At 66.8% G+C, this 56,817-nt stretch carries 56 protein-coding genes (2 of these 56 only partly in view); 30 read left to right on the forward strand and 26 right to left on the reverse strand.

Translation table 11 applies throughout. The features are described from left to right. The 11 genes from secY to B5X90_RS04040 form a co-directional block, all read left to right on the forward strand. Positions 1–943, forward strand: the 3' portion of a protein-coding gene (secY, locus tag B5X90_RS03990) for a preprotein translocase subunit SecY (RefSeq protein WP_026266474.1). 368 nt of this gene lie to the left of the window's left edge; the window shows 943 of its 1,311 coding nt (coding positions 369–1,311); its start codon lies off the left edge, out of view; it ends in the stop codon at positions 941–943. A gap of 5 nt (positions 944–948) precedes the next feature. Continuing rightward, positions 949–1,518 (forward strand): adenylate kinase, encoded by a 570-nt coding sequence (locus B5X90_RS03995; RefSeq protein ID WP_173403039.1) that lies wholly within the window; start codon positions 949–951, stop codon positions 1,516–1,518. 234 nt (positions 1,519–1,752) lie between these two features. After that, positions 1,753–2,580: a type I methionyl aminopeptidase gene (gene map, locus B5X90_RS04000; RefSeq protein WP_028275002.1), complete on the forward strand. Its 828-nt coding sequence runs from the start codon at positions 1,753–1,755 to the stop codon at positions 2,578–2,580. Positions 2,581–2,702: 122 nt separating this feature from the next. Then, entirely contained in the window at positions 2,703–3,668 is a 966-nt protein-coding gene (locus B5X90_RS04005; RefSeq protein ID WP_079550168.1) for a P1 family peptidase, read from the forward strand. Positions 3,669–3,856: 188 nt separating this feature from the next. Further along, positions 3,857–4,078 carry a translation initiation factor IF-1 gene (infA, locus tag B5X90_RS04010; RefSeq protein ID WP_009358723.1) on the forward strand — a complete coding sequence of 74 codons (222 nt, stop codon included), beginning with the start codon at positions 3,857–3,859 and terminating at the stop codon, positions 4,076–4,078. Between the two features lie 69 nt (positions 4,079–4,147). Next, on the forward strand, positions 4,148–4,261 hold the full coding sequence (gene rpmJ, locus B5X90_RS04015; RefSeq protein WP_009358722.1) for a 50S ribosomal protein L36: 114 nt from the start codon (positions 4,148–4,150) through the stop codon (positions 4,259–4,261). Positions 4,262–4,435: 174 nt separating this feature from the next. Beyond that, a complete protein-coding gene (gene rpsM, locus B5X90_RS04020; protein WP_028275004.1) occupies positions 4,436–4,810 on the forward strand; it encodes a 30S ribosomal protein S13 in 375 nt (124 codons plus the stop codon). Between the two features lie 100 nt (positions 4,811–4,910). Further along, positions 4,911–5,312 (forward strand): 30S ribosomal protein S11, encoded by a 402-nt coding sequence (gene rpsK / locus B5X90_RS04025; protein WP_018773682.1) that lies wholly within the window; start codon positions 4,911–4,913, stop codon positions 5,310–5,312. A 133-nt stretch (positions 5,313–5,445) separates the two neighbouring features. Beyond that, positions 5,446–6,456 carry a DNA-directed RNA polymerase subunit alpha gene (locus B5X90_RS04030; protein ID WP_018773683.1) on the forward strand — a complete coding sequence of 337 codons (1,011 nt, stop codon included), beginning with the start codon at positions 5,446–5,448 and terminating at the stop codon, positions 6,454–6,456. Positions 6,457–6,532: 76 nt separating this feature from the next. Then, positions 6,533–7,105 carry a 50S ribosomal protein L17 gene (rplQ, locus tag B5X90_RS04035; RefSeq protein WP_079550169.1) on the forward strand — a complete coding sequence of 191 codons (573 nt, stop codon included), beginning with the start codon at positions 6,533–6,535 and terminating at the stop codon, positions 7,103–7,105. Positions 7,106–7,136: 31 nt separating this feature from the next. Next, entirely contained in the window at positions 7,137–8,027 is an 891-nt protein-coding gene (locus tag B5X90_RS04040; RefSeq protein WP_179129040.1) for a tRNA pseudouridine synthase A, read from the forward strand. 155 nt (positions 8,028–8,182) lie between these two features. On the opposite strand, the gene B5X90_RS04045 is transcribed toward B5X90_RS04040, so the two are convergent. Further along, complete coding sequence (locus tag B5X90_RS04045; protein WP_306292815.1) at positions 8,183–9,832, reverse strand: sensor histidine kinase; 1,650 nt, start codon at positions 9,830–9,832, stop codon at positions 8,183–8,185. A 235-nt stretch (positions 9,833–10,067) separates the two neighbouring features. Between B5X90_RS04045 and B5X90_RS04050 the strand changes: the two genes are divergently transcribed. Continuing rightward, complete coding sequence (locus tag B5X90_RS04050) at positions 10,068–10,835, forward strand: response regulator transcription factor (protein ID WP_079550171.1); 768 nt, start codon at positions 10,068–10,070, stop codon at positions 10,833–10,835. Positions 10,836–10,900: 65 nt separating this feature from the next. Here B5X90_RS04050 and B5X90_RS04055 read toward each other — a convergent pair whose 3' ends face one another. The 19 genes from B5X90_RS04055 to B5X90_RS04145 all read right to left on the reverse strand — a co-directional run bounded on the left by B5X90_RS04055 (position 10,901) and on the right by B5X90_RS04145 (position 27,961). Continuing rightward, a complete protein-coding gene (locus tag B5X90_RS04055) occupies positions 10,901–11,413 on the reverse strand; it encodes an Hpt domain-containing protein (protein WP_256860043.1) in 513 nt (170 codons plus the stop codon). A 94-nt stretch (positions 11,414–11,507) separates the two neighbouring features. Then, positions 11,508–12,386 carry a glycosyltransferase family 87 protein gene (locus B5X90_RS04060; protein ID WP_079550172.1) on the reverse strand — a complete coding sequence of 293 codons (879 nt, stop codon included), beginning with the start codon at positions 12,384–12,386 and terminating at the stop codon, positions 11,508–11,510. Between the two features lie 148 nt (positions 12,387–12,534). Continuing rightward, positions 12,535–13,419, reverse strand: a complete 885-nt coding sequence (locus B5X90_RS04065) for a type II secretion system F family protein (protein WP_079550524.1) — start codon at positions 13,417–13,419, stop codon at positions 12,535–12,537. A gap of 7 nt (positions 13,420–13,426) precedes the next feature. After that, positions 13,427–14,362 (reverse strand): type II secretion system F family protein, encoded by a 936-nt coding sequence (locus tag B5X90_RS04070; RefSeq protein ID WP_079550173.1) that lies wholly within the window; start codon positions 14,360–14,362, stop codon positions 13,427–13,429. 7 nt (positions 14,363–14,369) lie between these two features. Beyond that, positions 14,370–15,878 carry a CpaF family protein gene (locus tag B5X90_RS04075; RefSeq protein ID WP_079550174.1) on the reverse strand — a complete coding sequence of 503 codons (1,509 nt, stop codon included), beginning with the start codon at positions 15,876–15,878 and terminating at the stop codon, positions 14,370–14,372. Beyond that, a complete protein-coding gene (locus tag B5X90_RS04080; RefSeq protein ID WP_079550175.1) occupies positions 15,879–17,069 on the reverse strand; it encodes an AAA family ATPase in 1,191 nt (396 codons plus the stop codon). Next, on the reverse strand, positions 17,066–17,842 hold the full coding sequence (locus B5X90_RS04085) for a Flp pilus assembly protein CpaB (protein ID WP_179129041.1): 777 nt from the start codon (positions 17,840–17,842) through the stop codon (positions 17,066–17,068). The genes B5X90_RS04080 and B5X90_RS04085 overlap by 4 nt, the downstream gene beginning before the upstream one ends. A 46-nt stretch (positions 17,843–17,888) precedes the next feature. Beyond that, entirely contained in the window at positions 17,889–18,908 is a 1,020-nt protein-coding gene (locus B5X90_RS04090) for a pilus assembly protein TadG-related protein (RefSeq protein ID WP_179129042.1), read from the reverse strand. A gap of 2 nt (positions 18,909–18,910) precedes the next feature. Then, positions 18,911–19,285 carry a TadE/TadG family type IV pilus assembly protein gene (locus B5X90_RS04095; protein ID WP_079550177.1) on the reverse strand — a complete coding sequence of 125 codons (375 nt, stop codon included), beginning with the start codon at positions 19,283–19,285 and terminating at the stop codon, positions 18,911–18,913. A gap of 99 nt (positions 19,286–19,384) precedes the next feature. After that, complete coding sequence (locus B5X90_RS04100; RefSeq protein WP_079550178.1) at positions 19,385–19,639, reverse strand: Flp family type IVb pilin; 255 nt, start codon at positions 19,637–19,639, stop codon at positions 19,385–19,387. 262 nt (positions 19,640–19,901) lie between these two features. Next, the gene (locus B5X90_RS04105) at positions 19,902–20,783 is read right to left on the reverse strand and encodes a type II secretion system F family protein (RefSeq protein ID WP_079550179.1); all 882 of its coding nucleotides are present in this window, start codon (positions 20,781–20,783) and stop codon (positions 19,902–19,904) included. An 18-nt stretch (positions 20,784–20,801) separates the two neighbouring features. Next, positions 20,802–21,752: a type II secretion system F family protein gene (locus B5X90_RS04110; protein WP_079550180.1), complete on the reverse strand. Its 951-nt coding sequence runs from the start codon at positions 21,750–21,752 to the stop codon at positions 20,802–20,804. Between the two features lie 2 nt (positions 21,753–21,754). After that, entirely contained in the window at positions 21,755–23,161 is a 1,407-nt protein-coding gene (locus tag B5X90_RS04115) for a CpaF family protein (RefSeq protein WP_372702867.1), read from the reverse strand. A 59-nt stretch (positions 23,162–23,220) separates the two neighbouring features. Beyond that, complete coding sequence (locus B5X90_RS04120) at positions 23,221–24,426, reverse strand: AAA family ATPase (protein WP_079550182.1); 1,206 nt, start codon at positions 24,424–24,426, stop codon at positions 23,221–23,223. Beyond that, positions 24,423–25,202, reverse strand: a complete 780-nt coding sequence (locus B5X90_RS04125) for a Flp pilus assembly protein CpaB (RefSeq protein WP_179129043.1) — start codon at positions 25,200–25,202, stop codon at positions 24,423–24,425. The genes B5X90_RS04120 and B5X90_RS04125 overlap by 4 nt, the downstream gene beginning before the upstream one ends. Positions 25,203–25,222: 20 nt before the next feature. Then, on the reverse strand, positions 25,223–26,242 hold the full coding sequence (locus tag B5X90_RS04130; protein ID WP_079550184.1) for a pilus assembly protein TadG-related protein: 1,020 nt from the start codon (positions 26,240–26,242) through the stop codon (positions 25,223–25,225). Further along, positions 26,230–26,637, reverse strand: a complete 408-nt coding sequence (locus B5X90_RS04135) for a TadE/TadG family type IV pilus assembly protein (RefSeq protein WP_079550185.1) — start codon at positions 26,635–26,637, stop codon at positions 26,230–26,232. Before B5X90_RS04135 ends, B5X90_RS04130 begins: the two co-directional genes overlap by 13 nt. Before the next feature lie 109 nt (positions 26,638–26,746). Continuing rightward, positions 26,747–26,962 (reverse strand): Flp family type IVb pilin, encoded by a 216-nt coding sequence (locus B5X90_RS04140; RefSeq protein ID WP_179129044.1) that lies wholly within the window; start codon positions 26,960–26,962, stop codon positions 26,747–26,749. Between the two features lie 270 nt (positions 26,963–27,232). Then, positions 27,233–27,961, reverse strand: coding sequence for a prepilin peptidase (locus B5X90_RS04145; RefSeq protein WP_079550187.1), 729 nt, complete (start codon positions 27,959–27,961; stop codon positions 27,233–27,235). Between the two features lie 320 nt (positions 27,962–28,281). Between B5X90_RS04145 and rplM the strand changes: the two genes are divergently transcribed. From rplM to glmM, 3 genes are all read left to right on the forward strand, one after another. After that, a complete protein-coding gene (gene rplM / locus B5X90_RS04150) occupies positions 28,282–28,725 on the forward strand; it encodes a 50S ribosomal protein L13 (RefSeq protein ID WP_015937805.1) in 444 nt (147 codons plus the stop codon). A 36-nt stretch (positions 28,726–28,761) separates the two neighbouring features. Next, on the forward strand, positions 28,762–29,271 hold the full coding sequence (gene rpsI, locus B5X90_RS04155; RefSeq protein WP_018773707.1) for a 30S ribosomal protein S9: 510 nt from the start codon (positions 28,762–28,764) through the stop codon (positions 29,269–29,271). A gap of 113 nt (positions 29,272–29,384) precedes the next feature. After that, a complete protein-coding gene (gene glmM / locus B5X90_RS04160; protein ID WP_079550188.1) occupies positions 29,385–30,746 on the forward strand; it encodes a phosphoglucosamine mutase in 1,362 nt (453 codons plus the stop codon). 26 nt (positions 30,747–30,772) lie between these two features. On the opposite strand, the gene B5X90_RS21205 is transcribed toward glmM, so the two are convergent. Further along, complete coding sequence (locus B5X90_RS21205; RefSeq protein ID WP_179129045.1) at positions 30,773–31,717, reverse strand: M15 family metallopeptidase; 945 nt, start codon at positions 31,715–31,717, stop codon at positions 30,773–30,775. 5 nt (positions 31,718–31,722) lie between these two features. After that, complete coding sequence (gene coaA, locus B5X90_RS04175; protein ID WP_079550191.1) at positions 31,723–32,688, reverse strand: type I pantothenate kinase; 966 nt, start codon at positions 32,686–32,688, stop codon at positions 31,723–31,725. Positions 32,689–32,832: 144 nt separating this feature from the next. Here coaA and glmS point away from each other — a divergent pair, with 144 nt between their 5' ends. The 8 genes from glmS (at position 32,833) to B5X90_RS04215 (ending at position 45,662) form a co-directional block, all read left to right on the forward strand. Beyond that, on the forward strand, positions 32,833–34,725 hold the full coding sequence (gene glmS, locus B5X90_RS04180; RefSeq protein WP_079550530.1) for a glutamine--fructose-6-phosphate transaminase (isomerizing): 1,893 nt from the start codon (positions 32,833–32,835) through the stop codon (positions 34,723–34,725). A gap of 4 nt (positions 34,726–34,729) precedes the next feature. Then, positions 34,730–35,077 (forward strand): holo-ACP synthase, encoded by a 348-nt coding sequence (locus tag B5X90_RS04185; RefSeq protein WP_018773713.1) that lies wholly within the window; start codon positions 34,730–34,732, stop codon positions 35,075–35,077. A 68-nt stretch (positions 35,078–35,145) separates the two neighbouring features. Continuing rightward, entirely contained in the window at positions 35,146–36,684 is a 1,539-nt protein-coding gene (locus B5X90_RS04190) for an NAD(P)H-hydrate epimerase (protein ID WP_079550192.1), read from the forward strand. Positions 36,685–36,775: 91 nt separating this feature from the next. Then, the gene (gene glgX, locus B5X90_RS04195; RefSeq protein ID WP_079550193.1) at positions 36,776–39,169 is read left to right on the forward strand and encodes a glycogen debranching protein GlgX; all 2,394 of its coding nucleotides are present in this window, start codon (positions 36,776–36,778) and stop codon (positions 39,167–39,169) included. Continuing rightward, complete coding sequence (gene treY / locus B5X90_RS04200) at positions 39,166–41,490, forward strand: malto-oligosyltrehalose synthase (RefSeq protein WP_079550194.1); 2,325 nt, start codon at positions 39,166–39,168, stop codon at positions 41,488–41,490. Before glgX ends, treY begins: the two co-directional genes overlap by 4 nt. Positions 41,491–41,540: 50 nt before the next feature. After that, on the forward strand, positions 41,541–43,346 hold the full coding sequence (gene treZ / locus B5X90_RS04205) for a malto-oligosyltrehalose trehalohydrolase (RefSeq protein ID WP_079550195.1): 1,806 nt from the start codon (positions 41,541–41,543) through the stop codon (positions 43,344–43,346). A gap of 15 nt (positions 43,347–43,361) precedes the next feature. Further along, the gene (gene mgrA, locus B5X90_RS04210; RefSeq protein WP_079550196.1) at positions 43,362–44,402 is read left to right on the forward strand and encodes an L-glyceraldehyde 3-phosphate reductase; all 1,041 of its coding nucleotides are present in this window, start codon (positions 43,362–43,364) and stop codon (positions 44,400–44,402) included. Between the two features lie 174 nt (positions 44,403–44,576). Next, the gene (locus B5X90_RS04215; protein WP_079550197.1) at positions 44,577–45,662 is read left to right on the forward strand and encodes an inositol-3-phosphate synthase; all 1,086 of its coding nucleotides are present in this window, start codon (positions 44,577–44,579) and stop codon (positions 45,660–45,662) included. A gap of 178 nt (positions 45,663–45,840) precedes the next feature. Here B5X90_RS04215 and B5X90_RS04220 read toward each other — a convergent pair whose 3' ends face one another. The 3 genes from B5X90_RS04220 to mshA form a co-directional block, all read right to left on the reverse strand. After that, positions 45,841–46,800, reverse strand: coding sequence for a hypothetical protein (locus B5X90_RS04220; protein WP_079550198.1), 960 nt, complete (start codon positions 46,798–46,800; stop codon positions 45,841–45,843). A 176-nt stretch (positions 46,801–46,976) separates the two neighbouring features. Further along, entirely contained in the window at positions 46,977–48,689 is a 1,713-nt protein-coding gene (locus B5X90_RS04225) for a formate--tetrahydrofolate ligase (RefSeq protein ID WP_079550199.1), read from the reverse strand. An 80-nt stretch (positions 48,690–48,769) separates the two neighbouring features. Further along, a complete protein-coding gene (gene mshA, locus B5X90_RS04230) occupies positions 48,770–50,035 on the reverse strand; it encodes a D-inositol-3-phosphate glycosyltransferase (RefSeq protein WP_079550537.1) in 1,266 nt (421 codons plus the stop codon). A 131-nt stretch (positions 50,036–50,166) separates the two neighbouring features. On the opposite strand from mshA, the gene B5X90_RS04235 reads away from it, so the two are divergent. Then, positions 50,167–50,694, forward strand: coding sequence for a GNAT family N-acetyltransferase (locus B5X90_RS04235; RefSeq protein WP_143264647.1), 528 nt, complete (start codon positions 50,167–50,169; stop codon positions 50,692–50,694). Between the two features lie 60 nt (positions 50,695–50,754). Here the strand turns inward: B5X90_RS04235 and B5X90_RS04240 are convergent, their stop codons facing one another. Continuing rightward, on the reverse strand, positions 50,755–52,179 hold the full coding sequence (locus B5X90_RS04240) for a family 4 glycosyl hydrolase (protein WP_079550201.1): 1,425 nt from the start codon (positions 52,177–52,179) through the stop codon (positions 50,755–50,757). Between the two features lie 92 nt (positions 52,180–52,271). On the opposite strand from B5X90_RS04240, the gene B5X90_RS04245 reads away from it, so the two are divergent. The 6 genes from B5X90_RS04245 to tsaD form a co-directional block, all read left to right on the forward strand. Then, on the forward strand, positions 52,272–53,363 hold the full coding sequence (locus B5X90_RS04245) for a carbohydrate kinase family protein (RefSeq protein WP_079550202.1): 1,092 nt from the start codon (positions 52,272–52,274) through the stop codon (positions 53,361–53,363). A gap of 356 nt (positions 53,364–53,719) precedes the next feature. Beyond that, positions 53,720–54,940, forward strand: coding sequence for an alanine racemase (gene alr / locus B5X90_RS04250; protein WP_079550203.1), 1,221 nt, complete (start codon positions 53,720–53,722; stop codon positions 54,938–54,940). Next, positions 54,937–55,608 (forward strand): tRNA (adenosine(37)-N6)-threonylcarbamoyltransferase complex ATPase subunit type 1 TsaE, encoded by a 672-nt coding sequence (gene tsaE, locus B5X90_RS04255; RefSeq protein ID WP_079550204.1) that lies wholly within the window; start codon positions 54,937–54,939, stop codon positions 55,606–55,608. Before alr ends, tsaE begins: the two co-directional genes overlap by 4 nt. Next, the gene (gene tsaB, locus B5X90_RS04260; RefSeq protein WP_079550205.1) at positions 55,608–56,279 is read left to right on the forward strand and encodes a tRNA (adenosine(37)-N6)-threonylcarbamoyltransferase complex dimerization subunit type 1 TsaB; all 672 of its coding nucleotides are present in this window, start codon (positions 55,608–55,610) and stop codon (positions 56,277–56,279) included. The genes tsaE and tsaB overlap by 1 nt, the downstream gene beginning before the upstream one ends. A 47-nt stretch (positions 56,280–56,326) precedes the next feature. After that, positions 56,327–56,794 (forward strand): ribosomal protein S18-alanine N-acetyltransferase, encoded by a 468-nt coding sequence (gene rimI / locus B5X90_RS04265; protein ID WP_079550539.1) that lies wholly within the window; start codon positions 56,327–56,329, stop codon positions 56,792–56,794. Then, positions 56,791–56,817: the start of a tRNA (adenosine(37)-N6)-threonylcarbamoyltransferase complex transferase subunit TsaD gene (gene tsaD, locus B5X90_RS04270; RefSeq protein WP_079550206.1), read on the forward strand. The gene runs 1,074 nt beyond the window's last position; 27 of the gene's 1,101 nt are visible here — the first part of the coding sequence; it begins with the start codon at positions 56,791–56,793; the stop codon falls past the right edge of the window. The genes rimI and tsaD overlap by 4 nt, the downstream gene beginning before the upstream one ends.

A 56,817-nucleotide genomic window follows, 5' to 3' on the forward strand; every position in this document is an offset into this window, starting at 1 on the left:
ACTCGGCCTGCTCAATGCCACGACACTGGTGTCGCTGGCACGCTCCGGCCAGCTTCTGCCTAACTGCCAGCTGCCCATCATCCCGGACAGCTCGATCGTCACCACGGTCCTGATCATCATCACGCTCACGGCCGGCACCGGCCTGATCATGTGGATGGGCGAGCTCGTGACGGAAAAGGGCGTCGGCAACGGCATGTCCCTGCTGATCTTCACGTCCATCGCCGCAGGCTTCCCCGGCTCGCTCGGTGCGATCTGGAAGGCCCAGGGCCCCGGCACGTTCTTCCTGGTCCTGATCATCGGCCTGCTCACCGTGGCTCTCGTGGTCTTCGTGGAGCAGTCCCAGCGCCGGATCCCGGTGCAGTACGCCAAGCGGATGATCGGCCGCCGCACGGTCGGCGGAACCAGCACCTACATCCCCATCAAGGTGAACATGGCCGGCGTCGTGCCCGTCATCTTCGCCTCGTCCATGCTCTACCTGCCGGGGCTGATCTCACAGTTCAACCAGCCCAAGGCCGGCGAGCCGGTACAGCCCTGGGTTGAGTGGATCAACAACAACCTCACCAAGGGCGACCACCCGATCTATATGGCACTGTATTTCGCCATGATTGTGTTTTTCACCTACTTCTATGTTGCGATTACTTTCAACCCTGAAGAGGTCTCGGACAACATGAAGAAGTACGGTGGCTTCATTCCGGGCATCCGCGCCGGCAAGCCGACCGCGGACTATCTTCAGTACGTCCTATCCCGGATCACCCTGCCCGGCGCCTTCTACCTTGGCTTCGTGGCACTGATCCCGCTGGTTGCACTGGTCCTGATTAACGCGAACCAGAACTTCCCGTTCGGCGGCACCTCGATCCTGATCATGGTGGGCGTCGGTCTGGAGACCGTGAAGCAGATTGATGCGCAACTACAGCAACGTCACTACGAAGGGCTTTTGCGATGACGAGAATGTTGATTATCGGACCTCCCGGGTCCGGCAAGGGAACGCAGGCGGAACGCATTTCCGAACGCCTGGGCGTCGTTGCGATCTCCACCGGAGACATCTTCCGCGCCAACGTCAAGGGTGAGACTCCGCTCGGCGTCGAAGCCAAGAAGTACATGGACGCCGGCGACTTCGTCCCGGACAGCGTCACCAACAAGATGGTGCGCGACCGCCTCAATGAGGACGACGTCGAGGCAGGCTTCCTGCTCGACGGGTACCCGCGCACCACCGCGCAGGTGGACTACCTCGAGGACATCCTCGCCGGCGCTGACCAGAAGCTCGACGTCGTGCTTCAGCTCACCGCTGACGACGAGGAGCTGGTTACCCGCCTCCTGGGCCGTGCCAAGGAAACTGGACGCAGCGACGACAACGAAGGCGTTATCCGTCACCGGCTTGACCTGTACCACGAGCAGACTGAACCTGTGGTGGCCAAGTATGCCGAACGTGGCATCCTGACCCAGGTGGACGGCATCGGCGCCATTGACGAAGTCACCGAGCGCGTCATGGAAGCGATCAAGTCGGCCCAGGCCGCCTGATCCCCACCCGCTGATCCACGCTGTTCACTGCAGCAGATGCAGTCCAGAAGGGCGCGTTCCGAACCATCAGGTACGGGACGCGCCCTTCGGTGTTGGATGGCCCCGCAGCCAGCCCGTTCCGAACCGTTGAACCGGTACGGGAGAATAGAGCTTGAAGACTTGGGTTGATGACCCATGGTGGAGGCCCGGGATCCAGCGCGCCCGGACCGTGAGAGAGAAAAATTTGAGGTAGCGATGGCATTCGGCCAGGCACGCATTGAATACAAGACCAACGCCCAGATGCGCACGATGCACGAGGCCGGACTGGTCCTGAGCCGGGCACTGGATGCAGCGGTGGCCGCCGCGGCCCCCGGCGTCACCACGGCCCGGCTGGACGAGGTCTTCGCTGCCGTGCTCCAGGACGCCGGCGCCAAGTCCAACTTCCTCGGCTACCACGGGTTCCCGGCCACGATCTGCACCTCGGTGAACGAAGAGGTGGTGCACGGCATCCCGGGCAGCCGGGTCCTGGCGGACGGCGATATCATCTCGATCGACGGCGGCGCAATCGTGGACGGCTGGCACTCCGATTCGGCGCGGACCGTGGTTGTCGGCACCGCCGATCCCGAAGACGTTCGCCTCTCCGAGGTCACCGAGGAAGCCATGTGGCGTGGCATCGCAGCCCTGGCCACCGGAAAATTCGTGGGCGATATCGGCAACGCGGTGGACGACTACGTCTCCTCCGTGCCGGGCAAGCCGCTGGGCATCCTGGAGGACTATGTAGGGCACGGAATCGGCTCCGAGATGCACATGGCGCCGGACGTGCTGAACTACCGCACCGGCCACCGCGGGCCGAAGATCCGCCCGGGGCTGTGCCTCGCAATCGAGCCCATGCTGGTCCGGGGCAGCATCGAGACCGCCATCCTCGACGACGACTGGACCGTCGTCACCACGGATGGCAAGCGCTCCTGCCAGTGGGAGCACTCGGTGGCCGTGCACGAGAAGGGGATCTGGGTCCTCTCGGCACCTGACGGGGGAGCGGCGAAACTGGCGCCGCTCGGCGTCGTGCCCGTCCCGATTCCCTAGGCCCGAATCACACGGCGACCCGCGAGATTTCTGGCGGCGCGCAAAATCCCTGCCGTTACCGGAATACCGGTGGCGGCAGGGATTTTGCGTGTCGCAGGTCGGCCAGGGCGCACACTGGAGCCATGGGAGCAACGGGAGCCATCACCGACGTCGCCGGGATCCGGGTGGGGCATGTCCAGAAGTCCGGCGGCGGCTGGCTGAGCGGGGTGACGGTGGTTCTCCCGCCGCGGGGCACCGTCGGCTCGGTCGACGTCCGGGGCGGCGGGCCCGCGACGCATGAGACGGACTCACTGGATCCCACCACGCTGTCCCAGACAGTGGACGCCGTGGTCCTGACCGGGGGCAGCGCCTTTGGTCTCGCAGCCGCGGGCGGGGCCATGCGCTGGTGCGAGGAGAACGGCCGCGGCTTCCCGGTCCCCGGCGGGCTTGTTCCGATCGTGCCGGCGGCCGCGATCTTCGACCTGGGCCGCGGAGGCGATTTCTCCGCCCGCCCCGGAGAAGCGATGGGCTACGCGGCGACGGTCGCCGCCGCCGGGCAGCCGGAAGGGCACGACGTCGAACGCGGCAACGTCGGCGCCGGCACCGGAGCGGCAATCGGCAGGGGCACGTACAAAGGGGGAGTGGGAACAGCCTCCATCACTTTAGACAATGGGGTCGTTGTAGCGGCCTTGGCGGTAGTCAATGCGCTGGGACTTCCATTCGGCACACCGAGCCAGTGGACGGAAGCCGGCATCGGCGGCACGGATCCGGATGCGAAGGAGCCCCCGCCGCTCAACACCACGCTCGTCGTCGTTGCCACTGACGCTGTCCTGGACAAGGCGGACTGCAAACGGACGGCCTCCGCCGCCCATGCCGGACTGGCCCGGGCTTTGAATCCAAGCCACACCCTCGCCGACGGCGATACCGTGTTCGCGCTGGCGACGGGCGCCGTCGCGCTTGACCGCAGCACCCCGGCGGCCCGGCAGATCAGCCTCATTACCCTGCAGAGCGCGGCCGCCGACGTCGTCCGGCTGGCCATCCTCGACGGGATCTCGCGGGCAGAGGCAGTGACGACGGCGGCCGGGACGCTAGGTGCGTACGGACGCTGAGTGCGCTACGATGGGCGGATTTAACTACGGATTTAACAATCGGGCCGCGATGGCGTAGTGTTGTCTGTTGGTTGTCTGCCCCGTTGTGCCCTTTTGGGGTCGGGTGGCACCAACCAATCAATCAAAAACGTCCGCGGTCATGACCGGTGCAAACCGGGAGGCTGCGGCAACAACAGTTAGCGGAGGGTATGGCCAAGAAGGACGGGGTCATTGAGATCGAGGGCGTTGTGACCGAGGCGCTGCCCAATGCGATGTTTCGCGTTGAGCTCACCAACAAGCACATCGTTCTGGCACACATCTCTGGAAAGATGCGCCAGCACTACATCAGGATCCTCCCCGAGGACCGCGTAGTGGTGGAGCTGAGCCCTTACGACCTGACACGTGGTCGTATCGTCTACCGCTACAAGTAAACACTGGGCGGCCAGGGCGAAAGCCGAGGGCCGGTCCAGTTGACCAACTGCAACACGCAAAGGAACGCCATGAAGGTCAAGCCGAGCGTCAAGCAGATCTGCGAAAAGTGCAAAGTGATCCGCCGTAATGGCCGGGTCATGGTGATCTGCGAGAACCCGCGCCACAAGCAGCGCCAGGGCTAATTTCCTTCACAGGAAATCCTGGGTTGCTAACCCACGCAAGTAAATAAAGGCAGCACAAGCTGAACTGGGACGTATTGAGCCCGGACAGCTAACCCCCGGTCGGAGGCTGGGGCCGCACTGTAAGTGCGGGTGTACTGCCTACGACCTCCGGTTTATACAAGGAGTACTGCCAATATGGCTCGTCTCGCTGGCGTAGACATTCCCCGCGAAAAGCGGTTGGAAATTGCGCTTACTTACATCTACGGCGTGGGCAAGACCCGTGCACACGAAACCCTGGCTGCTACCGGCATCAGTGCAGACGTTCGGGTCAAGGACCTGACCGACGCACAGCTGGTTGAGCTGCGTGACTACATTGAAGGCAACTACAAGGTTGAGGGTGACCTTCGCCGCGAAGTGGCCGCTGATATCCGCCGCAAGGTTGAAATCGGCAGCTACGAAGGTATTCGCCACCGCAAGGGCCTGCCAGTGCGTGGACAGCGTACGAAGACGAACGCGCGTACCCGCAAGGGTCCGAAGCGCACCGTCGCAGGCAAGAAGAAGGCCCGCTAAACCCCAGTTGCCCCCTGGGATCGCTGACGCGATTTCTGGGAACCCGGCAAGTGTGGGCCAAGCGTAGGCTTTCCCCCAATAACTTTCTGTAGGAGAAAAAATGCCCCCGAAGACTCGTGGCGCGGTTCGCAAGCCGCGTAAGAAGGACAAGAAGAATATCGCGCTGGGCCAGGCGCACATCAAGAGCACCTTTAACAACACCATCGTGTCCATCACGGACCCGAACGGTGCTGTCATCTCCTGGGCTTCGTCCGGTGAGGTTGGCTTCAAGGGCTCGCGTAAGTCCACCCCGTTCGCTGCCCAGATGGCCGCCGAAGCCGCCGCAAAGCGTGCACAGGAGCACGGCATGCGCAAGGTTGACGTGTTCGTCAAGGGACCGGGTTCCGGACGCGAAACCGCCATCCGCTCGCTGCAGGCCGCTGGCCTCGAGGTTGGCTCCATCCAGGACGTCACCCCCAGCGCCCACAACGGCTGCCGTCCGCCGAAGCGCCGCCGCGTCTAAGGCTTTCCAGCGCCCAGGAGCTTGCCCGGACCCTCACCGGTCCGGGCAGGCCCGGCCGCGTTAAGTCTTCAGACCGATCTTTCCACCACCTGTGTTGCGTCATATAGCGGATGCTCGCCGAAAGGAAACCTAAGTGCTCATTGCACAGCGCCCCACCCTCTCCGAAGAGGTCGTCTCCGAAAACCGCTCACGGTTCATCATCGAACCGCTGGAGCCGGGCTTTGGTTACACCCTCGGAAACTCCCTCCGCCGTACCCTGCTCTCCTCCATCCCCGGTGCCTCTGTAACGAGCATCCGGATCGATGGCGTGCTGCACGAGTTCACCACGGTTCCGGGTGTCAAGGAAGATGTCACCGAGATCATCCTGAACATCAAGAACCTGTCGGTTTCCTCCGAGCACGACGAGCCGGTTGTTGCTTACCTGCGCAAGCAGGGACCGGGAGTCGTCACCGCCGCGGACATCGCTCCGCCGGCCGGCGTCGAATTCCACAACCCGGATCTGCACATTGCCACGCTGAACTCGAAGGGCAAGTTCGAACTCGAACTGACCATCGAGCGCGGTCGCGGCTACGTTTCGGCAGCTCAGAACAAGTCCGGCGACTCCGAGATCGGCCGCATCCCGGTCGACTCGATCTACTCGCCGGTCCTGAAGGTTACTTTCCGCGTGGAAGCTACCCGTGTTGAGCAGCGCACTGACTTCGACAAGCTCATTGTTGACGTCGAGACCAAGCAGGCGATCGCCCCGCGCGACGCCGTCGCTTCGGCAGGTACCACCCTGGTGGAACTGTTCGGTCTGGCCCGCGAGCTGAACACCGCAGCTGAAGGTATCGAGATCGGTCCGTCGCCGACGGACGCTGCCCTGGCAGCCGACATGGCACTGCCGATCGAGGATCTGGACCTGACGGTCCGTTCCTACAACTGCCTCAAGCGTGAGGGCATCCACACCGTGGGTGAACTCGTTGCCCGCTCCGAGGCTGACCTCATGGACATCCGCAACTTCGGCGCGAAGTCCATCGATGAGGTCAAGGCCAAGCTGGTCGAACTGGGTCTGTCCCTCAAGGACTCCCCTCCCGGTTTCGATCTCGCAGCACGTGCCGCAGCCATCGAAGAGGACGACGCCGCGTTCAGCGACGACGAGCTCTAACCAACAGATCTTGGCCGGCTGGCTGGATGCACCCTGGTGTGCGCAGCCCAACGGCTTCCAATGAGGAGAAACTATAATGCCTACCCCCGCTAAGGGTCCGCGCCTCGGAGGCGGAGCGGCTCACGAGCGTCTTATGCTCGCGAACCTGTCCGCCGCACTTTTCGAGCACAAGCGGATCACCACCACGGTGACCAAGGCCAAGCGCCTGAAGCCGTACGCCGAGCGCCTGGTGACTTTCGCCAAACGTGGCGACCTCGCTTCCCGCCGTCGTGTACTCGGCCTGATCAGCAACAAGGGCGTCGTCCACGAGCTGTTCACCGACATTGCACAGGCAGTGGAGAACCGCGATGGCGGCTACACCCGCATCACCAAGATCGGCAACCGCAAGGGCGACAACGCTCCCATGGCTGTCATCGAACTGGTTCTCGAGCCGGTTTCCGCGAAGCAGGCCGTTGTAGCCGAGGCTACCTCCGCCGCTCAGCGGGACGCTGCTAAGAAGGATGCTGAAAAGGCCGAAGCAGCTCCGGTTGCCGAGACCGAAGAGGCTGCTGAGACCGAAGAGGCTCCGGCCGCTGAGACCGAAGCTGCTACCGAAGAGGCTCCGGCCGCTGAGGAAGCAGCCGCTGAGTCCGAGAAGGACGCGAAGTAATTCGCTAAATCTTTCTTATAGACTTAAGTCTATGAACGAGCTCAAACCCGCTGCCCCCGTCTTGGGGGGCGGCGGGTTTTTGCGTATCCGGCTGGATGTGGCGTACGACGGCGGCCCGTTCAGCGGGTGGGCCGTTCAGCCGGGACTGCGCACCGTCCAGGGTGTCCTGGAGGAGGCCCTCGCGCTACTGATCCGCCGCCCCGTCCGGGTCACCGTCGCGGGGCGCACCGATGCCGGGGTGCACGCCCGCGGCCAGGTGGTCCACTTGGACCTCAGCGAGGCGGAATGGCTGGGCCTGAACCGGGGCGCCGAACTGGACCCCGCCGTCGCCCTGCTCCGCCGCATCCGCGGTGCCTTGAGCCGTGGCCTGGGCGACCTCAGCGGCGCCATCGAGGTACACCGGGTGAGCGTGGCACCCGCGGGCTTCGATGCCCGGTTCTCCGCCCTCTGGCGCCGTTATTCCTACCGGATCGCGGACGGCCCCGCGCTATGGGACCCACTGGGACGCTCCTCGACCCTGTGGCACAAGGTTCCGCTGGACGTCGGGCTCCTCAACGAGGGCGCCGCGCCGCTGTTGGGCCTGCAGGACTTCCGCTCGTACTGCAAGCCCCGCGAGGGCGCCACGACCATCCGTGAACTGCAGCGCTTCGAATTCGCGCGCGGCACGGACGGGGTTATTGTCGCCTCCGTTCAGGCCGACGCGTTCTGCCACAACATGGTCCGCTCCCTGGTGGGCTCGGCGTTGTACGTGGGGGAGGGCGAAGAGGCCCCGGAATGGCTCTACGAGCGGCTCCTCGCCCGGCAGCGCGACGCCCGCTCCGTGCTCGCAGCCCCGCACCCGCTGGTGCTCGAGGAAGTGGCCTACCCGACTGAGAGCGGCATGCTGGCCCGCGCCGAACTGACGCGGGCACTGCGGGCCTAAACTCCGCCACCGATTTTCCCCACCTTTGCCGGAGCGAGACCGCTCTACGCCGGCGGGTCGGCGCAACACGCCGGCGTCGGCCGCCATAGGCGGGGAAACCTTGACGCCTCCAGCCATGTGGGCACCAATAGGCGGCCGGGCACCGCGAGCCTCAATTAGGCGGGGAGCTCGAGGGTGAAGGTGCTGCCGTGGCCGGGACTGGTGCGGCACGAGATGGATCCGCCGTGCCCTTCCACGATGGCCTTGGTGATGGACAGCCCCAGGCCGGCGCCCGGAATGGATCCGTCCCGGACGGCCGGGCTGCGGAAGAAACGGGTGAAGACCCGCCCGGCGTCGGCGGCGGTCATGCCCATCCCGGTGTCCTCGACGTGAAGGCGCACCCGGCCGTCGCCGGAGCTGGCGGAGACCCGCACCGATCCGCCGTCGGGCGAGTACTTGATCGCGTTGGAAACGAGGTTGTCCAGGGCCTGGCTGATCCGGAGCGGGTCGACGTGCGCCCAAAGCGGACCCTGGACGTCCGTGGCGAGGCAGACGCGGGACGCCTGGGCGTGGGCCTGTGCCGAGCCCAGGCTCGCCTCCACGAGGCCGGCGAGGTCGGTGCGGCGGGGATGGACATGGACCGCGGCGCTGGCGGACATGAGAAGGTCCGAGACCAGGGCCAGCAGCCGCTCCGCGTTCCGCTGCGCCACTTCGACGCGGCGGACCACCGGACTGTCGAGGCCCTCAGTGTCGGCGAGCACCAGGTCCAGGTTGCCGATGATGGACGTCAATGGCGTGCGGAATTCGTGGGAGACGGTGGAGACGACTTCGTCCTTCGCTGCCAGGGCGTCCACCAGGCCGGTGACCTCGTTGAAGACCACCACGGCGCCGCGGAAGTCGCCGGCATCGTTCTTCAGGGGCCGGGCCCCGGTAGAGACCACGCGGCTGGCCGCCGCTTCACCGAAGCAGACAAGGTAGTCGGCAAAGGACTCGCCCGCCAGCGCCCGCCGGATGGGACGGCGCTCCAGCGGCAGGGGGGTGCTTCGGTCCTGCCCGGTCAGCACGAGCCGGCCCTCTTCCTCCGGCAGCACTTCCCTCGCCGGGTCGGCCGTAGAACGGGGCGCCGCGGCCGCGGAATCCTCCAGTTCGGCCAGCCAGGTGTTTGTTAGCAGCCGGCGGCCGCTGGCGTCCACTGCCACGATCCCGACGTCGACGGTGTCAAGAATCGTGTTCAGGAGCCGTTCGCGCTCCCGGCTGTCCGCGAGCAGGATCTCCAGCTCGGCTTCCTTGGACTTGATCCGCCGCTGTTCGCGCCGCAGGCGCGCCCGCGCGAAACGCATGGCCAGGGAGACCGCGAGCATCATCAGGGGCACCAGCAGGGCTTCGGCCGTGCGGGCCGCAAGCGGTGCCGATCGGTCCGCCAGGAGCCAGGGCAGGGCGGCCAGGAGGGGCACCGAAAAGCTCAGCGAAAGGCTCGCGGGGGCGGAGAGCCTGGACGCCGAAATCCACACCACAGGCAGGACGGAGAGCACACCGGGGTCCGGCAGCCCGGCGGTGGTGCCGTCCCGGAGCAGCCCAATCGCAACCAGGTCCAGGACCGGGATGACAAGCGGCGCCAACGGCCCAAAACGCTGCCAGGGGACCAGGGCGCAGGCCACAAGGAGGACGGCCTGCAGGGCAAAGGCGTACCGGCACAGGAGGCTGTCCGGAAGGCCGGGCCAGGCGGCCGGGGCAGCCATGACGATTCCGGCCAACATCACGGCCAGCGGCAACTGGCACACGAGGACCCGCCCGCGCGGCCCCAGAGCCTTGCCGTGTCGATCCACACTGCGGATCAGCCGCTGTCTAAGCAAAGACGCCGTGCCCCCTTCCCGTTGCTCCAGTTTTACACCTTGTGTCACGCAAATTTGACATAAATCGAAGTTTTGCCATTTCTGTTACCGGGCCGCCGCGAATTTGCCCCGTAGGGTGGGTATTCTGACATTGCCGGTGGGGGCCGGCGAGATCATTGCTGCCGCCGCATCCGCGCACGGCAGCGTAGCGTGACACATGAGGGGGGCCATGACCGACCTGGGAGTCGCCGTCGTTGTAGAAGACGACGAAGATGTTCGGAACCTTGTCGAAGCCGTATTGAGCCAGGCAGGGTTCGAAGTGCACTCGGCGGCCGGCGGACGTGAAGGGGTCGACGTCGTCAGGGCGCGGGAGGCAAGCGTGGTCACCCTGGATGTCGGGCTTCCCGACATCGACGGGTTCGAGGTGCTGCGCCGGATCCGGCAGTTCAGTGATGCGTACGTGGTCATGCTGACGGCGCGAACCGACGAACTGGACACGCTGACGGCGTTTCATACCGGGGCTGATGATTTCCTGGCGAAGCCTTTCCGGCCCCGGGAGCTGCGCGCCCGTGTAGGCGCCATGATGCGCCGGCCCCGGCAGGACCTCGGCGCCGTGGAAGGATCCGCGACGGATCCCGGGGCGGCCGCCGCCCCGGCAGCGTCCCAGAGTCCGGTGCTGCACCACAACGGCCTGGACCTGAACCCCGAGACCCGTTCCGTGAGTGTCGACGGCGTCGCGGTCAGCCTGACCCGCAGCGAGTTCGATCTCCTGCAGGCGCTCCTGAAGGGCGCCGGCGCCGTGCGGTCCAAGACCGAGCTGGTGCGCGTGGTCCGGGGCGATTACTACCGGGCTGACGCCTACATCAGCGAATCCGACGAACGCGCCGTCGAGGTGCATATCGGCAACCTGCGGAGGAAACTCGGCGAGGACCCCGTGCAGCCGCGCTGGCTGCAGACCGTCCGCGGCGTGGGCTACCGGCTGTCGCCGGCGCGGTAGCCCCCCGAAGGGCTTCCGGCGCCGGGCACCCGGGATACCCGTAGGCGGCAGCGGTCCCGCCGGCCCTAGCTGTCCCACAGGACGTAGCTGAACTGGAGCTCGTCGACGGTTTCCCCGCCGCGCGCGGCAACGTCGCGCAGGAGCGACAGGGCGCGGCCAATATCTCCGGCCCTGAGGGCGTTCTCAAGTTCGCCAGCGAGCTGGGCCAGGCGCAGGCCTCCGACCATGGCCGAGGACGTCTTCAGGCTCAGCACAGCGTCCATCGAGCCCGCGAGATCCCCGCGTTCGAGGGCCGAGGCCAGCGAGCGGTAGCGCTGGTCCCACATCCGGGTGTAGTCCCTGGCAAATCCTTTCGCCACGGCCGGGTTATCGAGCTGGGCACCCAGGTCCTGAAGCGCAGCCGGGTCCACGAGCGGGGCCGCCGGGAGGTCCTCGGGGAGGACCTCCGGGAGCACCTCCGGGAAGGTCACAGCCGCACTGGATGCCGTGAGGGCAGGTGCCGGCAGTCCCGGCGAGGTTGTGGGAGCGAGGGCAATGCCCGCATCTCCGTCGTCGGGGCAAGCGCTTGGAAGGGACATGTGACCACGCTACTTGCTGATGTGGCCGATGCCTTGCAGCCCGGTCTATCCTGCGGAAACCCTGAGGCTTTCCCGAGGGAACCAATCACGGGCACTATTGCCGCTTCCCGGTACTTCCCTCCAGGAGAAGTCGCGGTACGGCAATAAGGATCGTCCACGGAACGAACGAGACGAGGACCGGCGACGCCAGCACCATCGCCGGGGCGACGAGAAAGGGCCATTGCTTTCGGGCACCGATGACGACCAGCGCCACGGCGATGAGGCACCGCACTACGAAGCTGATCCCGCTGTCGGGCGTTCCACTACTATTCGCGAGCAGGAACTGTATCCAATCACTCCACGCTGTTGGATCGACTGCATAAGACACGACGACGATCAACAGCGTTGCGCCACTGCCTTGAATCAGCCTCTTCCAATCGCCACGCGCGGCGAACCAGAGCAGTCCGACGCCGGTGGTGACCTTCGTGAGGACAGCGAAGGACCAAGCGGCAGGCCTCCGCATGCCGACTACTGTGGCCGCAGCCAGCAAGATGTAGATGTTCCCGACGACGAGTTCAGGGAGGCACAACAAACACACCGGAATTGCCCACCGCGCCCGGAGGGGTCTCACCAGCCAGATCATTGCTGCTGCCTCGACCGCAAACCACGCCGCACAAAACAGGGGCCAAGGAAGCAACGCCAACGGCCTGATGACCGCCGCAAAAGCGGGCGAATACAAATAAGCATCCCGCTGTCCGGGACTTGCGCCGTAGGAAAGCTCGCCCTGCGCCGCGAGCCAATAGGCATGCGAGTCTTGACCCATTACATTGCCAGTGACGAAGTGCCGGACCGCCAGGAACAAAGCCTCAAGGCCCAAAGCCCATAGGACAATGGGTACCGATCGGGTCAGCAGTGGAAACTTCCTTGCGAAGACGCTCCCCTGATCCATTTCGGAGCGAGAAGGGGGCGTGTCCTCACTTGTTTTGCCGTTCATGGTCCCGATGTTGCCATAAACCCCGCTTGGATCCTGGAACCGGCCGGCTGGGCGAACCCACCGTGGTTGATCCCTCGCGGTCTGACTCACTCAGTTGACCATCCGTTGGTACCCGCGATGGCCCATGGCCGGGGCGGGGCGCCGGCCGCTACTGTCCGCTGAACGTGTCGATGGCGTTGATGACGGCAGGGCCCAGGATGGCGATGAAAAGCACGGGGAAGATGAAGAACAGCAGGGGAAACAGGATGGTGACGGGCAGCTTCATGGCCTTCTCCTCGGCCCGTTGCCGGCGCTTGACCCGCATGACCTTCGCCTGCACCCGCAGTACCCGACTGATGGCAATGCCGTAGGTGTCGGCCTGGACCACGGCCTGGACGAAGCTGCGCAGCTCGGGCACGTTGGTCCGTTCCGCCAGTGCCACGTAGGACTCGCGCCGGCTGCGGCCTACCTGCATGTCCTGCAGGGTTCGGATCAGTTCCTCCGCCAGCGGGCCCTTGCCGTTCTCGCCGGCACGGGCCATGGCGCCTTCGAAGCCCAGGCCCGCTTCCACAGAGATCAGCATCTGGTCCAGCGTGTTGGCCAGTTCCAGCTGCATGGTCTTCTGGCGTTCCTGTCCTTTGCTGTAAAGCAGGAGATCGGGGATGAAATAGCCGAGCAGGAACACAAAGATGCCCACCAGCTTGAGGATCGGCGTCGGGCTGTTGACGCTGATCCAGAAACCCAGCAGGGCGCCCAGCAGCCCAAGGAGCGGCTTGGCCGCGAGCACGCGGCCCAGCGGCAGCGACGCGGGGCGACCGGCGAGGGCCAACAGCCGGTCCAGTTTGCGGACGTACGCCGCGGGAGTCAGACGGTGGCCGGCCCGTTCCAGCAGGCTGCTGCGCTCCCGATGGGTGAGCTCGGCAGGGTCCTTGCCCAGCGCGAGCATCTCCCGCATGGCGCGCTGTGACCTCCGGTCCACGGAGAGCAGCGACCACGCCAGATAGCCGAGCGGCAACGCCACCAGCAGCGTGGCTAGAAGTACAGCAGGTGCCATGGCCACCTCAGAACTTCAGGTCGATGATTTTGCGCATCCACAGCCCGCCAATGGTCATGAGGATGACGGAGGCGGCGATCATGCCCCAGCCCAGCGGGTGCGTGAACATGGCGTTCATGTAACCGGGATTGACCAGCATCAGCATCACCACGATCCCGATCGGCATGGCCATGAGGATGTACGCGGAGAACTTGCCCTCTGCGGCGAGGGATTTGATGTGTCCTTTGATCTCGCTGCGCTCGCGGATGGTCTCGTTGACCTGGTCCAGGACTTCGGCCAGGTTCCCGCCCACTTCGCGGTTGATTTGGATGGCCTGGGCGATCCAAACGAAGTCCTCGTTCCTCATCCGGTCCGCGGTGTCGCTCAGGGAGTCCAGGAGGTCCCGGCCCAGGCTGGTCTCCGTGACGACGCGGCGCATCTCTTCCGACGTCGGGCTTTGCGATTCGGACGCGGCGGCGTCAATGGCGCGCATGATGCTGTGCCCGGCCCGGAGGCCGCCGGAGAGCAGCTGCAGGGTATCGCCGAGCTGCTGGTCGAACTTGGTGCGTCGCTTGCCGGCCAGGATGCCGAGCACGAGGCGCCCCACGACCGGCGCCAGCAGCACCAGCAGGACCGCCAGCAACAGGCCCGCGACGACGAACCCGGCGAGGCCCCCCGCAACCGCTCCGGCCAGGAGCAGGACGTAGAAGTCGGCCTGGCTCAGGCGCAGGCCGGCCTGTTCCAGCGACTCGCGGTTGAAGAGCCGGACTTTGCGGCCAGAGAAGAATCCGTCGACCAGGTGGACGGCCGAGCCGGCGAACCGCGTCAGCTGCGAGTCGGCCTGGCCCTGGACGGGCCTGCGCCGGTCCAGGGGGACACTGGCCCCGCCGGGGGCGAGCAGCACGAATCCCAGGACCACCACTGCGCTGAAGAGCAGGCCGACGCCGATGGGCAGCAGAGTCATGGACAGATCACGCCCTTCCGGCCGGGGTCAGCGGCGCGGCAAACACAGCGGGGGAGACATGGATGCCCAGGTCCTCGAAACGGTCGATGAAACGCGGGCGGATGCCGGTGGGGACGGGCCTGCCGAGGAACCGGCCGTGGGCGTCGACGCCGGCGGCGTAGTCGAACACGAAGGCGTCCTGGAGCGTCACGATGTCGCCCTCCATGCCTTGGACCTCCGTGACGTGGGTGATCCGCCGGGTGCCGTCCCGCAGCCGGGAGATCTGGATAATCAGGTTGACGGCCGAGGCGATCTGTTCCCGGATGGCGCGCAGCGGCAGGTCCATGCCGGCCATGAGCACCAGCGTCTCCAGACGGGCCACAGCATCCCGGGGCGAGTTGGAGTGCACGGTCGAGAGCGACCCGTCGTGGCCGGTGTTCATGGCCTGCAGCATGTCCAGTGATTCGCCGCCGCGGACCTCTCCCACCACGATCCGGTCCGGGCGCATGCGCAGGGAGTTCCGCAGCAGTTCGCGGATGGTCACCTCGCCCTTGCCCTCGGTGTTCGACGGCCGGCTTTCCAGCCGCACCACGTGTTCCTGCTGGATCTGGAGTTCGACGGCGTCCTCGATCGTCACGATCCGCTCGTCGTGGGGCAGGAACGAGGAAAGGACGTTCAGCAGTGTCGTTTTGCCGGTGCCGGTGCCGCCCGAGACGATGATGTTGAGCTTGGCCTTCACGCAGGCGTTCAGCAGTTCCGCCATTTCCGGCGTCAGCGTGCCGAACTCGATGAGGTTCCGGACAGTCAGCGGCACCTTGCTGAACTTTCGGATGGTCAGCGACGAACCGCCGACGGCGAGCGGCGGGATAACGGCGTTGACGCGGGACCCGTCCTCGAGCCGCGCATCCACGAGGGGCGAGGACTCGTCGATGCGCCGGCCCACTTTGGAAACGATGCGCTCGATCACCTTGCGGAGGTGGTCCTCGGAGCTGAACCGCGACTCTGTCAGCGTCAGTTTGCCGTTGCGTTCCACGTAGATCTGGTCCATTCGGTTGACCATGATTTCCGTGACGGCGGGATCGTCCAGGAGGCGCTGCAACGGGCCGTAGCCCAGGACGTCGTCGGCCACGTCGCGGACCAGCCGGGAGCGCTCTTCGGCGGACAGGGGGACCTGCTCGGCGTCGATGATGCGCGTCAGCTCCTCCCGCGCGGAGGTGCGGAGGTCCTCTTCCGTGGTTGCCGAATCGTTGAAGCGGGTTCCCATGCGCTCGAACAACGCAGTGGCGGCCCGCTGTTTGAGGGCTGCGAAAGCGTCGACGGGCTGTTGGCCCCGGGCACGGGAATCCTGGTGCTCCGGGAAGCCCGGCACTGGTGGGCGGGTGCTCTTCTGGAGCACGACGGCGGCCGGCGGTGCCGCCGTCGTCCCGCTTACTCCGGTGGGGGACACGGCCACCGGAGATGCGGCCTGCGGGGATTCGGCCCGTGGCGCGGACGCGGTCGTTCCCTCAGCGGAGCGGAGCCGTTCCGACAGCTTCATCTAGACCACCACCCGGCGGTGCAGTTTCTTCGGGGCGGTGGCGCGCCAAGCCGGGTCGAACCGGTTGACGAGCTGTTGCAGTCCCTTGATGGCAGGATCTTTGCGTCCGTCTTGAAGGACCGGGATGCCGCGGTTAGTGGAGAACGCCACTGCCTTGGACCGGGGGATGCTGACGTCCACGGGCGCGCCGATGGTCGCCTCGACGTCCTGGACGCTCAATCCGGACTTCGAGTCCGCCATGTTCAGGACCACATGGCGGGTCTCGGGCAGCAGGTCCAGGCGCCGGAGGATATCCAGGCCGGAGCGCAGCCCGCGGATACTGGGCACGTCCATGGCAGTCACCCAGACGGCGTCGGTGCACTGCTCGAGCGCGGCCAGCCCGACCTCCGGGAGCCCGGGAGCGGTGTCGACGACGACGTATTGGAACTGTTCGGCCAGTTGTTCGAGCAGGCGCGTGACCTGCTGGGGTGTGATGTCGTCGGCCTCCTCGGGCGTCCGGGGGGCGCAGAGGGCGTAGATGCTCCCGGGGTGGACGGTGAGGAAGGCTTTGAGGACGAGGGAATCCTGGCTGGCCGCGGATGAGACGGCGTCGGTAACGGTGTGTTCCGGGTGCAGGTACAGGCCCGAGGCCACGTCCCCGAACTGCAGGTCCAGGTCCACGATCACCACGCCCATCGGCGCCACTTTGCCCAGCCCGATGGCGATGTTGGTGGCAACCGTGGTTTTGCCGACCCCGCCCTTGGGGGAGAAGACGCCGATCACCAACCCCCTCGCGCTGTCCGGCTGGCTGGCCGCCGTGGTCCGGTTGCGGGTGGCGAACGACTGGCAGGCCCGCTCCAGCAGCACCCGGATCTGGGCCGGGTCCGCCGCCGGGCTGAGGATGTCGCGGATACCTGCCCGCATGGCCAGCAGCACGAAGTTCGGATCGGGCTCGCCGACCAGGATGACGCTGAGCTCGGGAAGCTGGACGTCGAACACCGTCGCCAGGCGCAGGGCGTCCTCCACCGGCACGTCGGGTCCCAGAATCAGGACCTCGGGCCGTTCCTGGTTGAGGCTGGCGAAGAGTTCCGCCGGGTTCGCGGGATTGACGAACGCGAAGGTCTGCAGGCCGCCCGGAAGGCCGCCGGCCAGCGCCTGGCGGACGCGGGCATCGAAGTCCGTGTTCGGCGAAATCAGGACAAAGCGGCTCATTTGTACACCTCCGGTTTCGTTACGATTCCTGGCCGGCCGCTGTCCTTGGCGTTGAGCGGTTCCTTGCTAAGCCAGATGCTGGCGGTGTCAGTGAACTCCGAGGCGTACACGATCTTGCCGGCGTCGACGTCGTTGACGGCGACAGTCAGCAGTAGCGAACCGGTGGGGAGCGAGGTGTCTTCGGCCGGTGCGGTGGCGCCATCTGTTGGGGGCTGGGCGGGAGCAGTGGCGAGGGGTGCACGCTGCACGGCGGTCACCAGGACCTTGTGGATGGTCAACTGGGTGGTTTCCTTCTCCGGCTTGGCTTCGAGGCCACCGCTCTTGAAGGAAATGAAGACGCCGACGTGATCCCCCGGTGCCAGCCGGCCGCCCACCACACGCTGCGGCTCGAGCTGGAAGGAGACTTCCTGCAGACCCTCCGGGATCTGCACGGATCCGCTCGCTTTGAGTGCCTCCGGCTCAATCAGCCGCTCGGCAACGAGCTGTTCGCCAGGGAGGAGGTCGACGGCGGTGACTTTGCCGGCGAGCCCGTCCAGGTTCGTGAGAGCCGACTTCGACACAGCCTTTCCGGGAAGCTCCTGGCTGGTCACAAAAGCTTTCAAGGCCGCGACCGACGTCCCGGCCGGCACTGCTTTCGACACCACGAGAACGGTGACGGGCTGTAGGCCCTGCACCGCCCTGCTGTCGGCGCCCTGCGCGTAGCTGACTACCAGGATGGCTCCGACGACGGCCAGCACCAGGGCCGCGATTCCTGCCAATAAGCGTGACTTCAAAAACTGCTCCTGAACTGGTTAGTGGGCAATGTGGCGACGTTGGGTGCTACTGCGTGAGCCTGACGACGTCTGCGCCGAAGTCCTCCTCCGGCGTGCCGAGGGTGTAGCCATCGGCCAGCGAGACGTATTGGACGAAACTGCCGATAATGCCACGGCAGTTGCCATCGCATTTCAGGGACGAAGCGATGGCGGGCGGCTTGTTCTGGAAGGACTCAGGCAGACCATTGTTACCGCTGAAGTTCCAGCCTTTGACCTTGAAGGCGGCGAAGGAGATGAGCTTGTATTTGGCATTCGTGCCGGTTCCGGTCACCCGGTTGAAGACGGGGAGCAGGACAATCACGTCCTTGCCGCCGTTGATGTCCGCCGCCCACTGCGTCAGCAGGCTGTCGCAGTCCTTTGGGTAGCTGTTGCCGGATGAGTTCGGTGCGTCGCCTGCGTTGATATCGATGAAGCCGCCGCACACGCCCGGGTTGCTGGTGAGCCAGCCGAAGCCGCCGGGTACTGGGGCGCCTGACGGTCCATACATGCAGTCGGGATTGGCGTCGTCGCCGTGGCTCTGCAGCCTCTGCAGGCTCCCATCGACCTGGTTTTTGATCTGGCAGATGGAGAAGGTCAGCGGGAAAGCCGTCGGGCCCGCCACCGGTTGGCCCCACTGTACGGTTGCCCCGGCGGTAACCGCGGCGTCGTTGAAGCCCAACACCCGTGCAAGGAAAAGGGAAACGCGGTTGGGCGCCTGCCCTGCTTCCTGGGCCCCGGCTGTCACCTTTACTGTGCCGGCGGTCTTGTCCAGCACAAGGGACGCGATGTTGCTGGCGCCGTCGCGGGCGTTGCCGTTGGCGAGACTGCGGGCGAGGGCGGAGGCGGTGGCACAGTCGGCATCGTTGATGTTCCGGGCACATTTCTGCGCGATGGCGAGGGCTGCGGCGTCGGCTCCGTTGCGAAGCTGGGTCCGCTCGGCGTAGAGCATGCCGACGTCCACCGCCAGCGCTGTGAACCCCAGCAGGGTCACCATGAGGATGGCGACCAAGACGCTGATGGCCCCGCGCTCGCCGTCGGTGGTGGTCATTCCTAACCTCCGCACAGCATGACTCCTTTGCCTTCCATCGTGAACGGGCCTGCGATGCCGGTCATGGTGGTGAGGGAGTACGTGATCTTGAGGGTCACTTGGGTTCCGGTGGTGCAGGTGGCGGGGCTGATGGTGATGTTGGTGTCGGCCAGGGCCGGTTTCAAAGCGGCGGCTGAATTCTTGGCCGCCGTTCGGGCCGCAGACGGGCTGTTGCCGATGGCCATGACCCGGACGCCTTCGCGGGCTGCCGCCGAGAGGGTGATCTGCGCGTTGTACGCCCGGCCGAATTCCGTGATGCCAAGCAGCAGCATGACCAAAATGGGCGCGAGAAGAGCGAATTCCACCGCGACGGCGCCCCGCTCCGATGATTTGGACATGGGCGACCGCCTTCCCGCACGTCGAGTTCTGGAGAGACACACGTGGCGGTGGCCCCAGGCCACCGCCACGTGTTCGTTGGCCGATGCGAATCTATCGCGCTAGGGAGCTTTCGGCGTGCACTTGGCGTCGGTGCCGGCGGCCCCGCCGACGCCGGGTACGGCCGCAGCGTAGCTGCCGCCGCTGACGGAGCACTGGACCTGGGTGAAGGTGTCCTTCAAAGTGCCACCGAGGAGCGTCACGGCGACGATGATGACGACGGCGATGAGGGAGACCATGATGCCGTATTCGACGGCGGTGGCGCCGCGCTGATCTCGGCGAAGGCGGGCTGCGAAGCTGGAGAGAATGGAACGCATTGGAGACTCCTGAGCGAGTTGGGCGGCTGGCCCTGCACCAGCACTGAGAGGAACTTAGCAACCACCGACACGCCGACGATTCGCCTTTGACGCATCCTGTGCTAAGGCTTCCCAAACTGCACGTTTCCTGTACATTCCCTGCGCTCTTACTGCGCTGGGAGCCGGGTCTCTGTCCGCACACGCAGGAGGACCCCCTCGGCTCTGGGTCCAAGGGGGTCCGGTCTGTGGATGGCCGCCGAAGGGCAGCCGCGCCGGCGCCGGCCTAACGCTTGGCGAACATGTCCATGATGCTCATCATGGTCGGGCCGAGCACCACGATGAACAGGGCGGGAAGGATCGAGAAGATGAGCGGAAACAACATCTTGACTGGCATCTTCATGGCGTGCTCCTCGGCCTGTTGGCGCCTCTTCACGCGCATCACCTGCGCCTGGGACTGGAGGACCTTGGCGATGGCAATTCCGTAGGTGTCGGCTTGGACGACGGCCCTGACGAACGAGCGGAGATCCGGGACATCGACCCGCTGGGCCAGAGCCACATAGGCCTCCTTGCGGGACCTACCCACCTGGATGTCCTGGAGTGTCCGGACGAGCTCGTCAGCCAGGGGCCCCTTGCCGGTCTCGCCGGCGCGGGCCATGGCGGTCTCGAAACCGAGTCCGGCCTGGACCGAGATAAGCATCTGGTCCAGGGCGTTGGGCAGTTCCAGCTTGATAGCTGTCCGGCGCTTTTCGGCGTAGTTCCGCAGGAGGATGTCCGGGACGAAATAGCACAGCGCCGTTACCCCGAGTGCAAGGCCGAGCTTCAGGGGCTTCGGATCAGCAATGTAGAGCAGGACGCCCAGGACGGCTCCTGCCAGGGCCAGCAGGGGCTTGACCATGACGACCCGTCCCAGGGGCCACGCCTTCGGCCGGCCCGCACCTGAGAGCTGCTTGTCCAGCCACGCTGCATAGCCCTGCGGCATGGCCTTCTTCGCAAGGGACGCCAGCTGTTCATTGGCGTCGAAGCTGGCTGCGCCGGAACGGGGGCGGTGACCCAAATTGGATTGGATGTTTCGCAGGCCGGCACGGTCGCCGGTCAGGGCCAGCCAGGTCATGATGGACACGGGGGCGACAACGGCCAGGATGGCGGCGTAGGCGATAGCTTGCACGGTTCTCTCCCTGCTTCCCTAGAACTTCGGTTTGATGAGCCGGCTCAGCCAGAAACTGCCGACCGAGAGGAGGACAACCACGGCGGCGATCATAAGGTAGCCGGGCAGTGTGCTCGTGAAGACCTTCGAGTACAGGGGATTGAACAGGGTCAGTCCGATGAACATCACCACCGGCAGGGCGATCAGCACGAGGGCCGATATCCTGCCTTCCGCGCTGAGGGCCCGCACTTGGCCGCGGATCTGATTCCGGTCACGGATTGTTTCCCCGACATGGTCCAAGACTTCGGCCAAATCGCCGCCAACCTCGCGGTGGATCTCTACGGACCGGGCGATCCACCCGAAGTCCTCGTTGTCGGTCCTACGCGCCACCTCGTCAAGGGACTCACCGAGATCCCGTCCGATCCTGGTCTCGTTCACCACCCGGTTCAGTTCCTCGGTCATGGGGGCGTCACTTTCCTGGGCGGCGGCGTCGATGGCGCGCAGCAGACTGTGCCCGGCGCGCAGGCCGCCCGAGAACATCTGCAACGTGTCCGGCACTTGGTCGTCGAATTTCTTCCGCCGCCGTGAGACCAGGACGTTCAAGAACATGACGAGTCCCACGGGGGTGAGGACCAGCATCAGGACAGCGGGAGCCGGGCCGCCGAGCAAGAAGCCCAGGACCACCGCCACGAACGTCACGGCGCCAGCGATCAGCATGTAGTCGCCAGGCTCTTTTTTCAGGCCGGCCGCGTCAAGCTTGTCCCGGTTGAGGATCCCGGTGCGGCCGCGCCGAACGCCCTTATTCAAAGCCTTCACGGCTTGGTCCGTCAGGCGGGTGAAGGTGGAGGCAGGGGGCGCCGCGTCCGGCCGGCGCCGGGAAAGTGCGACGGCGGACCTGGACTTGAACACCACGGCGAACAGGATCGCCAGCGCACCGTACACCAGGAGTAGGCCGGCCACGAAGGCAAGGGGGGACAGTTCCGGAACCATGGCTACCGCCCCCTTGCAGGCTGAACGCCGAAGACAGCCGGTGAGACCGAAATCCCAAGCTCTGCGAACCGGTCCGTGAAGCGCGGCCGAACGCCGGTCGGTACGGGTTTGCCGAGGAACCTCCCACTGCTGTCCACCCCTGCCGCGTAGTCGAAAACGAACGCGTCCTGCAGGGTAACGATGTCGCCCTCCATGCCCTGGACTTCGGTGATGTGGGTGACGCGGCGCGAACCGTCGCGGAGCCGGGAAATATGGACAATGAGGTTCACTGCCGAGGCCACTTGCTCGCGCACGGCACGCAGCGGCAGGTCCATGCCAGCCATGAGGACCAGGGTTTCAAGCCTGGCGATGGCATCCCGAGGAGAGTTGGCGTGAACAGTAGAGATGGACCCGTCGTGGCCGGTGTTCATGGCCTGCAGCATGTCCAGGCACTCCCCGCCGCGGACCTCGCCGACGACGATTCGGTCCGGCCGCATGCGCAAGGAGTTCCGGACGAGGTCCCGAATGGAGATTTCACCTTTCCCCTCGATGTTCTGCGGCCGGCTTTCCAGCCGGACCACGTGGTCCTGCTGCAACTGCAGTTCCACCGCGTCCTCGATCGTGACAATCCGGTCCGACGCCGGAATGAACGAAGAAAGCACGTTCAGCAGAGTCGTCTTGCCCGTTCCGGTGCCGCCGGACACGATGATGTTCATCCTCGCCAGCACACAGGCCTGGAGCAGTTCGGCCATTTCCGGCGACAGGCTGCCCATGGAGATCAGGTTGTCGACCGTGAGCGGATCCCGCCCGAACTTCCGGATGGTCAATGCGGGTCCGTTGACCGCCAGAGGCGGAATGATCGCATTGACACGGGAGCCGTCGGATAGCCTCGCGTCAACCAAGGGCGACGACTCATCAATACGCCGTCCAACGTGGGAGACGATCCTCTCAATGACCCGGCGGAGAGCCTCATCCGAGGTGAACCTGGTGTCGGTAAGGAAGAGCTGACCCTGGCGTTCCACATAGATCTGGTCAAAACGGTTCACCATGACTTCCGTGACGGCGGGGTCATCCAGGAACCGCTGGATGGGCCCATGGCCGAGGACGTCGTCGGAGATTTCGCGGATCAGCCGCTGGCGTTCCTGGCCAGTGAGGGGAATCTGCTCCGCATCGACGACGGCCTTCAGTTCGTCCTTGACGGACTGGCGGAGTTCTTCCTCCCCGATCGAGGAGTCCGTGATCCGCGAGCCGAGCCGCTCGAAAAGCGCCTGGCTGGCCCGTTCCTTCAGAGCGTTGAGGGCTTCGCTGGCAACGGATGCAGTCTGCGTCAGCTCAACTGCGTCGGAGCGCGTTTCCGCGGCCGCCTTCGCCTCGTGGATCCGGCCCAGAGTCGAGGGGGCCTGGAAGATGTCAACGGGCGCCTCTGGCATATCTGTCGACTTTGCGGCCGGGGCATCCCCGCGCAATTGCAGGAATCGGTCTGTGAGGCTCACTGGAATACCGCCCTTCTGTGCAGTTGCTTGTGAGGTCTTGCTTCCCACTCGGGTTTGAACCGCTCCACCAACTGGCGAAGGCCCTTGGATGCGGGATCCCTGCTGCCGTCCTGAAGGACTGGAACTCCCTTGTTGGTGGAGAATGGCATGTTCTTGGAACGCGGCAGTACTACGTCCACAGGGGCTCCGACCGTCGCTTCGACGTCTTTGAGAGTCAAGCCGGCCCTCCGGTCGGCCATGTTCAATACAATGTGCCGCTGTTCTGGGACCAGATTGAGTTCCTCCAGGATCTGGAAGCCCGTCCGCATGCCCCTGATACTGGGCACATCCATGCCGCAGATCCAGACCGCGTCCGTAGCCAGCTCGAGGGTGGCCAGGACATGCTCTCCCAGCCCGGGTGCCGTGTCCACCACGATGTAGCGGAATTCCTGCCGGAGCTGTTCCAACAGGTGCGACACGTGCGTGGCCGTGATCCGGTCCATTTCGATCGGAGAGCGGGGTGCACACAGTGCGTAGATGCCGGCTGGATGAACCGTCAGGTAGGTCTTCAGCACCATGGAATCCTGGCTCGCAGCACCCAGCACGGCGTCGGTGATGGTGAACTCCGGCTCGAGCATCAAGCCGCTGGCCACGTCGCCGAACTGGAGGTCGAGATCCACGATCACTACGCCCATCGGGGAGATTTTGCCCAGCCCGACGGCGAGGTTGGTCGCCACGGTGGTCTTGCCAACGCCGCCTTTGGGCGACATCACGGCGATGACCTTGCCGCCTGCGCCGTGGTCGGCGTGTTCGGAGGTCTGAGGTGCGAGGCCACGCCGCCGGCCGGCCGCTGCGAGGCTTGCCCGCTCCAGCATGACTCGAATGGCGTCGGAAGCGGCGCCGGGATCTAGGAAGTCCCTGACGCCGGCCCGCATGGCCTGCAACACAGTCTCCGGAGTGGCGACGGCCGCAAGCACCACGCTGATCTCCGGGTACTGGAGGTCAACAACCGAGGCTAGCTTCAGGGAATCCTCCACCGGCAGCCCGGGCCCGAGGATGAGGACCTCCGGCGGTTCGCCCTGCAGCTGTCGCAGGATGTCCGCGGGCCCTTCCGGCAAGTAGTCCGCCTGGAAGACGTGCAGCGTGCCGTGCAGCCCGGTGACTGCCAGACGAACCAAGCGTTCGAAATCGCTGTTCGGGGTGATCAGAATGAAGCGGCTCATCGGAACAGCCCTGCCTTATCAACCACGCCGGTGCTCGTCTCGAGCGCATCGCCGGGCTCCTTGGACAGGTAGATTTTGCCGAACTCTGCAGCAAATACGATGCGTTCGGCGTCGGCGGAGTTCCGCGCCAGCGTCACCAGGTACGTGTCGTCCGTCTGTTCCTTGCTGCTGGATGTCGAGGACGCCTGTGTGGCCCCGGTTGAGGAGTCGGAGCCGCCCGTCTGGGTTGCCGTGCCGTTGCTGAACTGTGCTCCCGTCACCAGGACTTTGTGGAAGCTCAGCTGCGTCCTGCTTGCCTTGCCGCCGCCTTGGGCGCCGGCGTCTTCGATTGAGATGAAGACGCCCACCGTATCGCCGGCCTTCAAGACGCCGCCCGCAACACGCTCGATGGGAAGCTTCAGGGTTAGCTCCTGAAGCCCGGTGGGTACCTGGACCCGGGCTGGTCCCAGGAATGCGTTCTGCTCCACCATCCGGGAGGACAGCAACTGCTCCCCGGGCATGAGTGCTACGGCGGAGACCTTGGAGTTCAAAGACGAGAGATCCGTGACGCCGTTCTCGGCCACGGCGAGTTTCGGAACGGCCTTCTTGACCACCGAGCCGGCAATCGCATCCGCGGAGGCTCCGGCTGGAATGGCTTTCTCGACAATATAGACGTTTTCAGTTTCGGTACTGGCCAGCGCGCGTTTGTCAGCATTTTGAACGTACGTGACCAGCAATACAGTTCCAACAATTGCCACCAGTAACGCGGCGATGCCCCCCAGCAGGCGTGTTTTCATAATATCCCCTTAGAAATTGCCTATTTGACTAATTTTATTTCGTCGGTTCCGAAGTCCGAGCCCGAAGAGTCCCCGAGGGAATCGATGGATTCAAACTTGACGAATTGGCCGATAACGCAGCGGTCATTGCCGGCGTTGCAGGCCAGATCGGCCGTCATTCCGGGATCGTCCTTCGTGTTGCGAAATTCGTACTCGTGCTTATTGCCGAACTTCCAGCCCCAGATCTTGAAGGTGGCGTAGCCGATGATGTGGAAGCTGCCGTTTTGTCCTTGGTTGGTGGCGTCATCGAAGATCGGGAACGTAACTTTGACCGCTCCGCCGGCTTCGATCGTGGTCTTCCAGCCGGTCAGGATCGTGGAGCAGCCGGACGGCGGGTTGTTGCCGGGGTCGGAGCCCATCTGGTTGCTTCCGGTTTGCGTCTCCGCTACGCACGGTGAGTCCTGGTCCAGCCAGCCCCAGCCGCCGGGAATCTGCGTCCCTGACGGGCCGGTGCAGGTGCCGCCTGGTTTGTAAGAGATCTTCTGGACCTGGCCAGTGGCGACTGCGCCGGAGAGGTTGTAGCAGTGATTTGAGATCGCCAGCGGGAATCCGGACCCGGCTCCTGGAGGCGACATTGAAGCCGTGGCGGCGGCGCGGACCGTGACTGGCGGGGCGTTCAGTGCGTTGGCGAACAACTTGGTAAGGAACCCGTTGCTGCCGCTGCGTGTCGACGTGACCACGGTGACCTGCTTTGGAACGGACAGATCCACGGAGTCCACAGTGGTGGCTCCGTCATTGGAATTGGGTCCGCTGAGCTCCTCTGCCCAGAGCTTTGCCTGCGTGACGGTGCACGTGCCAGCCTTGTGGCACTGCTGTGCTGCGGCCATGGCGCCGGCATCTGCGGCGTTTTGGAGCTGCGCCCGTTCGGCGTAGATCTGTCCCGTGTCCACTGCCAATGCCCCGGCCCCGATCAGCACCAGCATCATCGCGGCAACGAGGACGCCGGCGGCCCCGCGCTCCTTGTCTCGCTTCCGAGAGAAGACAGCCTTTAGCCGTGGCATCGCATGGCCCCCGTTCCGGTGAGGGCGATGGAACTGCCGAACATTCCGGTCAGTGAGTTGGCAGTGTAGCCGACGGTGACCTGGGCGTTGCCGGTGCCGCCCGACGGGCAGGAGCCGGTGAAGGTGTACGTGAAGCCGCTCGGGCTTAGCCCGGGTGCTCCTGCCACCGCGGCGGCACGGGCGCGGCCTTGATCGTTGAAGATGGCCATCGTCCTGGCGGCCTCGCGGGCCGCCTGGGTGACGGAAATCTGCAGGTTGTACGAGTACGAAAACTCAATGATCCCGCCCACCAGGACGAGAAGGACGGGCACCACGAGAGCGAACTCGACGACGGCCGCGCCTCGCTCCCTGCCCTTTGCCCGAGACCGGGGCGCTCGCGAACTTCTGCGCTTCATAGGATCCCCCCAGGGATAGATGCAGCTAATGGGGAAAGAAATGTGCCGCGCCCGCGCTGGGCGGACGCGGCACATGGGTGTTGCTGAGACCTGCTTTGTCGGCTGGGACTTAGGGCTGGCCGTTCTTCCAGCCGTTGACGGTGGTGCCGAGATCGTTGAACCAGGTGCTCAGCTGGTTGCCGAAGAACGTGACACCGACGATTACCGCAAAGGCGATGAAGGCTACGAGGAGCGAGTATTCCGTCGCGGTCGCGCCCTTTTCGGAGGTGAGCTTGTCCTTGACGCCGGCAACAAAAGCAAGCATTGAGACCATGAGACCAGTCATTTTATTTGTCCTTTTCCAGAGTGTGAGTATTGAACGAATTTCCGGCAAATCCCCGATTGCTTATTTGCTGGAGCTTCGTTGGGACAACATTTGCACGGCCCCAAACGGCACGGCAATGATGTTCGATACTCGACTTTTGGGAGGGAAAAAATGGGTATCACCTGCCCTCAAACGGGGGTGTACTCAGTTTCTAAGTAGGGGTAGACCCCAACTACTTGGTTTGATAAGCCGTCTTACTTAATCCGCGGTCCAGGTGAAGGCGGAGGCCACCTAGGGGAGCAGCAGGATGATTGCCAGGCCAGCGGCCAGCATCGAGGGGCCGTAGGGTACTTCCTTCGGCTTGTTTCCGCGGTTCTTGAGGACCAGGAGCGCAGAGGCAACGCCCCCTGCGACGAATCCCAAGGCCCCGCCGTAGAACAAGTGGGACCAGCCTAGGTAGCCCAAGTACAAGCCGAGTGGTGCTGCGAGCTTCACATCGCCCATCCCGAGGCCGTTTCGGCTGGTCAGGGCAAGAAAAAGGTACAAAACGAACATTATTGAGGCGCCGGCGACTCCCCGCAGCAGGCTGCCTGCCTCGTTGGAGACCCCTGCGGCGACGCCGAGGAGCACAATTCCGGCCCCGAGCAGGGGTAAAACCATCCTGTTGGGCAGTAAATGGTGCAAGAGGTCGATCCGCGCCAGCTGGACGCCGGCGACCGCAAGTAATACGTAGGCCGGAAGCTCCGGGGAGGCACCGAACCGCCACGCCAATAGAACGGACAGCGCGAAGGTGGCCGCCGCCGTCGTAAGCCTCATGCGTACCGTCAAGGGTCCGCCCAGGCGGGGGAGCGTGCGCCGTATGAGGAACTCGGCCAGCAACGACAGGCATGCGCCCGCGAGACCAACACTGACTATGAAGGCGATGAAGGGAAGTCCGGTGAGCCACCCGGTCGGCTGCGCCAGGAGGGCCGGCTGCCCAAGCAGCAGGGCGATGGAGCCGGCGGCGGCGGGATCGGACACGGTTCCTCCAGGGATGCGACGGGCCGGTGCGGGGCTGTCTGACGAAACAGGGAGCAGACAGGATGCATCCGAACACCCCATTTTGACCCAACAGGCCGCCGTCGGCTATTCTTGGTAGTCGTTGTGCGTGTCCTATCTCGATGGTGCGTGCCCGCTTGAGAATCCGGTTGCAGGATAACTACTCAACGTGCACATTCGAGACCTCAGGATGACTGGTTACATGGAGCCCTCACCTCTGTTCCGGTAGCGCATAGATAGTAGGTGCACCGTAAGAGTGACGCCTAAAACAAGAACGCCAGAACAAGAACGAGGCAAACACCGTGCGTACGTATACCCCGAAGCCCGGCGATATCAACCGCCAGTGGCACGTCATTGACGCCACCGACGTTGTCCTTGGTCGTCTCGCGAGCCAGACCGCAATCCTGCTGCGCGGCAAGCACAAGGCCACCTTCGCGTCCCACATGGACATGGGCGACTTCGTCATCATCATCAACGCTGAAAAGGTTGCCCTCACCGGCGCCAAGCTGGAGCAGAAGCGCGCATACCGCCACTCCGGCTACCCGGGCGGCCTGACCTCCGTCAACTACGCGGAACTGCTTGAGTCCAACCCGGTTCGCGCCGTGGAGAAGGCCATCAAGGGCATGCTCCCGAAGAACTCCCTCGCTGCACAGCAGCTGGGCAAGCTGAAGGTGTACCGCGGTGCAGAGCACCCCCACGCCGCCCAGCAGCCCAAGACTTTCGAAATCACCCAGGTCGCCCAGTAGTCCTGGCCACCAACCAACTTTTTATCAAGGAGAATCGTGGCTCAGAACGAAGAACTGACCACCGAAGCCGTTGAGGCTGAGGAAAACCTGACCAGCTACACCTCGGAGAGCGGTGCTGCGGAAGCAGCTGCGCCGAAGAAGGAACGCCCGGCACTGACCGTTGCCGGCGCTGCAGTTGGCCGTCGTAAGGAAGCCGTTGCACGCGTTCGCGTTGTGCCCGGCTCCGGCAAGTGGACCATCAACGGCCGCGAGCTGGCGAACTACTTCCCGAACAAGCTGCACCAGCAGGACGTCAACGAGCCCTTCAAGATCCTGGATCTTGACGGCGCCTACGACGTCATTGCCCGCATCCACGGTGGCGGCATCTCCGGCCAGGCCGGTGCCCTGCGCCTCGGCATCGCCCGTTCCCTGAACGAGATCGACACCGAGAACAACCGCGCCACCCTGAAGAAGGCCGGTTACCTGCGCCGCGACGCCCGCGTCATCGAGCGCAAGAAGGCCGGTCTCAAGAAGGCCCGCAAGGCACAGCAGTACTCGAAGCGTTAATACTGCTTCCAAGCGCTTCTGGCGCTTGCACGAAAGCCCGTCCCGCCCCTCGGCGGGGCGGGCTTTCGCCGTTTAAGCCGGACTTGCCCCGCCCATCGACTAAACTTGGTCCGATGTCTAGATTATTTGGAACCGATGGAGTCCGGGGCCTGGCGAACGGGTTGCTGACCGCCGAGCTCGCCTTGCAGCTGGCCCAGGCCGCCGCCGTCGTACTTGGCCACGACCGCAACACGACCGGGAAGCGGCCGCGCGCCGTGGTGGCACGGGACCCGCGGGCCAGCGGTGAGTTCCTCGCGGCTGCAGTGGAGGCAGGTCTCTCCAGCTCGGGAATCGACGTCTACGACGCCGGCGTGCTGCCCACCCCGGCCGCCGCCTACCTCGTGGCGGACCTCAACGCTGACTTCGGCGTCATGATCTCCGCCTCCCACAACCCGGCGCCGGACAACGGCATCAAGTTCTTCGCCCGCGGCGGTCAGAAGCTGCCCGACGACGTCGAGGACGCCATCGAAGTGCAGCTCAGTAAGGAGCCTTTCCGGCCCGTCGGTGGTGAGGTGGGACGCATCCAGCGCTTCTCCGACGCCGAGGACCGCTACATCGTGCACCTGCTCGGCACGCTTCCGCACCGCCTGGACGGCCTGAAGGTCGTCCTCGACTGCGCCCATGGCGCGGCCAGCGGCTGTTCCCCGCAGGTGTTCAAGGACGCCGGCGCCAACGTGGTCGTCATTGGCGCCGAACCGGACGGGCTCAACATCAACGAAGGGGTCGGGTCCACGCACCTCGGCCCGCTCAAGCGCGCCGTCCTGGATCACGGGGCGGACCTCGGCATTGCGCACGACGGCGACGCCGACCGCTGCCTCGCCGTGGACCACGAAGGCAACGAGGTGGACGGCGACCAGATCATGGCCATCCTGGCCGTTGCCCTCAAGGACGCCGGAAAGCTTAGGGACGATGTCCTCGTGGCCACCGTCATGAGCAACCTCGGCCTGAAGCTCGCCCTGCGTGACGCCGGGATCAGCCTGCGCGAAACCGGCGTGGGGGACCGCTACGTCCTCGAGGAAATGCGCAACGGCGGCTACAGCCTTGGCGGCGAGCAGTCCGGGCACGTAATTTTTGCCGACTACGCCACTACCGGCGACGGCGTACTGACCGGGCTGCAGATTGCCGCCCAGGTGGCACTCACCGGCCGCCCGCTCAAGGAGCTGTCCACGGTGATGACCAAGCTGCCCCAGGTCCTCATCAACGTCAAGGGCGTGGACCGTACCCGGGTCAAGGGCGATGCGGTGGTGGCGCAGGCGGTATCCGCCGCCGAAACCGAACTCGGCGACACCGGGCGCGTCCTGCTGCGCCCCTCGGGCACCGAGCCGGTGGTGCGCGTGATGGTGGAGGCCGGAGACCACAAAACCGCCCAGGGCGTCGCGGAGCGCCTGGCTCAGGTGGTCCGGACCGAACTGGCTTTGGAGCTCGTCCCCGAGTAGCCCGCCGGCAACGGTCCCGCGCAGGCTTAGCGGTACGCCGGGGCGGCTTCCAGGCCGAAGTATTGTTCCAGTGTGCCGATGCCGCGGGCGCGCATGTCCGCGGCCGCCTCCTTGCCGATGAAGCGCAGATGCCATGGCTCATAGAAGTACCCGGTGATTTCGTGCAGCATCCACGGGTAGCGGACCACGAAGCCGAAGCGGTGGGCGTTCGCCTTGGCCCAGATCGCCGCCGGCCGGTCCTTGAACTGGGGCGTGAAAGCGTCCGCCCCGCTGCCGTCGCCGATGTCGAACGCCCAGCCCGTCTGGTGCTCTGAGTAGCCGGGCCGGGCCGAGGCGGTGTCAGCCTCCGCCTGGCCGCGGGAATTCACGTAGCTGCCGTAGGTGGCCCGCTGTGTCGCGAACGAACGGTACCCGCTGGCGAGAGTGATGATGACGCCGTCGGCGGCCGCGGCCGCGAACATCCTCTCAGCCGCTGCCGCCGTCGTGCTGTTCACCAGCGCCGCCTCGCCCGACGTCGCCAGACGGACGGCCGGCCGGGCCAGATCCGGCGGCACAAAGGTGGCGGGGGAGAGCGGGCGGTGCTTGTTGACGATCACCCACGGGCTCGTGGGGTCCGAAAGGGAATGCTGCGGCCCCGGCGCCGCGGCCGATGGAGGACGGGCAGCGGCCGACGGCGGGACAGGTGTCGCCGTCTGCGTCGCCGCAGGGGTGCTTTCCGGAACGGGTGCCGATGGCGTGCTTGCCGGCGGGGTCGACGCCGCAGCAGCGGCGGTCGGCGTCGAACTGCCCGTGCCCGTGCCCGGCGTCGGCCCCGGGGTGCCGGACGGCGTGAAGGACTGGGCCGGGGTGCAGGCGGACAGCGCCGCGAGGCCGGTGCCCGCCAGCAGGAGGCGGCTGAAGGCCCGGCGGCTCGGCGATTCCGGGCCGGCTTCCTGCCGTCCCGCCGTCCCGTCCGCGTCGTCGTAGCACATGTGTGCTAGACCTTCCTCAGCAGCATCCGGCGGATGGAGTGGTCGGCGTCCTTGGTCAGGACCAGTTGCGCGCGGCCCCGGGTCGGGAGGACGTTTTCCTCGAGGTTGGGCTCGTTGATGCGCTTCCAGATCTCACGGGCGGTCTCTTCGGCCTCGGCATCGGAGAGCGTGGCGTAGCGGTGGAAGTACGATTCCGGCTGGGCGAAGGCCGTGGTCCGCAGTTTGCGGAACCGGTCCACGTACCACTCCTCGATATACGCGGTCTTCGCGTCGACGTAAATGGAGAAATCGAAGAAGTCGCTCAGGGCCAGGCCCTGCCTGCCGTCCTGTCGTGGCCGCGCCGGAGCGAGGACGTTCAGCCCTTCGACAATGAGCACGTCCGGGCGGCGCACCACTACTTCCTTGCCGGGGACGATGTCATAGGTGACGTGGGAATACCAGGGGGCCCGGACCTCCTCGGCGCCGCCCTTGATCTCGCTGACAAAGCGCAGCAGGGCACGGCGGTCGTAGGACTCCGGAAAACCCTTGCGCTCGAGCAGTTGCCGGCGTTTGAGCTCGGCGAGCGGGTAGAGGAATCCGTCCGTGGTGATGAGCTCCACGTTGGGGGTGCCCGGCCAGCGGCGGAGCATTTCCCGCAGGACGCGGGCGATGGTGGACTTGCCCACGGCCACCGAACCGGCCACGCCGATCACGAACGGCGTGCGCTGGGTGGTCTCGCCCAGGAAGGTGGTGGTGGCTGCGTGAAGCTGGCCCGCGGCTTCCACATACAGGTGCAGGAGGCGGGACAGCGGCAGATAGACCTCGCGCACTTCCTTGATGTCGAGGGGGTCCCCGAGGCCGCGAAGGCGGAACACATCCTCTTCATTAAGGGGCTGCTCCATCTGGGCAGCGAGCCGGGACCAGGTCTGCCGGTCCAGCTCCACGAACGGCGAGACACCTTCCCCGTTCGCTTCATTGCGTTGCAAAGTCACCCTAGAGATTCTGCCCTTCACAACGCCGAGAGCGAAATGGACTGGCCGGTGGAAGCCGGGCCGGCCCGCCGCAGCCCCGCGCACGGGCCTTCACGCCCCGCCGTCCCACGTCCTCCCTCCCGGAAACCCGCTAGGCTTATGACCATGTGTGGAATCGTTGGATATGTGGGCCACTCAGATGGCCGGGTAAATGCTGGACACAATGCCTTGGACGTTGTCCTTGAAGGTTTGCGGCGCCTGGAGTACCGCGGCTACGACTCCGCGGGTATCGCTGTAGTGGCCGACGGCACGATTTCTTCCCGGAAGAAGTCCGGCAAACTGAGCAACCTCATTGCGGAGCTGGACGCCCGCCCGCTGCCGGAATCCCTCACGGGAATCGGCCACACACGCTGGGCGACGCACGGCGGCCCGACGGACCAGAACGCGCACCCGCACCTGTCCGACGGCGGCAAGCTGGCCCTGATCCACAACGGCATCATCGAGAACTTCGCCGAGCTCAAGCTCGAGCTCCAGCGCAAGGGCGTCACCTTCGAGTCCGAGACTGACACGGAAGTCGCGGCTGCCCTGCTCGGCGACATCTACCGGAACCAGCTCGGCGGTGATGCAAGCAACGGCGGCCTCACCCGGGCGATGCAGCTTGCGTGCCAGCGGCTCGAAGGCGCTTTCACGCTCCTCGCCGTCCACGCCGACCAGCCCGACGTGGTGGTCGCTGCCCGCCGGAACTCCCCGCTCGTCGTCGGCCTCGGCGAAGGCGAGAACTTCCTTGGCTCCGACGTCTCAGGCTTCATCGACTACACCCGGCGTGCCGTGGAACTCGGCCAGGACCAGATCGTCACGATCACCGCTGACTCCGTAGAGATCACGGACTTCTACGGCGCCCCCGCCGAGGGCAAGGAATACCACGTCAACTGGGACCCGGCCTCGGCGGAGAAGGGCGGCTTCCCGTCCTTCATGGAAAAGGAAATCCACGACCAGCCGGATGCCGTGCTCCAGACGTTGCTGGGCCGCTCCGACATCCACGGCAAGCTGACCCTCGATGAGCTCCGCGTCGATCCGCAGCTGCTCAAGAACGTCAATAAGATCATCGTCCTCGCGTGCGGCACCTCCGCCTACGCCGGGCAGGTGGCGAAATACGCCATCGAGCACTGGTGCCGGATTCCCACCGAGGTCGAGCTCTCGCACGAATTCCGCTACCGGGATCCGATCGTGGACGAGAACACGCTGATTGTCTCCATCTCCCAGTCCGGCGAGACCATGGACACCCTCATGGCGGTCCGCTACGCCAAGGAACAGGGCGCCAAGACGGTCTCCATCTGCAACACCAACGGCTCCACCATCCCGCGCGAATCGGACGCCGTGCTCTACACGCACGCCGGACCCGAAATCGCCGTGGCCTCGACCAAGGCGTTCCTGGCTCAGATCACGGCCGCCTACCTGCTGGGCCTTTATTTGGCACAGCTGCGCGGCAACAAGTTCCAGGGCGAGATCAAGGACATCCTGGCCGACCTGGGCAAGATCCCGGCCAAGATCCAGCGCATCCTCGACAATGAGGCCCAGATCAAGGAACTCGGCCAGTCCATGGCTGACGCCAAGTCTGTGCTGTTCCTGGGCCGCCACGTCGGTTTCCCGGTGGCGATGGAGGGCGCGCTCAAGCTCAAGGAGCTCGCGTACATCCACGCCGAGGGCTTCGCCGCCGGAGAACTCAAGCACGGCCCGATCGCACTGATCGAGGAAGGCCAGCCCGTCTTCGTGGTGGTCCCGTCCCCGCGCGGCCGCGACTCGCTGCACTCCAAGGTGGTCTCCAACATCCAGGAAGTCCGTGCCCGCGGCGCCAAGACGATCGTGATCGCCGAAGAGGGCGACGAGGCCGTCAAGGCGTACGCCGAGCACGTGTTCTACATCCCGGAGACCCCGACGCTCCTGGCGCCGCTGCTCGCGACGGTTCCGCTGCAGATCTTCGCCCTCGCACTCGCCTCGGCCAAGGGTTACGACGTGGACCAGCCACGCAACCTGGCCAAGAGCGTGACCGTAGAATAACGCCATGATTGTTGGCATAGGCGTAGACGTCGTAGACATTGAGCGGTTCGGACGCCAGCTCGAGCGCACCCCCGGGCTGCGCGACAGGCTGTTCGTCCCCGCCGAGCGGGAACTGAACACGCGCTCCCTCGCCGCGCGGTTTGCCGCGAAGGAGGCCGTGGCGAAAGTGCTGGGGGCGCCGGCCGGCATGAACTGGCAGGACTGCTGGATCGGGCTGGACCAGAACGGTCCCACCGTCCAGGTCAAAGGCACCGTGCTGGCCGTGGCGGAGTCCAAGGGCGTCAAGCGCTGGCACTTGTCCATGAGCCACGACGGCGGGATCGCCACCGCGACGGTTGTCGCCGAAGGCTAAGGCGGCCCTCCAGACAGAACCGGCCCCAGCGCCAGGCATTCCCCAGCGACCGCGAATGGACTGAAACCATGATCAGCGCCTACACCGGAACCCAAGTGCGAGAGGCCGAAAAGCCATTTCTCGACGACACGCTGGGCTCCGGTGCGGGCGCTGTTCTCATGCAGCGGGCCGCGTACGGCCTCGCCAACGCCGTGATCCGCGAACTGCGGAGCCGCGGGCAGCGGCTGTACGGCTCCAGCGTGGCCGTGCTGGCGGGCAAGGGCAACAACGGCGGAGACGGGCTCTTCGCCGCCGCGCTGCTGGCCCGCCGCGGCATGCGGACGACGGCGGTACTCACCGCCGGCACTGCCCACGACGCCGGGCTGGCGGCGTTCCGGAAGGCCGGCGGGTATGCCGTGGTCCTCACCGGGGACAACGCGGCCGAACTCGCCGCGCTGGCCGGCGGCACCGACGTCGTGATCGACGCAGTCCTCGGGACCGGAGCCCAGGGCGGGCTGCGGGGACCGGCCGCCGAGCTGGTCGCGGCCCTGGGGCGCTCCCGCCCGGGCTCCCGATCCCCCTTGGTGGTGGCCTGCGATATCCCCAGCGGGGTAGGCGCGGACACGGGGGAGGCGCACGCGCCCGTGCTGGCGGCCGACATGACGGTCACCTTTGGGGCCGCCAAGGCCGGCCTTCTGGCGGACCCGGGCGCGGACTTCGCGGGCGCCATCCGGGTGGTCCCGATCGGAATCGAGCAGGCGCTGCCATGGCCGTCCCTGCGACGGCTTGAGGCCGCAGACCTGTCCGCCCTCCTGCCACGCCCACAGCGGCGGGCGCACAAGTACTCCAGAGGGGTGCTGGGGGTGGTCGCGGGCTCCGGCGCCTATCCGGGCGCTGCCGTGCTCGCCTGCCAGGGCGCCCTGGCCGCCGGCATCGGGATGGTTCGTTACCTGGGGCCGCCGGACGTCGCCGACCTGGTCCGCCGGTCCTGCCCCGAGGTGGTGTGCAGCGCCGGCGCCGTGGCCGACACGCACGTTCAGGCCTGGCTCGTCGGCTCCGGACTGGATGACTCCGATGAGGAGCAGCTGCAGCGCGCCCGCGACGCCGCAGACTCGGGCCTGCCGACGATCGCCGACGCCGGCGCGTTGCCGGCCCTGCCTGATGTGCTGGCCCCGCAAGTGATCCTGACACCCCACGCCGGCGAACTGTCGGCAATGCTTCAGCGCCTCGGGGCTGGGTTGGACCGCTCCGAGGTCGAGGCATCCACCCTCAGCGCAGTGCGGCGGGCTGCGGGCCTGACCGAAGCCACCGTGCTGCTCAAGGGCGCTACGACCCTTGTGGCCTCCCCCTTCCAGGACTTCTTCAGCCAGTCCGAAGGCACGCCCTGGCTCGCCACGGCAGGCAGCGGCGACGTCCTGGCCGGAGTCATCGGCGCACTATTGGCCCAGTTGGGCGCCGACGTCGGGCGCTTCGGTGCATACGACATCGACCCCGACGCCAGATGGGCGGCGATCGCGGCGATGGCCGCCAGCATCCACGGTCTTGCCGGAGTCCGGGCTTCCCGCGGGGGGCCGGTGACCGCAACGGCGATCGCGCGTGCCGTCCCGGAGGTGATGCGGGAGCTGTAACAAACGGGGGCGCTCCGAGCGCCCGGCCAAATACTAACCCTACTTACAAGTAGTCTGTCTAGAGAATATTCGTTCCGCACGAGGAGTACACATGGAAGTCTGGCCCGGATCGGCTTACCCGCTGGGAGCCACTTTTGACGGCACTGGCACCAACTTTGCCCTGTTCAGCGAGCGCGCCGAGCGGGTGGAGCTGTGCCTCCTCGCTGACGACCTCACCGAAACCCGGATCGAACTGACCGAAGTGGACGGCTACGTGTGGCACTGCTACCTGCCGCAGGTCCAGCCCGGGCAGAAGTACGGCTACCGGGTCCACGGCCCGTACGACCCCGAACACGGCAACCGCTTCAACCCGAACAAGCTGCTGATGGACCCCTACGCCAAGGCCGTCCAAGGCCAGATCGACTGGGACCCGGCGCTCTTCACCTACGAATTCGGCGACCCCGACTCGCGCAATGACAGCGACTCGGCCCCGCACACTATGCACGGCGTCGTCATCAACCCGTTCTTCGAGTGGGACGGCGACCGCCAGCTGCGGATCCCCTACCACCAGTCGGTCATCTACGAGGCACACGTCAAGGGCCTGACCGAGCTCCACCCGGAAATTCCCGAAGAGCAGCGAGGCACCTATGCCGGCGTGTCCCACCCGGCCGTGATTGAGCACCTGAAGAAGCTCGGCGTCACCGCGATCGAGCTCATGCCCGTCCACCAGTTCGTCAACGACGGCACGCTCGAGGAAAAAGGCCTCAACAACTACTGGGGTTACAACACCATCGGCTTCTTCGCGCCGCAAAACACCTACAGCTCCTCCGGCGACGTCGGGCACCAGGTGCAGGAATTCAAGGCCATGGTCCGCGAGCTGCACAAGGCCGGCATCGAAGTGATCCTGGACGTGGTGTACAACCACACCGCGGAAGGCAACCACCTCGGCCCCACGCTGTCCTTCAAGGGCATCGACAATGCCGCCTACTACCGGCTGGTGGACGATGACCAGAAGCACTACATGGACTACACCGGCACCGGTAACTCCCTCAATGTCCGGCACCCGCACTCCCTTCAGCTGCTGATGGACTCCCTGCGCTACTGGGTGACGGAAATGCACGTCGACGGCTTCCGCTTCGACCTCGCCTCCACCCTGGCCCGCGAGTTCTACGACGTCGACAAGCTGTCCACCTTCTTCGAACTGATCCAGCAGGACCCGATCGTCTCCCAGGTCAAGCTGATCGCCGAGCCGTGGGACATCGGCCCGGGCGGCTACCAGGTGGGCAATTTCCCTCCCCAGTGGACCGAGTGGAACGGCAAATACCGCGACACGGTCCGCGACTTCTGGCGCGGCGAGCCCTCGACCCTGGGCGAATTCGCCTCGCGTCTGACCGGTTCGGCTGACCTCTATGAGAGCTCCGCCCGGCGCCCGGTGGCCTCGATCAACTTCGTCACGGCGCACGACGGCTTCACCATGCGCGACCTCGTGTCCTACAACGAGAAGCACAACGAGGCCAACGGCGAGGGCAACAACGACGGCGAATCCCACAACCGCTCCTGGAACTGCGGCGAAGAGGGGGACACGGACAACGACCACGTCCTGACCCTCCGCGCCCGCCAGCAGCGCAACTTCATCGCCACCCTGCTGCTCTCGCAGGGCGTCCCGATGCTCCTGCACGGCGACGAACTGGGCCGGACCCAGCAGGGCAACAACAACACCTACTGCCAGGACTCCGAACTTAGCTGGATCCACTGGGACGCGATGGACCAGCCGCTGGTGGAATTCACCGCCGTCGTCAACAAGATCCGGCACGACCACCCGACCTTCCGGCGCAGCCGCTTCTTCGACGGCCGCCCGGTACGCCGTGGCGAGGGCGAGAAGCTGCCCGACATCGTCTGGCTGAAAACGGACGGCACCGAAATGCTCCCGGAGGACTGGGGCAGCGGCTTCGGCCGGACCATCGGTGTGTTCTACAACGGCCACGGGATCCAGGAACAAGACTCCCGCGGACGCCGCATCACCGACGACAGTTTTCTGCTCGGCTTCAACGCCCACGACGACGACGTGGACTTTGAGCTGCCGTCCGAGGAGTACTCACGGTTCTGGGACGTGCTGGTGGACACCGCGGACCAGGCCGACACCGAGGAACCTCTCAAGGCCGGATCCGTTCTGAAGCTGGCGGCCAAGTCAATGGTGGTGCTCCGGGCACACTCCGGCCCCGAGGTGGAAGTGGACTACTCCGCGGCAGCCTCCCTGGCCGCGATGGCCGAGCACGAGGAAGAGGGCTCGGCGGCGGCTCCGGCGGCCGCTGAGGCTGAGGCTGAGGCTGAGGCTGAGGTTGCCGCCGAGACCGCGGCTGCCGCCGAGGCTGAGGCCGCTGCGGCTGCGGCGGATGCCGCCAAGGCCGCCGCCGATACGGCCACTCCCGCGAAGCGCGCCCCGGGCAAACGTGCCTCGACCAAGGCCGGCAAGAAGCCGCAGCCAAAGAAGGGTCCGGCCTCATGAGAACACCCGTATCGACGTACCGGCTGCAGATCCGTCCCGGCTTTACGCTCCAGGACGCCGCGCAGACCATGCCGTACCTGAAGTCGCTGGGCGTGGACTGGATCTATCTTTCCCCGATCCTCACGGCGGAGCGGGGTTCGGACCACGGTTACGACGTCACCGATCCCTCGGCCATTGATCCGGACAGGGGCGGCGCGGACGGCCTGCTGGCGGCGTCGGCCGCCGCGCGGGAGGCCGGCATGGGCGTACTGGTCGACATCGTGCCCAACCACGTCGGCGTCGCGACCCCGGCGCAGAACCCGTGGTGGTGGTCCCTCCTGAAGGAGGGGCAGCAGTCCCGCTACGCGCAGGCGTTCGACGTCGACTGGGACTTCGGCGGCGGCCGGGTGCGGATCCCTGTGCTGGGGAACGACTCCGACGTCGACGCCCTGGAAATCAAGGACGGGGAACTGCGCTACTACGACCACAGGTTTCCGCTCGCCGAGGGCACGTACACCGAAGGTGACTCCACTGGCGACGATCCCCGCGAGGTCCATGACCGTCAGCACTACGAACTGATCGGCTGGCGCCGGGCCGACACGGACCTGAACTACCGCCGGTTCTTTGCCGTCAACAGCCTGGCGGGGATCCGGGTGGAGATCCCCGAGGTCTTCGATGAAGCCCACGCGGAGGTTGTGCGCTGGTTCCGCGAAGGGCTCGTCGACGGGCTGCGGATCGACCACCCGGACGGCCTCGCCGATCCGGAGGGATACCTGCGCCGGCTGCGGGAGGCCACGGGTGGCAGCTACCTGCTGATCGAGAAGATCCTGGAACCGGGCGAGGCCCTGCCGGCCGGCTTCGAGTGCGAGGGCACCACCGGCTACGACGCCCTCGCGGACGTGGACCGGGTGTTCGTCGACGCCGCGGGCCAGGGCCCGCTTGACGCACTCGACGCCGAACTGCGCGGCGGCACTGCCGACTACGAGGACATGATCCGCGGCACCAAACGGCGGATAACGGACGGAATCCTGCACTCGGAAATGCTCCGGCTGGCTCGGCTGGTCCCTGCCGCGGCAGGACTGGGCCAGGAAGCCGCGGCGGACGCACTGTCCGAGATCATCGCCGCGTTCCCGGTCTACCGCAGCTACCTTCCGGAGGGTGCGGACGTCCTGAAAGAGGCCTGCGAACTCGCGGTCCGCCGCCGCCCCGAACTGGAAGGCGCCGTCGGCGTGCTGCTGCCGCTGCTGCTCGACACTCAGGCCGAACTGGGCATGCGCTTCCAGCAGACCTCCGGGATGGTCATGGCCAAGGGCGTGGAAGACACCGCGTTCTTCCGCTACACCCGGCTGGGCACCCTGACCGAAGTCGGCGCCGACCCCACTGAGTTCGCGGTGGCACCGGAGGAATTCCACACCCGGATGGCCCGGCGCCAGGCCGAGCTGCCGTTGTCCATGACAACCCTCAGCACCCACGACACCAAGCGCAGCGAGGACACCCGGGCCCGGATCTCGGTTCTGGCCGAGCTCGCAACGGAATGGCAGGCATCCCTGCAGCGGCTGCAGAAGCTGGCGCCGCTGCCGGACGGCCCGCTGGCCAACCTGCTGTGGCAGGCCGTCGCAGGCGTCTGGCCTGCAGACCGCGACCGGCTGCAGTCCTACGCGCAAAAAGCCGCCCGGGAGGCCGGAAACTCGACCAACTGGATCGATCCGGACGAGGCCTTCGAAGCGAAACTTGCAGCCGCCGTCGACGCCGCCTTCGACACCCCGGAGGTGACCGCGGAACTGGAGTCCCTCGTGGCCCTGCTGGAGCCCTACGGGGCCGCCAATGCCCTGGGCGCCAAGCTCGTGCAGCTCACCATGCCCGGGGTGCCGGACGTGTACCAGGGCACCGAATTCTGGGACCGCTCGCTGACCGACCCGGACAACCGGCGGCCGTTCGACTTCGGTGCCCGCCGGCGCGCCCTCGCCGCGCTCGACGCCGGCGAGCGTCCGGCGTCGTTCCTGGACGACGCGGCGAAACTCCTGGTGACCTCGCGGGCCCTGCGGCTGCGGCGGGACCGGCTGGAGCTGTTTACCGGGTACACCCCGGTCACCGCCACGGGGTCCGCCGCTGCGCACCTGCTCGCCTTTGACCGCGGGACTCCCGCAGCCCCGGGCGCGCTGACGCTCGCCACCCGGCTGCCCCGCGGCCTGGAGCAGCGCGGTGGGTGGCAGGACACGACCATCGAGCTCGCCGCGGCCATGGCCGATGAACTGACCGGTGCCACGCACGGTCCGGGCGCCGTGGCCGTGGGGGAGATCCTGCGGGACTACCCCGTGGCCCTCCTGGTGCCCACCGCCTAAGCAGAACCTGTAGCACGAAGAAGTACCGACATGGGGAACGGAAGAATGCCATGACCTTGCCTGCACACGGAAGCGACCGCTTCGATCTCTGGGCACCGGAAGCGCAGGCGGTCACGCTCCTCGCTGATGGCCGGAAGTACGACATGACCCGCCGCGGCACGGACGCACCCGGCTGGTGGACCGCCGCCGGGGCGCCCGCCGCCGGGGACGTGGACTACGGGTACCTGGTGGACGGGGATCCCACCCCGCTGCCGGACCCGCGGTCCCGCCGCCAGCCGGCGGGCGTGCACGCGCTCTCCCGCACGTTCGACGCCGGACGCCACCAATGGGCCGACGGCCAGTGGGCGGGGCGGGAGCTCAAGGGCGCCGTGATCTACGAACTCCATGTGGGCACGTTCACGCCGGAGGGAACACTGGACGCCGCGGCAGGGAAGCTGGCGTACCTGGCGGAACTGGGCATCGACTTCGTGGAGCTGCTGCCGGTCAACGGGTTCAACGGCACCCACAACTGGGGCTACGACGGTGTCCTCTGGTACGCCGTGCACGAGGGCTACGGCGGGCCCGACGCGTACCAGCGCTTCGTGGACGCCGCCCACGCCGCCGGCCTGGGCGTCATCCAGGACGTCGTCTACAACCACCTCGGCCCCAGCGGGAACTATCTTCCCCGGTTCGGGCCCTACCTGAAATCGGGGGAGGGCAACACCTGGGGCGACTCGGTTAACCTGGACGGCCCAGAGTCGGACGAGGTGCGCCGCTACATCCTGGACAACGCCGCGATGTGGCTGCGGGACTACCACGTGGACGGCCTGCGGCTGGACGCCGTGCACGCCTTCAAGGACGAGCGCGCCGTGCACCTGCTGGAGGACTTCGGTGCGCTCGCCGACGAAATCTCCGCCGAGACCGGACGTCCGGCCACGATGATCGCGGAATCGGACCTGAACAACCCGCGCCTGCTCTACCCGCGGGACACCAACGGGTACGGGCTGGCCGGGCAGTGGAGCGATGACTTCCACCACGCCGTCCACGTCAACGTCAGCGGCGAAACCACCGGCTACTACGCCGACTTCGACTCGCTCGGGGCGCTGGCCAAGGTCCTGGAGCGCGGGTTCTTCCACGACGGCAGCTACTCCAGCTTCCGCGCCCGCCACCACGGCCGGCCCATTGACCCGGCCCAGGTCCACCCGGCCGCGCTGGTGGTGTGCAGCCAGAACCACGACCAGATCGGCAACCGGGCCACCGGGGACAGGCTGTCCCAGACCCTGGGCTACGGGCCGCTCGCGCTCGCCGCCGTCGCCACCCTGACCTCGCCGTTCACGCCCATGCTGTTCATGGGCGAGGAATACGGGGCCACCACCCCGTGGCAGTTCTTCACCTCCCACCCGGAACCGGAGCTGGGCAAGGCGACGGCCGAGGGTCGGATCCGGGAGTTCGAGCGCATGGGCTGGGACCCCGCCGTCGTCCCCGATCCGCAGGATCCGGAGACCTTCACCCGGTCCAAGCTGGACTGGGCCGAGGCCTCGGAAGGGGACCACGCCCGGCTCCTGGAGCTGTACCGGGCACTTATCGCCCTGCGCCGCACGACGCCGGACCTGACGGAACCCGGCTTCGAGGACACCGCCGTCGACGTCAGCGAGGACGAGGGCTGGCTGCTGCTGCGCCGCGGCCGCACCGAGGTGGCGATGAACTTTTCCGCCGAGGCGCGGCGGGTCCCGGTCCGCGGGGCGGCCCTGGCCCTCGCAACCGACGACGGCGTCCGGCTGGGCCCGGCTTCCGGCGCGGAACCCGCTGCCGGCTGCGCGGCGTCGGTCACACCACTGCATCTACCCGGCCACAGCGCCGCGGTACTCACCCACTAAGGCAGGATCTGACGTATGACATATTTGGCAGCTGATACCCGCTACGACTCCATGCCCTACCGCCGCGTGGGGCGCAGCGGCCTGAAACTCCCGGCCATCTCACTGGGCCTGTGGCACAACTTCGGCGACGACAAGCCGTTCGAAATCCAGCGCGCCATCCTGCGCCGCGCCTTCGACCTGGGTGTCACCCATTTCGACCTCGCCAACAACTACGGGCCGCCCTATGGCAGCGCCGAGACCAACTTCGGCCGCCACTTCAAGGACGACTTCAAGCCGTACCGCGACGAGCTGATCATCTCCAGCAAGGCCGGCTATGACATGTGGCCGGGCCCATACGGCAACTTTGGCTCCCGCAAGTACCTGCTGGCCAGCCTGGACCAGTCGCTGGGCCGGATGGGCCTGGACTATGTGGACATCTTCTACAGCCACCGCCCGGACCCCGAGACGCCGATGGAAGAGACCATGGGCGCCCTGGACCAGGCCGTGCGCTCCGGCAAGGCGCTTTACGCCGGCATCTCCTCCTACACCCCGGAACAGACTCTCGAGGCGGCCCGGATCCTGAAGGAACTCGGCACCCCGCTGCTGATCCACCAGCCCAGCTACTCGATGCTGAACCGCTGGACCGAGAACGGCAGCCCGAACCTCTTCGAGGCGCTGGAGCAGGTGGGCGCCGGGGCGATCGCGTTCTCGCCGCTGGCGCAGGGCATGCTGACCGACCGCTACCTGGCGGGCATTCCGGCCGACTCCCGCGCCGCCCAGGACAAGTCCCTGGACCAAGGCATGATCACTGAGGACAAGCTGGACCGGGTCCGCGGGCTCAACCGGATCGCGGAGGGCCGCGGGCAGACCCTCGCGCAGCTGGCCATCGCCTGGATCCTGCGCGATCAGGGCAAGGGTACTTCCGTCACCTCCGCTCTGGTGGGCGCGTCCAGCGTCCGGCAGCTCGAGGACACCTTGTCTGCGATCAACAACCTGGAATTCACGGCCGATGAGATCGACGCGATCGATGAATTCGCCGTCGAATCAGACATCAACCTGTGGGCCCAGAAGTCGTAGGCACCCCCAGTTAACACAAGCGCCGGGGCCTCGGGGGAACAACCGCGGCCCCGGCGGCGTTGACTAGACTACTAAGGGCGCCTTACGGCGCCGTGTCCGCCTGCCGCCCGCACTCTGATGCAATACATCAGAGTGCGGCCGCGCCGGTCACCCTTGTTTCTCAAAAGGAGTTCCGTGTCTTCACATCCGATTCGTGTTGCAATCGTCGGCGTAGGTAACTGCGCCGCTTCGCTGGTCCAGGGCGTCCAGTACTACAAAGATGCCGACCCCAAGGCCACGATCCCGGGCCTGATGCACGTGGAGTTCGGCCAGTACCACGTTGGTGACGTCCAGTTCGTTGCCGCGTTCGACGTCGACGGCAAGAAGGTGGGGCAGGACCTTTCCGACGCCATCCTGGCCAGCGAAAACAACACCATCAAGATCGCCGACGTCCCGCCGACCGGCGTCACCGTCCAGCGCGGCCACACCCTGGACGGCCTGGGCAAGTACTACCTCGAGACCATCGAGCAGTCCCCGGAGGAGCCGGTCGACGTCGTCCAGGCCCTCAAGGATGCCCAGGTTGACGTCATGGTCTGCTACCTGCCGGTCGGGTCCCAGCAGGCCGCCGAATTCTACGCCCAGTGCGCGATCGACGCCGGCGTGGCGTTCGTCAACGCCCTGCCGGTCTTCCTGGCCGGCACCAAGGAGTGGGCGGACAGGTTCACCGCCGCCGGCGTGCCGATCGTGGGCGATGACATCAAGAGCCAGATCGGTGCCACCATCACGCACCGCGTCATGGCCAAGCTGTTCGAGGACCGCGGCGTCACCCTGGACCGCACGTACCAGCTGAACGTCGGCGGCAACATGGACTTCAAGAACATGCTCGAGCGCGACCGCCTGGAGTCCAAGAAGATCTCCAAGACCCAGGCCGTCACCTCCAACGTCGAGGCCGAGCTCGCCGCCAAGGACGTCCACATCGGCCCGTCCGACTACGTCCAGTGGCTCGATGACCGCAAGTGGGCCTTCGTCCGCCTGGAGGGCCGCAACTTCGGCGACGCCCCGGTGTCCCTGGAATACAAGCTCGAAGTCTGGGACTCGCCCAACTCCGCCGGCGTGATCATCGACGCCATCCGCGCCGCCAAGATCGGCCTGGACCGCGGCATCGGCGGACCGCTGGTCTCGGCGTCGAGCTACTTCATGAAGTCCCCGCCGGAGCAGTTCAACGACGACCTCGCCCGTGAAAAGGTCGAGGCCTTCATCCGCGGCGATCTGGAGCGCTAACCCGCCCCCGCTGTCCCCGGACGCTCCCTCACGTTTGGCGTGTTCCAACCCGACGCTCCCTCACCAATGGTGGGGGAGCGTCGTCGTTTTCGGATTGGGCCCGGGGACGCTCCCTCACTTTTGGTCGATACCGCCCCGATCCTCCCTCACGTTTTGCAGACATCGGGGGCTCGCTGCCTCAGATTGCGCTGGAAAAGCCAGCTGCGGCCGGCGGACTGAGGTATGACGTGCGGAGGATTCGCTTCATCTTGGCGACGGCGCCGGAGAAGCCGTCGGCGAGGTCATCTTTTGTCAGGACGAGCACCGTCCATCCCGCTGCCTCGAAGGCCTTGTCCCGGCGGCGGTCGCTAAAGATCTGTGCGGGCAGCAGGTGGTGCCCGCCGTCGTACTGAACTGCCAGCCGCGGACGGCGATACCCCAGGTCCGCCGTCGGCGCGGCAGGACTGTCCGGTCGCAGCCGGAGCTGCAGTTCAGGTTCCGGGAGTCCGGCGTCGCATATAGCTAGCCGCAGCAACGTCTCCGGCGCTGAATCCGAGCCCACGCGCATCAAGTCGAGTGCGGCACGGGCGCGGACTATTCCCTGTAGGTTCGGGTGCCGGCCCACCATCCAACGCAGCTCATCGATGGTCGCAAAGGGATCACTACGCCCTTCCAACCCCAGCCGGGGAATCCGCACCAGCTCGTCACCCATGCAGACCAACTCCGGCAGGCTCAACCGCAGGGCGAGGTCGAGCCACGTGCGGGAGCGCGTGCTGATCCGGATCCCGTCCACTGTTTCGACCTCGCCGTCCAACGCCAGAACCGTGTGCCCGAGGATGCCTTTGCGCCGGATCTCCGGGAGCGCCCGCGGCTTGCTCAGGTGTAGCTCCTCCGAGTCCGAGAGCCATGGAGGCAATATCTGGCATCGGAGCCTGGCGGCGGTGACGTGGGAGATCCAGGCGCCGGGCGACGCTGCGGCCAATGCACGAGCCGCCGTCTCCAGCTCGAAGTTCCAATCCGCGGGCCGGTAAAGACCTCGGCTGACGTGAATTACGTCGGAGCGCCGGAGCCTGGTTCTCGGCACTCCCAAGGACCGTGCATCAGCGATAGTAAAGGGACCTGCGGTGAGCGGACCGGGAAGCTTCGTCAGTTTCTCCATGCTGGAATTTTGAAACTATTTGGAAAGCCGCGCAGAAGTTATCCACAGATGCCCCTGGCCTGCCGGCGGCGGGCGCCAGCGCCGCGCCGGACGTGAGGGAGCGTTGGTTGGCGGCGCGCCGGACGTGAGGGAGCGTCGGTTGGCGGCGCGCCGGGCCTGAGGGAGCGTCGGGGGGGTTAGAAGAGACCCACCGGGTTGCCGGCGTCGTCGACATCCATCCGCATCGCGGCCGGCACCTTAGGCAGGCCCGGCATGGTCATCACCGCGCCGGTGAGTGCCACGATAAAGCCCGCGCCGGTCTTGGGGATGAGGTCCCGGACGTGGATGGTGAAGCCCTTGGGCGCGCCGAGCCGGGTGGCGTCGTCGGTGAAGGAGTACTGGGTCTTCGCCATGCACACCGGCATCCCGGACCAGCCGTTCTTCTCGATCTCGGCCAGCCGTTTGAGGGCCGGGACGGAAAAGTCCACGCCGTCGGCGCCGTAGATCTCCTGCACGATGGTCCGGATCTTGTCCTCCACAGACATCTCCAGCGGGTACAGGTGCCGGAAGCCGTGCGGGGCGTCGATCGCGGCCGCCACCTTCGCCGCGAGCTCGTCGCCGCCGTCGCCGCCCCCGCCGCGGCCCCAGACGTCGGCCACCGCGGCCTGGACACCCTCCGCGGCGCACCACTGAAGCAGCCAGTCCAGCTCCTCGGCGGTGTCCGTGGCGAATTTGTTGACCGCGACGACCGGGGTGATGCCGAACTTCTCGACGTTGCGGATGTGGCGCCGCAGATTGGCGACGCCGGCGGCCAGCGCCTCCACGTTGGGCTCCTTGAGCAGGTCTTTCGGCACGCCGCCGTGCATTTTGAGCGCCCGGACTGTGGCCACGAGGACGACGGCGGACGGGGCGACGTCGGCCATCCGCGCCTTGATGTCCATGTACTTTTCCGCGCCGAGGTCCGCGCCGAACCCCGCCTCCGTGATGACGATGTCCGCGAGGCGGCGGGCCGTCTGCGTGGCGATGAGGGAGTTGCAGCCGTGGGCGATGTTGGCGAAGGGCCCGCCGTGCACCAGCGCCGGGGTGCCGGCGATGGTCTGCACGAGGTTGGGTTTGATCGCGTCCTTGAGCAGCATGGTCAGGGCGCCCTGGACGCCGAGGTCGGCCACGGTGACGGGCCGGCGGTCGTAGGTGTAGCCGAACGTGATCCGGCCGAGCCGGTCGCGCAGATCGTTCAGGTCCGTGGCGAGGCAGAACACGGCCATGATCTCCGAGGCCACGGTGATGTCGAAGCCGTCCTGCCGCGGCGTGCCCTGGGCCGGCCCGCCGAGGCCGATCACAACCTCCCGGAGGGACCGGTCGTTCATGTCCAGGACACGCTTGAAGGTCATCCGGCGCGGATCGATGTTGAGCTCGTTGCCCTGGAAGATGTGGTTGTCCACGAGGGCCATGAGGGCGTTGTTCGCCGAGGTGATGGCGTGGAAATCGCCGGTGAAGTGCAAGTTGATCTGGTCCATCGGCAGCACCTGGGAGTAGCCGCCGCCGGTCGCGCCTCCCTTCATGCCCAGGATGGGGCCGAGCGAGGGTTCGCGCAGCGCGATCATCACGCTGTGCCCGGCCCGGGCCAGGGAATCCGCGAGCCCCACCGTCGTGGTGGACTTGCCTTCGCCGGCGGGGGTGGGCGACATCGCGGAGACCAGAACCACTTTGCCGGGCGCGCGCACGGGGGAGCCCGCCGGAACGGCCAGCTTCGCCGGGTCGATCTTGGCCTTGTAGGGTCCGTAGAGTTCCAGCGCGTCCGGGGTGATGCCGGCGGCCGCCGCAATCTCCACGATCGGTTTCATGACTGCCCGCTGGGCAATTTCCAGGTCGCTGGGGACGTTGTTCCCGGCAGTGGTGGTCTCAGACATCGTTGTCCTTCGGCTCGTGGCGTCGGCGGGTTTGTCCCGGTCCGGTGTTGCCGGGCGGGGTGTGAGGGGGTGGATCCGGTTCAGGGTATGTGGCCCACCGGGATGGTCAGGCTTCCAAAATACTGGCTCACGGCGGTGTGGTAGCTATCCAGCGTAATCGCGGCGGTGTGTTGCCAGCCGAACTCCTGGGCATGGATCGCGGCGGCGCGCCCCATGTCGGTGCGGGTTTGGGCGTCGTCGAAGAGCGACTCGAGGGCGTCCGCCCAGTCGCTGGCCTTGTGGCCCTCGATCAGCATCCCGGTCCGTCCGTCCTGGACGGCGCGGGAGAGGCCGCCCACTTTCGTGGCGAGGACGGGCGTCCCGCAGGCCTGCGCCTCCAGCGCCACCAGGCCGAAGGACTCGCTGTAGGAGGGCATCACTACGACGTCGGCGGACCGGTACCAGCCGGCCAGCTCAGGGGCGTTCACCGGCGGGTGGTGCGTGGCGACGTCGTCCATTCCGGCGGCGCTGATCAGCGTCTTGAGGTTGAAGTCCTTGGCGCCGCTGACGGCCCCCAGGATGGTCAGCTGCAGGTCGATGTCCGGGCGCCGGGAGCGCAGGAGCGCCGCCGCCTTGATCAGGATCTGCGGGCCCTTGAGCCGCTGGATCCGGCCCGCGAACAGCAGATGGAACTTACCCGGGGCAATGCCGTGCTGGGACCTGGCCCGGTTCCTGAAGGCCGGGGTGAAGACGGCCAGGTCCACGCCGGGCGGCGCGACGTCGATGTGGTCGATGTCGGCGTTGTAGTGCGAGACCAGCTCGGCCGCCTCGGTGCCGGTATTGGCGATCAGCCGGGTGGCGCCGTCGACAATCCGGTGCTCGCCGTCCTCCCGCCGCCGCGGCTCGGGCTGTTCGCCGGACTCGAGGAGCTGGTTCTTGACCTTCGCCATCGTGTGCATGGTGTGGACCAGGGGCAGCCGCCACAGCTCCGCGAGCTCCAGCCCGGCCACCCCGGAGACCCAGTAGTGGGAATGGATGACGTCATACCGGCCGTGCGGCTGGAGCTGGCGGATCCGGTTGATCTCGGCGACCATGCTGTGCAGCAGCCCCGGTAGCTCCTCCTTGGGCAGCTTCCGGGGCGGGCCGGCGAGGACGTTGTGCACGCACACGCCCGGGGACGGGTGTTCGACGGCGGGCTGCGTGGCCGAGGTGGACCGGGTGAAGATCTCCACCTCCACGCCGGTTTCGGCGAGGGCGGCGGCCAGCGCCCGGACGTACACGTTCATGCCGCCGGCGTCACCGGAGCCGGGCTGTTCCATGGGCGAGGTGTGCAGGGAAAGGAAAGCGACGCGGCGGATCAGCGACACGGTTCCCCTTTCCTCTGCCCATTTCATTCTGCCCAATGCATGTCGATAAAACATTACTCCTGAAGTGCCGGCCGGTTCACGGGTCCGCAGGCTTGGTCCGCAGACCATGGCGTGCTGCTAACGTGGCCGCTGTGAACACAACGACAGGACCAGAACCTGAAGCCGGCTGGACCATCCGGGAGGCTGGCCCGGAGGACTGGCCGGGCATCTGGGCGATCCTGGAACCCGTCATCCGGGCCGGGGAGACTTTTACCTGGGACCGGGACACGGCCGAGGACGAGGCCCGCGCACGCTGGTTCAAGCAGGCGCCGGGCCGGACGTTCGTCGCGGTTGCCTCCGACACCGGCGCAATTCTTGGCACCGGCGAGCTGCACGCCAACCAGGGCGGCGGCGGCAGCCATGTGGCCAACGCGGGCTACATGGTCCACCCGGCCCAGGCCGGCCGCGGACTGGCCCGGGCCCTCTGCACCTATTCGCTCGACGCCGCGCGCGACGCGGGTTTCCGGGCCATGCAGTTCAACGCCGTGGTGGAAAGCAATGTCCGGGCCGTGGCAGCGTGGAAAACCATGGGCTTCGAGGTGCTCGCGACCATTCCCGAGGCGTTCAACCACCCTGATCTGGGCTACGTGGGCCTGCACGTGATGTACCGGAAGCTGTAGGGTTGCCGGCCCGGTGCCGCGGGACGCTGGTGTTGGCGGGACCTTGAGGCCCGCGGGCAACTACGGCCCGCCGTGCCAGAGACGGCCCAGCTCCGGGAAGGCTGCTTCATAGCCGGCCAGCAGTTTGCCGGCGAGGACCTCCGAATCCACGAGCGGATGCCTGGCGAACGCGGCGAGGGCCGCCTCCCGCCGGCCGGTCGTCGCCGCCTCCACCACGAGCCGTTCGACGTCCTTGACGCGCAGCAGCAGGTCCAGTTGCGCCGGTCCCGGACGGTCCTGCGGGACCGGCACAGCGCCGTCGGGCGTCACCCGGCACGGAACTTCGACGACGGCGTCGGCCGGCAGCCCCGGGACAGCCGGCACCACCTGGGCTCCGGACCCGGCGCCGCCCGGTTCCGCGCCCGCGGCCGCGGCGGCGGTGACGGCGTTGCGTGTGTTGAGGATCAGGTCCGCCCCGCCGCCGCCGGAGAGGGCACGCATGGCTGCCAGCGCCACCCGCTCGTAGCCGCCGCCGGCGAGGTCGGTCTCGTCGCGGCGTTCGCCCGGGGTACGGGCCTCCGCGAGGTAGCCCTCCTCGCGGGACCGTCGGGCGTCCTCCCACAGTGCATAAGCCTCGGCTCCGGCGGCAGCCAGCCGGGGATAGAGCTCGGCCTGCTGCCTGGCGATCGATTCCCCCCGGGTCTGACCTGCGGCACGCATGCCGGCGACAGCCCGGACGGTGTCGTAGTAGTAGAAAAGATATTCATTCGGCAGGCAGCCAAGGCTGGCCAGCAACCCGGGAGGGAATAGCCGGCCTTCCTCGAATTCCGACAGCGCCGCAGGGTTCGCGAGCAGTTCCGGGAGGGCGTCCCGGCCCCCGGCCTCCAGCCGGTACAGCCAGCCGAGGTGGTTCAGGCCGTAGTAGCCCACGCCGTCGAGCGTGCCCTCCGGCAGTGCGACACCGGCTGCCCGCGCCGCGCGGTGCACCAGGCCGCTGGCGGAGTCGCAAATCCCGATCACCTTGGCACCGAGCACGGGGATCAGGGCCTCCGTGACCATGCCGGCGGGGTTGGTGAAGTTGAGCAGCCACGCCCCGGGGCAGCGGCTCCGCATTTCTTCGGCGAGCCGCAGCATCGGCGGAATGGAGCGCAGCGCGTAGGAGATCCCGCCGGCGCCGGTGGTCTCCTGGCCCAGGAGTCCGAGGTCCAGGGCGATCCGCTCGTCGGCGGTCCGGCCCGCGGTGCCGCCGGGCCGGATGGCGGCGAAGACCATGTCGGCGCCGTCCAGGGCCTCGGGGAGCGAGGACACGGCACGGATCTGCGGGCCGGAACCGGGCGGGCCCTGCCGGGTGAGGGAGGCCAGGACTACCTCGATGGCCGACAGCCTGGCGGGGTCGACGTCGTAGAGCACCAGCTCCCGCACCAGCCCCGCGAAAGGCCCGGCAGAGAGCGCCCGGTAGACCAGGGGGACGCGGAAGCCGCCCCCGCCGGCGATCGTGAGCCGCATGCGGACAGTCTATTCCCCGCCCTGATCCCCGCCGGGTTGGGCCCCGCTTTCCCTGGTATCCCTCGGCGGCGGTACAGCGTAATGTGCCGTATATGGACGCGACCCCGGCGCGGCGATTTGATCCGCTCTCTGCCGTCCGCAGCCCGACCGCGGACGGATTCGACCTGCTCCTGACCGGGACCGTGTTCCAGGACATCATCTTCACCGGGCTGCCCCACGCGCCGCAGCCCGGCACGGAAATCTGGAGCGACGGGATGGGCAGCTGCCCCGGGGGCGTCGCCAATCAGGCCATCGCCGCCTCCCGGCTGGGACTGCGGACCGGTCTTGCCGCCGTGTTCGGCGATGACGGCTACGGTGACTACAACTGGAAGATTCTGGCCGCCCAGGAACACGTGGACCTGTCCCTGTCCCGGCGCGTTCCAGGCTGGCATTCGCCCGTCACGGTGTCCCTGAGCGTGGAGAAGGACCGGTCCATGGTGACGCACGGGCACCCTGCGCCGGTGACCTCCACCGAGCTGGTCGGATGCCCGCCGCCGGCGCTCGCAGCCGTTGCGGAGCTGGGGGAGGAACTCGAACCGTGGGCTGTCGACGCGCACCAGAACGGCGTCCAGCTGTTCGGCGACGTCGGCTGGGACCCCACCGGCGCGTGGTCCTCGACCCGGCTGGACAACCTGAAATATTTCCACGCTTTCATGCCGAACCAGCACGAGGCCATGAACTTCACGGGCCGGGACGACCCCTGGTCCGCCCTGTACTCGCTCGCGGACCGGGTTCCGGTGGCGGTGGTCACCCTCGGCGCCCAGGGATCCATGGCCGTGGATTCGGAAACGGGGGAGGAGGAGTGGGTCCCGTCCCTGCCGGTCCGGGCCTACGATCCCACCGGCGCCGGTGACTGCTTCGGTGCGGCCTTCATTGTCGGGTCCTTGGCCGGCTGGCCGCTGGGAGACCGTCTCCGCTTCGCCAATCTGTGCGCCGCCTTGGCCGTCCAGGAGGTGGGCGGTTCGCTGGCCGCGCCCGGCTGGGGCGACATTGCCGACTGGTGGCAGCGGGCCAACGCCCGGAAGGAACGCCAAAGCAGCCAATGGCTTCGCCGCTACCACTTCCTGGAAGAGATCGTGCGCGACGTTCCGCCCGAGGCGCAGCGGCGCGCGACGGCGACCATCGCCCACCAGTCCGACGCGTAGCCGGGCCGGCGCGGCCGGGCTCTCGTGGCTGGCACCAGTGGACATGTCCTCCGGTCATGTCCGGCCGGATTCGTGCCATTAGTGGACATGATCTCCGCTGGGGCCGGGGCGTGGGCATGGACCCGTTCTGCGCGGCCCTGGGTGTGAAAAATGGGCATGTCCCGCGGTGGGTGTCCGGCCGGGTTCGTGCCACCAGTGGGCATGTCCTCCGCTGGGGCCGGGGCGTGGGCATGGACCCGTTCTGCGCGGCCGTGGGTGTGAAAAATGGGCATGTCCCGGGGGAGGAATAGGCAGGGCCAGCGGTGGCCGGGCACGGCCGATTATTCGGCCCGCAGCGCCGCGCCTAGAATCGTTAGGTGACTTACCAAGCAGCAACAGGCGATCTCCTGCCCGGTTCGGCGGCAGTGCCGGCCCACGCTGAGGAGCGCTCAGCCGTAATCGATCTCGAAGCCATCCGGCACAATGTCCGCCGCATCGCAGCGGTGGCCTCACCCGCGCAGGTCATGGCCGTGGTCAAGGCCGACGCCTACGGGCACGGGGCCGTCCAGGTGGCCCGCGCGGCCCTCGGCGCGGGTGCCAGCTGGCTGGGCGTCGCCCACATCTCCGAAGCCCTCGCCCTGCGCGCCGCCGGGATCGAGGCGCCGCTGCTGGCCTGGCTGCACACCCCGGACAGCAACTTCGCCGCCGCAGTGGCCGCAGGAATCGACATCGGCTGCTCAGGCTGGGAACTGGACCGGATCGTGGCCGCGGCCCGCGAGCAGGAACGGCCCGCCCGCGTCCACCTGAAGGTCGACACCGGGCTTGGCCGCAACGGTGCCACCCTCGACGCCTGGGACAGCCTGGTCGGCGAAGCCATGGAACACCAGGACCAGGGCCTGCTCCGGGTCGTGGGGATCTTCTCCCACCTGGCCGTCGCCGACGAACCCGAACGGCCCGAAACCGACGAGCAGCTCGCCGCGTTCCGCCAGGTCCTCGCCGTCGCCCAGGACGCCGGCGTGGACCCCGAGGTCCGCCACCTGGCCAACACCCCGGCCACCCTCTCCCGGCCGGACACCCACTTTGACCTGGTCCGCGTGGGGCTGGGCCTGTACGGGCTGTCGCCCTTCGAGGGCCAGAGTCCGGCCGAGCTCGGGCTGCGCCCGGCCATGACGGTCCGCACGGTGGTCTCGCACTGCAAGGACGTTCCCGCCGGGCAGGGCGTTTCCTACGGGCTGAACTACCGCACGGACGGCGTCAGCACCCTCGGGCTCATCCCGCTGGGCTACGCCGACGGCGTGCCGCGCATCGCCACCGGTGGCCCCGTCCGGGTCGAGGGCGTGAACTATCCGGTTGTGGGTCGCATTGCGATGGACCAGATGGTGATCGACCTCGGACCCCGCCACGTGGCGGCCGGAGGCCCGAGCATCCTCGGCGCCGAGGCCGTGCTGTTTGGCGACGGCGCCGACGGCGGACCCACGGCAGATGACTGGGCCAAGGCCGCCGGTACCAACAACTACGAGATCGTCACCAGGATCAGCCCCCGCGTGCCGCGCCGCTACCTGAACGAAGAGCCCTCCACCGGCGAAGAGCGGCCGTGAGCGCGCCCGCGTGGGAACGCAGCCTTGAGGTCCACACGGCGGCGCAGACGCATGCGCTCGCCGCAGCCCTCGGCGCCGTGCTGGAAACCGGCGATCTGCTGGTCCTGACCGGCGAACTGGGTGCCGGCAAGACCACGTTCACGCAGGGGCTGGGGGAGGGCCTGGGGGTGCGGGCCGGCATCATCTCGCCGACCTTTGTCCTGGTGCGCATCCACCCCAACCTGCCCGGAGGACCCCGGCCGGGCGGACCGGACCTGGTGCATGTGGACGCTTACCGGCTGGAGTCAGCCGCCGAGATCGACGACATCGATCTTGAAAACACCATGGACAGCGCCGTGACGGTGGTCGAGTGGGGCCGCGGCCGGGTTGAGCACCTCAGCGACAGCCGGCTGGAGGTCGAACTCCACCGCACCCGCGGAGGCGCCGCCGCTTCCGCCGACACCGGCGCCGGTCCCGTTCTGGATTTCGACACGGACGACGACGACGAGCCGCGGACCGTCGTGATCCGCGGCTTCGGCCCGCGCTGGGCCGAAGCGCCGGCGCTGCCCGGCGCCGGGCCCGGGCACGTCGTCGAGCCCCTGCCCCGTTTCGAGCCCCTGCCCGAGACCACGCCCGGCGCCGGGCCCCGGCCCGGCACCACGCCCCAGACCCCGGAACGGAATCCCTGATGCTGATCCTCGCCATCGACACCTCAGCTGTCGCCAGCGCCGCCCTGGTCTCGGATGATGCGCCGGAATCCGTGCTCGCCAGCTTCGCCACCGAGGACACGCGCACCCACGCGGAGGTCCTGGCCCCGGGGATCGACGGGCTCCTGGCTGAGGCCGGCGTCAGCGGGCACGACGTCGACGCTATCGTCACCGGCGTCGGCCCCGGCCCGTTCACGGGACTGCGCTCCGGGATCGTCACGGCCCGCACCCTCGCCTTTGTCTGGGGCAAGTCGCTGTACGGCGTCATGAGCCTGGACGCGATCGCCCTGGAAGTAGCCGAATCCACCGATTCGGCCGCGGAGTTCATTGTCGCCACGGATGCGCGCCGCAAGGAAGTGTACTGGGCCCGGTACACCCTCTCCGATGCCCAGCTGCCGCATCTGGAGGACGGCCCGCACGTGGGATTCGCCGCGGACCTGCCGGATCTTCCCGTGTACGGTGCCGGGGCAGGAATCTACTCCGACGCCGTCAAGGCGGTCGCGGAATTCAGCAGCCGCCAGCCGGAGGCCCTCTCGCTCGGCCAGTTCGCACTCGCCCGGCTCTCCGCGGGAGAAGAGCTCCTGGACTCCACCCCCCTGTACCTGCGCGAATCCGACGCCCAGGTGCCCGGACCCCGGAAGCGTGCCCTGTGAGCGCGGAGCGGGCCGTCCGGCTGCCCGGCGGGGTCACCCTGCGGGACATGGACGCCGCGGACATCCCCGCCATCCACGCCCTGGAACTCCGGCTCTTTCCCGTGGATGCCTGGCCGCTGCAGATGTTCCACGACGAGCTTGCGCAGGTGGATACCCGGCGCTACCTGGTGGCGGAGGTCCACGGCGGGATCGTGGGCTATGCCGGGCTCATGTGCATCGAACCGATCTCGGACGTCCAGACCATCGCCGTGGTGCCCGAGCAGGAAGGCAAGGGCATCGGCTCTGCCCTGCTCACTGAGCTGATCGCGGAAAGCCGGCGCCGGCACGCCCAGGATGTGCTGCTCGAGGTCAGGGCGGACAATCCCCGGGCCCAGCAGCTCTACCTGCGCTTCGGCTTCGAACAGATCCACGTCCGGCCCCGCTACTACCGCGACGGCGTTGACGCCCTGATCATGCGGCTCCAGCTGCCCCGCGAACCGCTCAGCCCCCAGCCAACGGAAGCAGGCCGACCATGAACCGCACCCAGCCGCTCGTGCTC

It is taken from the genome of Arthrobacter sp. 49Tsu3.1M3, from assembly GCF_900168135.1.
Lineage (GTDB): Bacteria > Actinomycetota > Actinomycetes > Actinomycetales > Micrococcaceae > Arthrobacter.

Excerpts from the sequence above, each read along its gene's own strand:
- B5X90_RS04120 (WP_079550182.1), bottom strand. The coding sequence starts at position 24,426 with ATGAGCCGCTTCATTCTGATCACCCCGAACAGCGATTTCGAACGCTTG.
- B5X90_RS04220 (WP_079550198.1), bottom strand. The coding sequence starts at position 46,800 with ATGGAGAAACTGACGAAGCTTCCCGGTCCGCTCACCGCAGGTCCCTTT.
- rimI (WP_079550539.1), top strand. The coding sequence starts at position 56,327 with ATGGACGCCGCGGACATCCCCGCCATCCACGCCCTGGAACTCCGGCTC.
- rpsM (WP_028275004.1), top strand. The coding sequence starts at position 4,436 with ATGGCTCGTCTCGCTGGCGTAGACATTCCCCGCGAAAAGCGGTTGGAA.
- B5X90_RS04095 (WP_079550177.1), bottom strand. The coding sequence starts at position 19,285 with ATGTCCAAATCATCGGAGCGGGGCGCCGTCGCGGTGGAATTCGCTCTT.
- tsaB (WP_079550205.1), top strand. The coding sequence starts at position 55,608 with ATGCTGATCCTCGCCATCGACACCTCAGCTGTCGCCAGCGCCGCCCTG.
- glgX (WP_079550193.1), top strand. The coding sequence starts at position 36,776 with ATGGAAGTCTGGCCCGGATCGGCTTACCCGCTGGGAGCCACTTTTGAC.
- B5X90_RS21205 (WP_179129045.1), bottom strand. The coding sequence starts at position 31,717 with ATGTGCTACGACGACGCGGACGGGACGGCGGGACGGCAGGAAGCCGGC.
- B5X90_RS04040 (WP_179129040.1), top strand. The coding sequence starts at position 7,137 with ATGAACGAGCTCAAACCCGCTGCCCCCGTCTTGGGGGGCGGCGGGTTT.
- B5X90_RS04065 (WP_079550524.1), bottom strand. The coding sequence starts at position 13,419 with ATGGCACCTGCTGTACTTCTAGCCACGCTGCTGGTGGCGTTGCCGCTC.
- B5X90_RS04100 (WP_079550178.1), bottom strand. The coding sequence starts at position 19,639 with ATGCGTTCCATTCTCTCCAGCTTCGCAGCCCGCCTTCGCCGAGATCAG.
- rpsK (WP_018773682.1), top strand. The coding sequence starts at position 4,911 with ATGCCCCCGAAGACTCGTGGCGCGGTTCGCAAGCCGCGTAAGAAGGAC.
- B5X90_RS04130 (WP_079550184.1), bottom strand. The coding sequence starts at position 26,242 with ATGCCACGGCTAAAGGCTGTCTTCTCTCGGAAGCGAGACAAGGAGCGC.
- B5X90_RS04135 (WP_079550185.1), bottom strand. The coding sequence starts at position 26,637 with ATGAAGCGCAGAAGTTCGCGAGCGCCCCGGTCTCGGGCAAAGGGCAGG.
- B5X90_RS04090 (WP_179129042.1), bottom strand. The coding sequence starts at position 18,908 with ATGACCACCACCGACGGCGAGCGCGGGGCCATCAGCGTCTTGGTCGCC.
- map (WP_028275002.1), top strand. The coding sequence starts at position 1,753 with ATGGCATTCGGCCAGGCACGCATTGAATACAAGACCAACGCCCAGATG.
- B5X90_RS04240 (WP_079550201.1), bottom strand. The coding sequence starts at position 52,179 with ATGCGGCTCACGATCGCCGGCGGGGGCGGCTTCCGCGTCCCCCTGGTC.
- B5X90_RS04185 (WP_018773713.1), top strand. The coding sequence starts at position 34,730 with ATGATTGTTGGCATAGGCGTAGACGTCGTAGACATTGAGCGGTTCGGA.
- treY (WP_079550194.1), top strand. The coding sequence starts at position 39,166 with ATGAGAACACCCGTATCGACGTACCGGCTGCAGATCCGTCCCGGCTTT.
- treZ (WP_079550195.1), top strand. The coding sequence starts at position 41,541 with ATGACCTTGCCTGCACACGGAAGCGACCGCTTCGATCTCTGGGCACCG.
- rplQ (WP_079550169.1), top strand. The coding sequence starts at position 6,533 with ATGCCTACCCCCGCTAAGGGTCCGCGCCTCGGAGGCGGAGCGGCTCAC.
- B5X90_RS04125 (WP_179129043.1), bottom strand. The coding sequence starts at position 25,202 with ATGAAAACACGCCTGCTGGGGGGCATCGCCGCGTTACTGGTGGCAATT.
- B5X90_RS04080 (WP_079550175.1), bottom strand. The coding sequence starts at position 17,069 with ATGAGCCGCTTTGTCCTGATTTCGCCGAACACGGACTTCGATGCCCGC.
- rpmJ (WP_009358722.1), top strand. The coding sequence starts at position 4,148 with ATGAAGGTCAAGCCGAGCGTCAAGCAGATCTGCGAAAAGTGCAAAGTG.
- B5X90_RS04245 (WP_079550202.1), top strand. The coding sequence starts at position 52,272 with ATGGACGCGACCCCGGCGCGGCGATTTGATCCGCTCTCTGCCGTCCGC.
- mgrA (WP_079550196.1), top strand. The coding sequence starts at position 43,362 with ATGACATATTTGGCAGCTGATACCCGCTACGACTCCATGCCCTACCGC.
- B5X90_RS04140 (WP_179129044.1), bottom strand. The coding sequence starts at position 26,962 with ATGACTGGTCTCATGGTCTCAATGCTTGCTTTTGTTGCCGGCGTCAAG.
- B5X90_RS03995 (WP_173403039.1), top strand. The coding sequence starts at position 949 with ATGTTGATTATCGGACCTCCCGGGTCCGGCAAGGGAACGCAGGCGGAA.
- B5X90_RS04055 (WP_256860043.1), bottom strand. The coding sequence starts at position 11,413 with ATGTCCCTTCCAAGCGCTTGCCCCGACGACGGAGATGCGGGCATTGCC.
- B5X90_RS04075 (WP_079550174.1), bottom strand. The coding sequence starts at position 15,878 with ATGAAGCTGTCGGAACGGCTCCGCTCCGCTGAGGGAACGACCGCGTCC.
- B5X90_RS04070 (WP_079550173.1), bottom strand. The coding sequence starts at position 14,362 with ATGACTCTGCTGCCCATCGGCGTCGGCCTGCTCTTCAGCGCAGTGGTG.
- B5X90_RS04115 (WP_372702867.1), bottom strand. The coding sequence starts at position 23,161 with ATGCCAGAGGCGCCCGTTGACATCTTCCAGGCCCCCTCGACTCTGGGC.
- B5X90_RS04190 (WP_079550192.1), top strand. The coding sequence starts at position 35,146 with ATGATCAGCGCCTACACCGGAACCCAAGTGCGAGAGGCCGAAAAGCCA.
- glmM (WP_079550188.1), top strand. The coding sequence starts at position 29,385 with ATGTCTAGATTATTTGGAACCGATGGAGTCCGGGGCCTGGCGAACGGG.
- B5X90_RS04060 (WP_079550172.1), bottom strand. The coding sequence starts at position 12,386 with ATGAACGGCAAAACAAGTGAGGACACGCCCCCTTCTCGCTCCGAAATG.
- B5X90_RS04110 (WP_079550180.1), bottom strand. The coding sequence starts at position 21,752 with ATGGTTCCGGAACTGTCCCCCCTTGCCTTCGTGGCCGGCCTACTCCTG.
- B5X90_RS04050 (WP_079550171.1), top strand. The coding sequence starts at position 10,068 with ATGACCGACCTGGGAGTCGCCGTCGTTGTAGAAGACGACGAAGATGTT.
- glmS (WP_079550530.1), top strand. The coding sequence starts at position 32,833 with ATGTGTGGAATCGTTGGATATGTGGGCCACTCAGATGGCCGGGTAAAT.
- infA (WP_009358723.1), top strand. The coding sequence starts at position 3,857 with ATGGCCAAGAAGGACGGGGTCATTGAGATCGAGGGCGTTGTGACCGAG.
- B5X90_RS04005 (WP_079550168.1), top strand. The coding sequence starts at position 2,703 with ATGGGAGCAACGGGAGCCATCACCGACGTCGCCGGGATCCGGGTGGGG.
- B5X90_RS04225 (WP_079550199.1), bottom strand. The coding sequence starts at position 48,689 with ATGTCTGAGACCACCACTGCCGGGAACAACGTCCCCAGCGACCTGGAA.